Origin of the sequence: Streptomyces aurantiacus (assembly GCF_001418335.1) — a bacterium.
GTDB classification, from domain to species: Bacteria; Actinomycetota; Actinomycetes; order Streptomycetales; family Streptomycetaceae; genus Streptomyces; species Streptomyces aurantiacus.
Window position 1 is genome coordinate 1 of the sequence record NZ_LIPP01000203.1, and the last position, 49062, is coordinate 49062.

Sequence of the window (49062 nt, forward strand, 5' to 3'; positions counted from 1 at the left end):
GGCTGCGGGTGCGTTGTGGCTGGTCGCGCAGTTCCCCGCGCCCCTGAAAAGCCAAAGATTGCGCCGTTCCCCGCGCCCCTGGAAGCGAAAGATTGCGCCGTTCCCCGCGCCCCTTAAAAGATTGCGACCCCAAGACGTGGGGTGTTCAGAAGCTTGGGCCGCCTGCTTTGTCGCCTGCTGCTGACAGGCGGCCCCATAGGAGGTCGGCCAGGGCGTGGACCAAGTCGGCGCGGGCGCAGGGGCGTTCGCCCAGCCACCAGTCGCCGGCCGCGTGCATCATGCCGACGATGCCGTGGCCCCAGACACGGGCCAGCTGCTGGCTGTTCGGGCCGAGGTCGACGCGCTCCTCGATGACGTCTGCGAGTTCCTCGCCCATGCGGCGCAGCAGCGGGAACGAGTACGCCCCCACGTCGAAGCCCTGGTCGCCCTGCGGGCCGCCTTCCGACGGGTGCATCAGGAAGCGGTAGACCTGAGGGCGTGCCTCGATCGCCGCGAGGTAGGTGTCGAGCGTGGCCTCCACCCGCTCCCGGCGCTCGGCGGGCGCGTCAAGGGCGGCCCGCAGTGCTCCGAGCAGGGCGTCGGTGTGCCGCTTGGCGAGGGCGGCGTACAGTCCGCCCTTGTCGCCGAAGTGGCGGTACAGGATCGGCTTGGTGATGCCCGCCTCCGCCGCGATGGCGTTCATGGAGGCGCCCGGGCCGTCGCGGAGCACCACCCGGTCGGCGGCCTCCAACAGCTCGCGCCGTCGGCGGTCGGCGGACCTCTGCTGATCGGTCCGCTGCGTGGTGTCCATGATCTCTCCCCACCCGTGCTGATTCGGTGACGCCTGCGCAACGTAACACCATGCGCCGACCACGCCTCGAACGGGCTGCCGAGCTGGAACGGGGAGTTGACTTTTACTACTCGCCAGTAACAGACTACTGTTACCGTAAGTAACATGTAAGTGCAGCGCTGGAGGGGACATGGCCGAGTTCACCATGGAGCTCAACGACGAACAGAAGGAGGTCCGGGACTGGATCCACGGCTTCGCCGCCGACGTCATCCGCCCCGCGGCCGCCGAATGGGACGAGCGGGAAGAGACTCCCTGGCCGGTCATCCAGGAGGCCGCGAAGATCGGCATCTACTCCCTGGACTTCTACGCCCAGCAGTACTTCGACCCCACCGGCCTCGGCATCCCCATGGCCATGGAGGAGCTGTTCTGGGGCGACGCGGGCATCGCCCTGTCGATCGTCGGTACCGGCCTCGCCGCCGTGGGCGTCCTCGCCAACGGCACGGAGGAACAGATCGGTACCTGGATCCCCCAGATGTACGGCGACGCGAACGACGTCAAGGTCGCCGCCTTCTGCTCCTCCGAGCCCGACGCCGGCTCCGACGTCGCCTCGATGCGTACGCGGGCCGTGTACGACGAGGCCAAGGACGAGTGGGTCCTCGACGGCACCAAGACGTGGGCGACCAACGGCGGTATCGCCAATGTGCACGTCGTGGTCGCGGTCGTGGACTCCGAGCTGGGCTCCAAGGGCCACGCGTCCTTCATCGTCCCGCCGGGCACGCCCGGTCTGTCGCAGGGGCAGAAGTTCAAGAAGCACGGCATCCGCGCCTCGCACACCGCCGAGGTCGTCCTGGAGAACGTCCGGGTCCCCGGCTCCTGCCTCCTCGGCGGCAAGGAGAAGCTCGACGAGCGGCTCGCCCGCGCCCGGGAGCGCGCCAAGGCGGGCAACGGTGAGCGGACGAAGAACGCGGCGATGGCCACGTTCGAGGCGTCCCGCCCGGCCGTCGGCGCGATGGCGGTCGGCACGGCGCGGGCCGCGTACGAGGTCGCCCTCGACTACGCCCGTACCCGCGAGCAGTTCGGGCGGCCGATCATCGACAACCAGGGCGTCGCGTTCCAGCTCGCCGACATGCGTACGTCGATCGACGCGGCCCGGCTGCTGGTGTGGCGCGCCTCCTGGATGGCGGTGAGCGGAAAGCAGTTCACCTCCGCCGAGGGCTCCATGTCGAAGCTGTTCGCCAGCGAGACCGCGAAGAAGGTCACCGGGCAGGCGATCCAGATCCTCGGCGGCAACGGGTACACGCGGGAGTACCCGGTCGAGCGCATGCACCGGGACGCCGCCATTTACACGATTTTCGAGGGTACGAGTGAGATCCAGCGGCTGGTGATCGCGCGGACCCTGTCCGGGATGCCGATCCGTTGAGGACGGTGGTCAGCTGCGGGTGCGTCGTGGCCGTTCGCGCAGTTCCCCGCGCCCCTGAAAAGCGGGGCTGCGCCCCGGCTTTTCGCCCTTGAGCCACAGTGGACCGGCACTGTTACGACCGCGGGACGCTAGTGGTGTCGCAGCGGCGTCAACTGCTCGATGTCGTACCGCGACCGCAGCTCCTCGATCGCCGCCACGTCCGGAGGACCCCCCGCGTCGAGGATCCGAAGCAGCTCCTCGAAATAGCGCTCGTGGTCCGGCGGCGGGGACGCCTGGAAGAACATCTTGGCCGGCTCCCCCGTGGGATTGGCGAAGGCGTGCGGGCAGCCGGGCGGCACGACGATCACCGTGCCGGGTGTCGCCCGTACCACCTGGTTGCCCGAACGCGACTGCCAGCGCTGCCAGTTGTCGGGCGTCCTGACCAGCGGCTCGAAGGCGAGCACGTCCAGCTCGCCCTCAAGGACGTAGAACAGCTCCTCGCTGCGCGTGTGGACGTGCGCGCCGACGTCGAAGCCGGGCGGCACGAGCACCTCGAAGCTGGACGCCGCCCGCGAGTGCGTGCCGGTCACCTTGAACGTCACGTGCTGGGCCGGCGTCCGCACCGTACGGCCGTGCCCCGGGGGCACCAGCAGGCCCTCGGGCGGCGTGAGCGCGGTCACCAGGTGACGGGCAGGGCCTCGGGCCCGCGGATCAGTGCGCCGCGCCGCCACGGAACCTCGTCCTCCGAGACCGACAGGCGCAGCGTCGGAATCCGGTCGAGGAGCGTGTTCACCAGCAGCTCCGACTCCAGGCGGGCGAGCATGCCGCCCACGCAGTAGTGCGGACCGTGCCCGAACGCCACATGCGGGTTGGGGTCACGCTCGAAGTCGATCCGGTCGGGGTCGGGGAAGACCTCCGGGTCCCGGTTGGCGGCCAGATAGGACACGTAGATCGCATCGCCCTCCCTGATCCGTACGCCGTGCAGGACGACGTCCTCCATGGCGATCCGGGACAGACCGACGGCGTTGCGGTGCGGGATGTAGCGCAGCAGCTCGTCGAGGGCCTGGGGGCGCAGCTCCGGCTCGGCGCGCAGCCGGTCGAACAGCGCGGGCCTGGTCAGCAGGATGTAGAGCATCTGCCCGGTGTTGTTGGTGACGGCCTCGCCGCCGATCTGGATCGGACCCGCGAGCGCCACCGCCTCCTCCTCGGTGATGTCGCCCCGGCCGACCGCGGCGCCGAGCAGCGAGGTCACGTCCTCGCCCGTCGCCCCGCGGCGCTCGGCGATCAGCTTGGCGAAGTACACCTCCATGTCCCGCTTGGCCTTCTCGCTGGCCTTGGCACCCTGCGAGGAGGAGAGGATCGACTGCGTCCAGACGTGCATGGTGTGCCGGTCGTCGGCCGGGACCCCCATCAGCTCGCAGATGACGCCGATGGGGAAGGGCGCCAGGACCCGGTCGATCAGATCGGCCGGCGGCCCGTCCCGGAGCATGTCGTCGAGCATCGCGTCGAGGGTCTGCTGGGCGTTCGCGCGCAGCCGTTCGACGCCGCGGTTGGTGAATGCCGCGTTCACCGCCCTGCGCAGCCGGGCGTGGTCGGGCTTGTCGACGAAGCTCATCGCGCCCGGCGCCGGGATGAAGTGCGGTGCCAGCCGGGTGACCTCGCGGCCGAGCACCGCTGCGCGGCTGAACCGGGAGTCGTTCGTCACCAGCCGTACGTCCTCGTAGCGCGTGACCAGCCAGGCCCAGCCCTCGCCGTTGGGCAGCTGGATCCGGTTGACGGGGCCCTCGCGCATCAGCTCGGACAGGACGGGGTCGAAGTCGACCCCGGTCAGGTCCAGGGCCGGCCAGTGCCGTACCGGAGGCGGCGCCGTCGTTTCTTCGCTCAATGTCATGTCATGCCATTTCTTCGCTCGTACGGTGCCAGCGGCCCAGCGACATCTCGGCGGTGATCCCCGGCCCGAAGCCGGCGAGCAGTCCGCGCGCCTGATGATGGGAGCCCCCCTCGTCGAACAGCCGGCGCAGTGCGTCCAGGACGACGGCGCTGGCGATGTTCCCGTACTCGGTGAGCGTCGCCCGGCTGAACCGGAAGGCCTCCGGTGCCACTTCGAGGAACGTGCTGAGGTCGTCGAGGATCCGCGGACCCCCGGCGTGGATGATGTAGAAGTCCAGGTCGGACGCGTCCCAGCCGTGCAGGCCCGCGAGGTCCTGGAGGGCGGGGGCGAGGGGTTCCATGGTGCCCGGCACCCGCTTGTCCAGCAGGAAGTGAAAGCCGGTGGCCCGGACGTCGTACATGATCCAGTCCTCGGTCTTGGGGATCAGGTACGAGCCGTTGCGCTCCAGGCGGATGCCCTCGCCGCCCTGTCCGCGCACCACCGCGGCGGCGATGCCGTCCCCGAACAGGCCGTTGCACAGCAGCGAGCCGACGCCGAGATCGGTCGGCTGGTAGCACAGCGAGCAGAACTCGCAGGCCACGATGAGCGCGTTGGCCTCGGGGTACGCCGTGCAGAAGTCGTGCGCGCGGTTGATCGCGGCGCCCCCGGCGGCGCAGCCGAGCTGAGCGATGGGTATCTGGCGGGTGTCGCTGCTGAAATCCATCGTGTTGATCAGCCAAGCCGTCAGCGAGGGCATCATGAAGCCCGTGCACGACACGTAGATGATCACGTCGATGTCGGTGGCCAGGACCTCCGCGTCGTCGAGAGCCTGCTGGACGACGGCCGGGACACGGCTTTTCGCCTCGGCCTCGTACACCTTGTTGCGCGCCGCGAAGCCGGGGTGCTTCAGCGTCTCCTCGATGGGCTGCACGATGTGCCGGGTGCGTACACCGGTGTTCTCGATCAGCCGGAGCGCCAGCGGCAGCTGGGGGTGGTCGGGGTGGCGGGAGCGCGCCAGTTCGAGCGTCTCCTCCATCGTGATCACGTATTCCGGAACGGAGACCGCGGGTCTGCACAAAGTCGCCATGTGCCTGCGCCTTCTCTCGCCCGCCGGGGGACTCCCTCTCCCCGGCGGAAGGATGGTCCCACCACGATCGCCCGCCGGCCCCCGGATCTCGCGCCGGACTACTCCAAACCGGGGACACGCCTCCGAAGAGGGGCGCGCCCCTCAGGGGCGCGGGGAACTGCGCGCTCAGCCACAACCGGCCGGCAGTGATCGGACGACCTCAAGACGGCCCCCTCAACCTCCGGAGGACCCCCCGCTGCTGTGCGCGATGCACGCCACATCGATCCGGTCAGCCAGCTTCGCCAGCTCGATGGTGAGCGCCGCGACGGTGTCCTCGTCGAGCCCGTCCTGCCCCGCCTCCACCAGATGCAGCCACCGGCCGCCCATCGTGCGCAGCAGCTTGCTCACATCGGCGGCGGCCACCTGCAAGGTCCCGCGGTCGTCGACGATCAGCGGCAGGGTCACTTCGCGGTTCACACGGGGGATCGTAGCCGCGGAACGCTCACGCTCCGTGCCATACGGTCGTGATGTTGCAGAACTCTCGGATTCCGTGCGCCGAGAGCTCACGCCCGTAGCCGGACCGCTTGATCCCGCCGAACGGGAACGCCGGGTGGGACGCCGTCATCCCGTTGACGTAGACCGCGCCGGCCTCCAGATCTCGTACGAAACGGTCGATCTCGCTCTCGTCGCGGGTCCAGACGTTGGAACTCAGTCCGAACGGCGAGTCGTTGGCGATGGCCACCGCCTCGTCCAGGCCGGCGGCCCGGTAGAGGGTGGCGACGGGCCCGAACGTCTCCTCGTGGTGGATGCGCATCGCGGGCGTGATGTCGGCGAGGACGGTGGGCGGGTAGTACCAGCCGGCCCCGTCGGGGCGCTCCCCGCCGCACAGCACCGTCGCACCGCTCTCGACGGCGTCGTCGACCAGTTCGGTGAGGTCGTCGCGGCCCTGCTCGCTGGAGAGCGGGCCGACGTCCGTGTCCTCGTCCAGCGGGTCGCCCACCGTGAGGGCCTGCATGCCCGCGGTGAAGCGCTCGGCGAAGGCGTCGAAGACGTCCGTGTGCACGATGAACCGCTTGGCGGCGATGCAGGACTGCCCGTTGTTCTGCACCCGGGCCGTCACCGCGGTGCTCGCCGCCCGGTCGATGTCCGCCGACGGCATCACCACGTACGGGTCGCTGCCGCCCAGCTCCAGGACGGTCTTCTTGACCTCGTCCCCGGCGACCGAGGCGACCGAGCGGCCCGCCGGTTCGCTGCCGGTCAGGGTGGCCGCCTTGATCCGGGGGTCGCGCAGGATGTCCTCGACCGCGCCCGAGCCGATGAGCAGCGTCTGGAAACAGCCCTCCGGGTAGCCCGCCCGGCGGAACAGCTCCTCCAGATAGAGGGCGGTCTGCGGGACGTTCGAGGCGTGCTTGAGCAGCCCGACGTTGCCCGCCATCAGCGCGGGCGCGGCGAAGCGGATCACCTGCCAGAGCGGGAAGTTCCACGGCATGACGGCGAGGACAGGACCGAGCGGGCGGTAGCGCACGAGCACGCGGGAGGCGCCGGAGTCCTTCGCGTCGGCCGCCCCGCCCTCCTCGTCGGCGAGGAGTTCCGCGGCGTGGTCGGCGTACCAGCGCATCGCCTTCGCGCACTTTGCGGCCTCGGCGCGGGCCTGCTTGACCGGCTTGCCCATCTCGGTGGTCATCACCCGGCCGATGTCCTGCGCGTCGCCCTCCAGGAGGTCGGCGGCCCGGTGGAGCAGCCGCGCGCGCTCGGCGAAGGAGGTGGTGCGGTGGTTGTGGAACGCCGCCTCGGCGGTCGCGAGGCGGTGTTCGATCTCCTCGTCGCTGAGGGCGTCGTAGGTTTTGAGGGTTTCGCCTGTTGCCGGGTTCACGGTTGCGATGGGCATTGCTTCGACCTCCTGATGCGGGTGCGTTGTGGCTGGTCGCGCAGTTCCCCGCGCCCCTCAGGGGCCCGAGTGCCCTTCGAGGCGGTCCAGGAACGTCGTCTGGGCCTTGATCAGCAGACGGCGCGCTCTGTCCATGCCCAGCCACTCCACGCGGTCCAGCTCGGGAAACTCCTGGAGGCGGCCCGAGCCGCGGGGCCACTCCATCGTGAAGGTGCCGGGGACCATGGCCGTCGGGTCGAGGTCCGCCTCGATCGCCCAGGCGGTGACGACCTTGCCGTTCGTCTGGGTGACCTCGCCGAGGGGGACGGGCTCGCCGTCGGGCGGTGGCAGTCCCAGTTCCTCCTCGAACTCGCGGCGGGCGGCGTCCCAGGCCGGTTCGCCGGGCTCGTACTCGCCCTTCGGCACGGTCCATGCCCCGGCGTCGCGCCGCGCGAAGAACGGGCCGCCCATGTGACCGAGGAGCACCTCGACGCCGCGCCGGGAGCGGCGGAACAGGAGCAGGCCCGCGCTGCGCTTCACGACGGCGGTCACGGAGTGATCTCCGGGTGTGCGGCGAGCAGGGTCTCGACGGTGTCGGCCTCCGCCGGGGTCTTGTCCTCGCGGTAGCGCACGAGGCGTGCGAAGCGCAGGGTGACGCCCGCCGGATAGCGCGTGGAGCGCTGCAGACCGTCGTACGCGATCTCCACGACCAGCTCCGGACGGACGGTCACCACATGGCCGCTCTCCTCGACGGCGAGTGCCTGGAGCCGCTCGGTCTGCCAGGCCAGCATCGCGTCCGTCATGCCCTTGAAGGTCTTGCCCAGCATGGCGAACGAACCGTCCGGCCTGCGCGCGCCCAGGTGCAGATTGGAGAGCTTGCCGGTACGCCTGCCATGGCCCCACTCGGCGGCCAGCACGACCAGGTCGAGGGTGTGTACGGGTTTGACCTTCAGCCAGGAGGCGCCGCGCCGGCCCGCGCTGTAGGGGGCGTCCAGGGACTTGAGTACGACCCCCTCGTGACCGCGCGCGAGCGTGTCGGTGAGGAACCGCTCGGCGGCGGCCCGTGCCGTCTCGTCCGCGGGATCCGCCACGAGGGTGCGCCGTACGCGCATCGGCTCGGGGACCAGCCGGGCGAGCTCCGCGTGGCGGTCCGCGAACGGCAGGTCGAGCAGGTCCTGGCCGTCCACGGACAGGACGTCGAAGAAGACGGGGGAGACGGGCACGGCCTCGGCGGCCGTGGCGACGTCCACCCGAGAGCCCACCCGTCCTGCGGTCTCCTGGAAGGACCGGGGCCGCCCGTTCTCGTCGAGCGCGATGACCTCACCGTCCAGGATGAAGCGCTCGCCCTTCAACTCTTCGGCTGCGCTGACGAGTTCGGGCAGCCGGTCGGTGATGTCGTCGAGGGTGCGGGTGTAGAGCCGTACGTCGTCGCCGGCGCGGTGGACCTGGACGCGGATGCCGTCGAGCTTCTCTTCCACCACACAGGCGCCGAGCTTGTCGACCGCCTCGGAGACGGACGGGGCGCTGTGCGCCAGCATCGGCAGCACGGGCCGGCCCACGGTCAGCCGGAAGGCCTCCAGGGCCGCCGGTCCCTCCGCGAGCAGCCGCTCGGCCACGGCCTGGAGCGAACCCGCCAGCATCACCGCCCTGCGGACGTCGACGGCGGGCGTGCCGGTCGCCAGGGCGAGGCCCTCGACCGCGACGGCGTCGAGGGCGCCCTGCCGCACCTCCCCGCTGATCAGCGCGAGCAGGAACCGCTGCTCGGACTCGGTGGCCGCGCCCATCAACTCCCCGACCAGCCGCGACCGCCGGGCCTGCGCACCGGCGCCGGAGACCGCGCCCAGCTCGGTGAGGAGGGAGTCCACGTCCCGCACGGTCAGCGTGGACTCCTCGGCGGGCCGGACGGGCGCGCCGAGGGTCTTCCAGCCGACACCGAGCCGCCCCTGGGGCAGGCGGCCCGCCAGGTACGGGATGACGATCGGCACGTCGTCCGCCTCCGCGTCCCGGAACAGCTCCGCGAGCAGAGCGACCTTCCGGGACCGCGCCGAGGCGGCGGCGACCTCCTGGGACACACGGGCGAGCCGGGTCAGCAGCATGCAGCCATGGTGCAACGCGGGCGCCCGGTCTACACCCGGACGGCCGCGTCCAGGTCGGCGAAGAGCAGGTCTCCGTTGATGGTGGCCCCGGCCCGGTAGCCGCCGCTCGCCGCGTTCACGACCTGCTCGGCGAAACCGACCGCGTTGCCCGCCGCCCAGACGCCGGGCACGCTGGTCAGACCCGTCGCGTCGACCACGGGGTACGTACCGAACGGGGTCTCCTGGAGCTCGGCGCCCAGCTGCTCAAGGAGGCCGGTGCGGGGAACGGGCCGGGGCGCCACGAACAGCACCGAGCGCTCGTGCGCCGTGCCGTCCGCGAGCCGGACCGCGGTGAGCCGGTCGTCGACGACGTCGAGGCCCGCGACCTCACCGGGCACCACGTCGACCCCGGCCGCGGCGAGCCTGCGCAGCTCGTCGTCCGCGAGTTCGTCCTCGGCGACCGTGTGCAGGAACAGGGTCACGTCCTTGGACCACTGGGAGACGATCAGGGCCTGGTGCACGCTCATCGGGGTCGTGGCGAGTACGCCGAAGGCCTGGTCCCTGACCTCCCAGCCGTGGCAGTAGGGGCAGTGCAGCACGTCCCGGCCGAAGCGCTCGGCGACACCCGGCACCGCCGGCAGCTCGTCCGCGAGGCCCGTGGCGACGAACAGCCGGCGCCCGTGCACCGCGCGCCCTCCTTCGAGCGTCACGTCGAACTCCCCGGCCGCGTCCCGCGCCGCGTCCACCGCCCGGCCCCGGACGACTTCGACGCCGTACCGCGCGATCTCCTCGCGTCCCGCGGCGAGGAACTCGGCCGGTGACATCCCGTCCCGGGTCAGATAGCCCTGCATGTGGGCCGCAGGCGCGTTGCGCGGCTCTCCCGCGTCGATCACGAGCACGCTCCGGCGCGCGCGCCCCAGGACGAGCGCCGCGGACAGTCCTGCCGCGCCGCCGCCGACGACGACCACTTCGTATGTATCGGTCATGGTGACCACCTCCACCGAAAAGGTCGCCCCACAGCTCCCGTATTGACAAATGTCTTTGCCGAAACTGCAATACAGGTATGAGCGAGCACGCGGATCACGAGGAGCGCGAAGGGCGCGAGGGGTTCGGCGCGGTCGACGTCGACGCGAACGGCGCCGACGCGGCCGGTACGGAGGAAGTCCTGGCGGAGGTCGGCCCCCGGCTGCGCCGCGTCCGCAAGGAGCGCGGCGCCACTCTCGCCGGGCTGTCCGCCGCCACCGGCATCTCCGTGAGCACCCTGTCACGCCTGGAGTCCGGCCTGCGCAAACCCAGCCTGGAACTGCTGCTGCCCATCGCCCGCGCCCACCAGGTGCCCCTCGACGAACTCGTCGGAGCACCGCAGGTCGGCGACCCGCGCATCCGGGCGGCGAAGCCGATCGTCATGCACGGCCGTACGCACTGGCCCCTCACCCGCCAGCCCGGCGGGCTCCAGGCCTACAAGGTGCTCGAACCCCGGCGGAAGGAGGAACCGGAGCCGCGTACCCACGAGGGCTACGAATGGCTGTACGTGCTCTCCGGGCGGCTGCGCCTCGTGCTCGGCGACCACGACGTGGTGCTCGGCGCGGGGGAGGCCGCCGAGTTCGACACGCGGGTGCCGCACTGGTTCGGGTCGACGGGGGAAGGGCCCGTGGAGTTCCTGAGCCTCTTCGGGCGGCAGGGGGAGCGGATGCACGTACGGGCGCGCCCGAAGCGCGGCGGCCGGGCCGACTGACATCGCCCTGGCGGTGGTGGACATCGGAAGGTTCCGACGGTTCCCCGATGAGCAAGCGACCGCTTAGTATGCGAGGGAGCCCGGTCAGACGAAGCAGTCCCGTGGAGGCCCCGGATGCAGGCATGGCAAGTGCACGAGAACGGCGAGCCCGGCGAGGTGATGCGGCTCGCGGAGGTGGAGCGGCCCACGCCCGGTGACGGGCAGGTCCTGCTGAAGGTGCGCGCCGCGAACATCAACTTCCCGGACGCCCTGATGTGCCGCGGGCAGTACCAGGTCAGGCCGCCGCTGCCGTTCACCCCCGGCGTGGAGATCTGCGGCGAGACCGACGACGGCCGGCGGGTCGTCGCCAACCCGGCGCTGCCGTACGGCGGCTTCGCCGAGTACGCCGTCGCGGACGCCGCGGCCCTGCTGCCCGCCCCCGAGTCGCTGGACGACGCCGAGGCGGCCGCCCTGCACATCGGCTACCAGACGGGCTGGTTCGGCCTGCACCGCCGGGCCCGCCTGGAGGCCGGCGAGACGCTGCTCGTGCACGCCGCCGCGGGCGGGGTCGGCAGCGCGGCCGTCCAGCTCGGCAAGGCGGCGGGCGCCACCGTCATCGGCGTCGTCGGCGGCGCCGACAAGGCCGCGGTCGCCCGGGAACTGGGCTGCGACGTCGTCGTGGACCGGCGCGCGCAGGACGTCGTCGCGGCCGTCAAGGAGGCCACCGGCGGCCGGGGCGCCGACGTGATCTACGACCCCGTCGGCGGGGACGCCTACACCCAGTCCACCAAGGTCGTCGCCTTCGAGGGCCGGATCGTGGTCGTCGGCTTCGCGAGCGGGACGATCCCCAGCCCGGCGCTCAGCCACGCCCTGGTGAAGAACTACGCGATCCTGGGCCTGCACTGGGGTCTCTACGGCACCAAGGACCCCAAGCTGATCCTGCACTGCCACGAGCAGCTGACCGCGATGGCCGCCCGGGGGGCGATCAAGCCGCTCGTCAGCGAGCGCGTGCCGCTGGCCGGTGCCGCCGCGGCCGTCCAACGGCTCGCCGACGGCGTCACCACGGGCCGCGTCGCCGTGGTGCCCTCCCTGGAGAACGGAGCAGCCGCATGACCGACGCCGCGAGCAGGGACGGGGCCGGCCGGGACGGGGCGATCGACGCCGCCGAACTGCGCTGCCGCACTCAGGAGTTGCTGGCCGCGCGCCCGGTCGCCGACACCGACCGCACGGACTTCCTGAGGGCCCGCTTCGACGCGGGCCTCGCCTGGGTGCACTATCCGGAGGGGCTCGGCGGCCTCGGCGCGCCGCGCTCCCTACAGACCGTCGTGGACACCGAGCTTGAGGCCGCGGGGGCGCCCGACAACGATCCGCGGCGCATCGGCATCGGCCTCGGCATGGCCGCGCCGACGATCCTCGGCTTCGGCACCGAGGAGCAGAAGCGCCGCTTCCTCAGGCCCCTGTGGGTGGGCGAGGAGGTCTGGTGCCAGCTGTTCAGCGAGCCGGGTGCCGGCTCCGACCTGGCGGCCCTGGGCACGCGCGCCGTCCGGGACGACGCGGGCGACTGGATGGTCAACGGCCAGAAGGTGTGGACGTCCAGCGCCCACGTCGCCCGCTGGGCCATCCTCATCGCCCGTACCGACCCGGACGTGCCCAAGCACCGCGGCATCACGTACTTCGTCTGCGACATGAGCGACCCCGGTGTCGAGGTGCGGCCCCTGCGTCAGATCACCGGCGAGGCCGAGTTCAACGAGGTCTTCCTCACCGGCGTCCGTATCCCCGACGCACACCGCCTCGGCGAGGTCGGCGACGGCTGGCGGGTCGCGCAGACCACGCTCATGAACGAGCGGTTCTCCATCGGCGGTATGCGCATCCCGCGCGAGGGCGGGATGATCGGGCCCGTCGCGAAGACCTGGCGCGAGCGCCCCGACCTGCGTACCCACGATCTGCACCAGCGGCTGCTGAAGCTGTGGGTCGAGGCCGAGGTCGCGCGGCTCACCGGCGAGCGCCTGCGCCAGCAGCTGGTCGCGGGACAGCCGGGCCCCGAGGCCTCCGGCATGAAGCTCGCGTTCGCCCGACTCAACCAGGAGATCAGCGGCCTGGAGGTCGAACTCCTCGGCGAGGAAGGCTTGTCGTACGACGACTGGACGATGCGCCGCCCCGACTTCGTCGACTTCACCGGCCGGGACGCCGGCTACCGCTACCTGCGTGCCAAGGGCAACAGCATCGAGGGCGGGACCAGCGAGGTCCTGCTGAACATCGTCGCCGAACGCGTGCTGGGCCTGCCCTCCGAGCCGCGCACCGACAAGGACGTCGCCTGGAAGGACCTGGCTCGATGACAACGCAGAGCGCGACTCCCGACCTGCTGTACTCGGAGGAGGAAGAGGCCCTCCGTGACGCCGTGCGCGGCCTGCTCAGCGACCACTGCGACCCGGCCGGCGTGATCGCCCGCACGGAGTCAGGGGCGCCGCACGACCGCGAGGCGTGGAAGGCGCTCGCCGAGGGCATGGGCCTCGCGGGCCTGCTGGTGCCCGAGGCGCGGGGCGGCCAGGGCGCCACCCACCGCGAAGCCGCCGTCGTCCTGGAGGAGCTGGGCCGCGCGGTCGCGCCCGTGCCGTATCTGACGAGCGCGGTCGTCGCCACCGAGGCGCTGCTGGCGTGCGACGCCGACGACCTTCTCGCCGAGCTGGCGTCCGGACGGCGTATCGGCGCCCTCGCCGTCGCCCTGAACGTCGCCCCGAGCGCCGCCTACAAGGCCGTACGGTACGAAGGTGGCGCCCTGCACGGGGAGTTGACCGGTATCGCGGACGCGGTCGCCGCCGATGTGCTGCTCGTTCCCGCCGGGGACGGCGGGCTGTACGCGGTCGACACGCAGGCCGTGACCGTCACCCCGCAGGTGTCCCTGGACCTGACCCGCCCGGTGGCGAAGGTCGTTTTCGACGCGGCGACCGCCCGCCGCGTCGGCGACGCCGAACCCGCCGTACGCCGTGCCCTGCGCGCCGGAGCCGGGCTGCTCGCCTCCGAGCAACTCGGCCTCGCCGAATGGTGCTTGACGGAGACGGTCCGCTATCTGAAGGAGCGCAAGCAGTTCAACCGCCCGGTCGGCGGCTTCCAGGCGCTGAAGCACCGGCTGGCCCAGCTGTGGCTGGAGACCGTCGGCGCCCGTGCCGCCGCCCGCAACGCGGCCGACGCGCTGGCCACCGGCAGCACGGACACGGACGTGGCGGTCGCGCTCGCCCAGGCGTACGCGGCGCCGGTCGCCGTCCACGCCGCGGAGGAGGCGCTCCAGCTGCACGCCGGCATCGGCATGACCTGGGAGCATCCGGTGCACCTCTACCTGAAGAGGGCCAAGGCCGACTCGCTCGCGTACGGCACGGCGGGCAACCACCGAGAGGCACTGGCCGGGCTGGTGGACCTCCAGGCTCCCTGATCCCGTGAACTGCTGACCCACCGGCATGTACCGCAGTACCGCACGAAGGCCCGTTCCTGCCACGACGAATCCTGCCGCGACGAAGGCCCGTTCCTGGGAAGGACCGGGCCTTCGTCGCGGCCGCGCCCTGGGCCGCCCTGGCTGCCCCGGCCGCTCCCGGCGAAGTGAACACACAGCGGCGGTCCGGCCAACTCCCCGCACGGCTCTGCTCCTTGGGCGCGTCGACGTTCCATACTCTCCCCAGTCCCCACTCCGCCGACCGGGGCGCCCCGCGGCCCCGTACGGCACTCCCAGGGAGGCAGACATGGCCCTCACCACCCGTCGCAGAGCCCTCACCACCCTCGCCGCCGGACTGGCGGGCAGCATCGCCGTGCCCGCGTACGCACAGGCCGGCGAGGACAGCCGGCACCGGCCGAGCCCGCTGTGGCGTGCCCACGCCCACAACGACTACCTCCACCCCCGGCCCCTCCTCGACGCGCTCGACCACCGCTTCGGCAGCGTCGAGGCGGACATCTACCTCGTCGACGGCCAACTCCTCGTCGCCCACGACCCGGTGGAGCTCGACCCGGCCCGCACCCTGGAGTCCCTCTACCTGAACCCGCTCGCCGCCCGCGTGAAGGCCAACCGCGGCTCGGTGTACCGGGGGCACCGCAGGCCGGTCCAGCTGCTGATCGACATCAAGACCGAGGGCTCGGCCACGTACCTCGAACTGGACCGCCGACTGCGCCCCTACCGGCACCTGTTCACCACGTACGTCCATGGCCGCGTCCTTCCCGGCGCGGTGACGGCCGTGATCTCCGGCGACCGCGCGGCCCGGGTGCCCATGGAGGCCCAGAGCGTGCGGCGCGCTTTCTACGACGGCCGGCTCGCCGATCTCGGCAGCGCGGCCCCGGCCTCCTTCATCCCGCTGATCAGCGACAACTGGACGCTCAACTTCAGCTGGCAGGGCGTCGGCCCGTTCCCCGAGGCCGAACGGCAGAAGCTGCGCGGGATCATCTCGGCGGCGCACTCCCGTGGCCAGAGGATCCGCTTCTGGGCCACCCCCGACCTGGCGGGCCCCGCCCGTGACGCGGTCTGGGGCGAACTCCTCGCCGCGGACGCCGACCACCTCAACACCGACGACCTCGCCGGACTTGAGACCTTCCTGGACACCCGCCGACGGGCGTAGCACCCCCTGGCCCAGCCCCAGCGCTTTCACGCACAGTCAACACACGTTCGGCGGACACGTCAGCCGCCCGGACGAACCGCCCGCTACGCCACACTTGCGGCCGAAAGCCGCGGTGTGGGCGTGGCGGAGGAGGTTGACGGTGGCCATTTCCATTTCTGTGGTGCTGCTGCTGGTGATTCTGACGGTGGTCTTCCTGCGCAACGGCGCGCTGAAGATGTCGCACGCCGTGGTCTGCGTTCTGCTCGGCTTCTATCTCGCGAGCACCAGCATGGCGCCGACCATCCACAACGGGCTCACGGCGACCGCCGACATCGTCAGCGGCCTCAGGCCGTGAGCCCGCGCCGACAACTCCGCGGTCGGGCCCGTCGTCAGGCTCGTGAGAACACGCCGATGCCGTTGGGCACCGGGCGTTCGGCGCCGCCGCTCGGGTGGTTGCGTACGGTCGCGGCGGCCGATCCCGGGGCCCGGGCGGCCAGCGTGGTGGAGCCGCCGCCGTCCAGACTGAACGCGTCCGTCGAACCCAACTGCTTCATGGCGTCGGCGACTTCCGCGACGGTGAGACCGGTGCGGAACTCGGGCGCCCCGTCCAGTGCCAGGAGCAGCAGCCGGGTGCCGCCGTCGGAGATGCCCGCCGCGGTCCGTACCGCCGCCGTCGCGTTGTCGAGGCCCGCGAGCGGCCGGCCGCCCCGCAGGACCGGATAGCCGCCGATCGCGAAGTGGTACGGAACCTTGGACGTGGCCGCCACCAGCCGGTGTCGCACCGTGACCCGCTCGCCCACGGACAGCTTCCGCAGCTGCTGGGCCCCCGCCTCCCGGCCGACCAGAACGGTGGTGTCCGAAGCGATGGTTCCGCTGCCGGGGGTGTCGGCCGATGACACGACCCGGCCGTCTCGCACCGTCACCTCATGGGTGTCCGTACTGCAGGGCTCGGCCCGGTCGGTGTCCGTGCCGCAGGTGGCCCGCACCCGGGAGACCTGCCCCCAGTCCGAGGTGAACGCTCCGACGGAGCCCACCGGCAGCGCGTACTGGTTGAGGCCGCCGAGCGGTAGCCGTGTCCCGGTGGTCTCGACGGAACCGTCCAGGGCCAGGCTGTCGAGGCGGGCCCGGTGGTCCGTACCCACGCCGAGCACGTCCTCGGTGCTCGTGCCGGGCGGCAGAGCGGGACCGAAGCGCTGGCCGTCCGGGACCGCCGCCTTGAAGGTGTGCCCGTATCCGACAGCCGGGCCGACGGACGCGCCGGTCGCTTCGACGCCCGGATGCTGGGCCTCGGAGATGTTGAAGAAGTCGCCGTTGACGCCGGCCACGGCACCCTGCGCGTCCGTCAGCCGCGAGACCGTGGCCCGGGACGCGACCGCGCCGGGGTGGAGCAGATCGACGCTCACCCGGGGGTTGCCGAGATCGATGCTGAGCACGTGTGCGTGCGCCATACCCTTGGCGGCCGGGATGTCGAGCTCTGTGTAGCGCACGCCCGGCGCGAGTCGGCTGAAGCCCGGCGCGCCGCTGGCCGGTGCCGCCCCGGCGAGGGCGGCACCGGCCAGCGCGCTCCATGCGGCGAAGACCGTCAGTGCGGTTCTGAGTCGTCCGGTGCGTAGTCCCACGCGTAGCCCGGTGCGTTGTGCCGCGCGTCGTGCGGTGCGTCGTGTCACGGTGCCCTGCTCTCTCCGCTGTCTCCTCAAATGGCCCAGGACACAAGGGAGTTCACCACAGTGTGGGTGCCGTGACGGCGACTACGTGCCGACGAGACGCGAACGGGTCAGGAAACGTACCCCTTCGGGTGCCTCCAGGGAGAAGCCGCTGCCCCTGCCCGCCACCACGTCCACGATCAGCCGGGTGTGGCTCCACGCCTCGAACTGGCTCCGTGACATCCAGAACGTGACCGGTTCCTCGACGCCCTCGACGGCCAGTGAGGCGAGCAGCACGTCCGAGTCGCCGGTCCTGAACTCGCCCTCCGGGTAACACATGGGCGCGCTGCCGTCGCAGCAGCCGCCGGACTGATGGAACATCAGCGGGCCGTGCAGGGCCCGCAGCTTGCGCAGCAGCTCGGTCGCGGCTGGTGTCAGCTCCACGCGTGGGGCGGATGGGGGCACGGTGCATCACTCCTCATCGCTTCGGGCGTACCGGGTCGGGTCATGGCCACTGCCGCGGACCCTACCGAGCCGAAGCCCACGCGTCAGGCCCTGCGGACGTCCTGGAGTCAGGCAGCCGGTTCGTCCGTTCGCCAATGGATGTCGTTAATGTCGTGTACGTCGTGGACTCAGGTCGCCGTCGGCTCGCCCGCCGACGCGCGCAGATGCTCGATCCCGGTGTCGAGCGCGGCTTTGAGGTGGGTCGAGTCGCCCGTGGACATCATGATGGTGACGCCTCCCTGGATGCCCGCCAGCAGCGCGGCCGCCGCCCGGTCCACGTCGAGGGCCGGTGACACCAGGCCGTTCGACCGGAGGGCGCGCATGCCGCGGGCGAGTTGCTGCTGCCATTGGCGCATCAGCTCGCTCACGATCGCCCGTGCACCGGGATGGGACCGCCCCACCTGGAGGAACAGCGCGGCCAACGGGCAGTGGTCGCCCTGGCGCTCATAGCGTTCCACCACCACGTCGCGCCACTGCTGCCAGGACTCCCACGAGTCCAGCCGGCCCAGGTGCGGCTGCTGGTCCTCCAGGACGCGGTCGGCTTCGAACCGGGCCACCGCCAGCAGCAGCTCGTCCTTGCCGGCGGGGAAGTAGTGGAAGAGCTGGCTCTTGCTCGTGCCGGTCCGGCCGCGGATGTCGTCGAGCGTCGTGAAGGCGACGCCCTGCTCGCGCAGTACCTCGGCCGCCCCGCCGATGATGCGGGCCCGGGTGGCCCGGCCCTTCACGGTCGCCGCGTCCGGCATCCGGCCTCCTTGGTCCCGGCCTCCTGTGTTCCTGGCACCTCACTGTACCTCCGTTCTGGACTTGCTGGTCCATTTTCTGCGGCGCACAGTGGTCAGCACACGGCGAAGACAAGGGAGATCGCGTCATGAGCGAACGGCTGCGGAACAAGACGGCGCTGGTCACGGGCTCGACCAGCAATATCGGACAGGCGATCGCCGAGGCGTTCGCCGCCGAGGGCGCCCACGTCATCGTGTCCGGGCGCAATCAGGAACGGGGCGCACAGGTCGTCGAAGGGATCCGCGCGTCCGGCGGCCGGGCCGATCTCCTGGTGGCGGACCTCGACGGCAGCGCGGAGGCTTCCCGGGTCCTGGCGGACCGGGCCCGTGAAACCCTGGGCGGACGGATCGACATCCTGGTGAACAACGCCGGCGTCTACCCGGCCCCCGGCACGGTCGACACCGACGAGAAGACGTTCGACGAGGTCTACGGGGTGAACGTGAAGGCACCGTTCTTCCTCACCGCCGCCGTCGCGCCGGGCATGGCGGAATCCGGCGGCGGGGTGATCATCAACCTCGGCTCGTGGATCGCGCGTCTGGGTGTTCCCCTCGGGGCGCTCTACAGCTCCACCAAGGGAGCCATGGAGACACTCACCCGGGCCTGGGCCGCGGAGTTCGGCCCGATGGGGGTACGGGTGAACGCCGTGTCGCCGGGCGTGATCCTGCCCCCGACGCCGGAAGGCGGCGAGCCCCATCCGGGCGAGATCATGATGAAGGGCACCCCGGCCGGTGGCGTCGGCACGGCGGACGCCATCGCGCATGCCGTGGTCTGGCTGGCCGGTGAAGAAGCGAGTTTCGTGCACGGCACCGTGGTGGACGTCGACGGGGGCAGGACAGCGGTCGCCGTCATCGCCGCGTAGGCCCATGGTGCGGGACACCCGCTGCCGGCCACCCGGAGCGAGCCGCTCACCAGGAGCGAGCCGGCCAGGCGGAGAATGACCCTCAGCGCATCGTCGGGCACATGAGGAGAGAAGAAGCGATGAAGCACATCACACTGCGTGACCTGGACGTTTCCCGTATCGGGCTGGGCGCGATGGGTATGTCCCACGGCTACACCGGCGCCGGATCCGACGACGCGGAGTCCGTCCGCACCATTCACCGCGCCCTGGAACTGGGCGTGACCTTCGTCGACACCGCCGAGGTCTACGGCCCCTACACCAACGAGGAGCTCGTCGGCCGCGCACTGAAGGGCCGCCGGGACCAGGTCGTGCTGGCGACCAAGTTCGGCCTGATCTCTCACACCGGCCGGCAGGGCCCCACGGACAGCAGCCCGGCCGGCATCCGCCTCGCTGTCGAAGGCTCCCTCAGGCGCCTGGGCACCGACCGCATCGACCTGTACTACCAGCACCGCGTCGACCCCGGAACCGCGATCGAGGACACCGTCGGGTGCCTGGCCGAGCTGGTCACCGAGGGCAAGATCCGGTACATCGGCCTTTCCGAGGCGGGTCCCGACACGATCCGTCGCGCCCACGCCGTCCACCCGGTCACCGCCGTCCAGTCCGAGTACTCGCTGTTCACCCGCGACCCCGAGGCCCGCGTACTGCCCGTGCTGCGCGAGCTGAACATCGGCTTCGTGCCCTTCTCACCTCTCGGACGCGGCTTCCTGACCGGCACGATCCGTTCCACCGACCAGTTCGACGCCACCGACTTCCGCGCCGACAACCCCCGGTTCACCGAGGAGAACTTCCAGCACAACCTTCACCTGGCCGGCGAGGTCGCCGCCGTCGCCGCGCAGGTCGGCGCGACCCCGGCCCAGGTCGCCCTCGCGTGGCTGCTGGCCCAGGGCGACGACATCGCGCCCATCCCCGGCACCAAGCGGGTGGCCCGCGTCGAGGAGAACACCGCCGCCGACGCCGTCCACCTCACCGACGAACAGCTCGCGCAGCTCACCGGCCTCCCCCCGGCCGCCGGAGACACCCACAACGAGTCCGGCATGCGCATCATGGAGCGGTGAAGCCTGCTCCCTTCCCCGCGCGGCGCGGCACGGGCGCCGCTCAGACGACCTGCTGTCCCACCAGGACCGCCGCGCCGGCGACCGCCACCGCCATGGCCGCGGTCCTGGTGCGCCGTACGTCCAGGTGCCGGCCGAGCGGACGGGCGAGCAGGACGCCGGCCAGGGCGGCGGGGGCGAGCAGCGCGGTGCGCCGCAGGGAGTGCGCGCCGACGGCACCGGCCATCGTCAGCGCGGCCAGGCTCATCAGTGAGCCGACGAGGAAGAAGGTGCTCATCGTGGCGCGCAGCCGTGCTCCGCTCAGCCGCTGCCACACCATGGCCATGGGAGGGCCGCCGATGGACGTCGCGGTGCCCATGAGCCCCGACGCCATCCCGGCCAGCAGCACCGAGGAACGTCGCTCCCGGGGTACGTAGCCGGCGATGCTCAGCGCGACTCCGGCGAGCACCACCGCGGCGATGAACAGCGTGAGGTACCGGGCGGGCAGCAGGGCCACGAGCAGCGCGCCCGCCAGTACTCCCGGCACCCGTCCGGCGAGCGCCCAGCCGCAGCCGCGCAGGTCCGCTCCGTGCCGTTCGCGCGCCACGACCATCGCCGTCACACCGGTGGCGAGCAGCAGGACCACCGTCGGCGCCAGGGACGGGTCGACGAGGGCGAAGACCGGCGCCGCGATCATGCCGAGGCCGAAGCCGATGGACACCTGCAGCAGCGCGCCGACGCCCACGGTGAGGGAGAGCAGGGCGAACTCCACCCCGCTCATGCCCACGCGGACTCCGCCTCCAGCGGGAAGTGGCACAGCGCCGTGTGGGAGTACGCCTGGGAGGACGCGTGGGAGTCGTCCGCGTCCCGCGTCTCCCGCGCGACCAGTGGCGGCGCCTCGGTTGCGCACAGGTCCTCGGCACGCGGGCACCGGGTACGGAAGCGGCAGCCGGACGGGATGTCGAAGGGCGAGGGGACCTCTCCCTGGAGGAGGATCTCCCGGTCGCCGGTGGCGTGGGAGGCGTCCAGGACCGGCGCGGCCGACATCAACGCCGCGGTGTAGGGGTGCCGCGGGTGGTCGAACACGTCCTCGGTCTCGCCGTGCTCGATGACCTTGCCCAGGTACATCACGGTCACCCGGTCGGCGATGTACCGCACCACGGACAGGTCGTGGGAGATGAACACGTAGGCGACACCGAGGCGTTCGCGAAGCTCCGACAGGACGTTCAGGACCTGGGCCTGTACCGACAGGTCAAGGGCGGAGACCGGCTCGTCGCAGACGATGAGGTCGGGGTCCAGGGCCAGCGCGCGGGCGATGCCGATGCGCTGGCGCTGTCCGCCGGAGAACTCGTTGGGGTAGCGGTGGGCGTCGCTGTCGCGCAGCCCGACCAGGGACAGCAGTTCCCGGACGCGCTTGTCCTGGGCCTTCGCGCCGGGTACGACGTCCCGGTGGGTGCGCCAGGGCTCACCGATCAGGTCGGCGGCCGACATGCGTGCGTTGAGCGAGGCGAAGGGGTCCTGGAAGACCATCTGGACACGGCGGCGCCAGGCCAGCAGGTCCTTGCCGCGCAGGGCGAAGGGGTCGGTGCCGTCGAACCGTACGGTGCCGGCGTCCGGACGCTCCAGGCCGAGCAGCACCCGGGCGAGGGTGGACTTGCCGCAGCCCGACTCGCCGACGAGCCCGAGGGTCTCGCCCCGGCCGAGCCGTATGTCCACCCCGTCAAGGGCGGTCAGCCGGCGGCGGCCGTGGCCGAAGGTCTTGGTGACGCCGCGGACCTCCAGCAGGGGCCCGGACTCCTCCGCTCCGTCGGCGGCGGTGGCAGCACGAGTGGGGGTGGCGGTGGCGCGGCTCTCAGGCGTGCCGTTCTCAGGCATGCGGCTCTCAGGCACGGGCGAGCTCCTCGGAGAAATGGCAGGCGGCCGAGCGTCCGTCGCCCGACGTGCGCAGGGTCGGCCGCTCCTGGACGCAGCGCTCGCGCACCAGCGGGCAGCGGTCCTGGAAGACGCAGCCGGTCGGCACCGCGCTCAGTTCGGGCGGGCTGCCGGGCACGGCGGGCAGCGGGCGTCCGCGTACGGCGTGTTCCGGAACCGAGTCGAGCAGTCCCCGGGTGTAGGGGTGGCGGGGGTCGGCGAACACGTCGCGCACCGGCCCGTTCTCGACGACCGTGCCCGCGTACATGACGACCACGTCGTCCGCGCGCTGGGCGACCACGGCCAGGTCGTGCGTGATCAGGACGAGGGCCATCTCCCGCTCGTCCTGGAGGTCCCGCAGCAGTCGCATGATCTGCGCCTGCACGGTCACGTCCAGAGCGGTGGTGGGTTCGTCGGCGATGAGGACGTCGGGGTCGAGGGCCACGGCCATCGCGATCAGCAGCCGCTGCCGCATGCCGCCGGAGAACTGGTGCGGGTAGGAACGGGCCCGCTGCCGCGGCTCGGGGATGCCCACCCGGGTCATCAGCTCGATCGCCTTCTCGTGTGCCTGGCGTCGGGAGAGCCCGCGGTGGATGCGGAACGGCTCGCCGATCTGCCGGCCGACCGGCTGTACCGGGTTGAGAGCGGTCAGGGCGTCCTGGAACACGATCGACAGCACGGGCCCGGCGAGTCTGCGGCGCTGTGCCGGGCTCATCTTCAGGGTGTCGTCACCCCTGACCCGGACGGCGCCGCCGGTCACGTCGGCGGCGGGGTCCAGCAGCCCCACGACCGACAGCGCGGTCATCGACTTGCCGCAGCCCGACTCGCCGAGCAGGGCGAGGGTACGGCCCCGGCGGACGCTGAAGCTGACGCCGTCGACGGCGCGTACCCGCCCGGCGGGTGTGCTCAGGTCGACACAGAGCCCTTCGACGTCCAGGGCGGGCGCGTCGGCGGCGGGCGGCGAGGGCACGGCGGTGTTCGTCGTCACGGGATCAGCTCCGGGGGTACGGCGGCGGAGGCACCGCGGCGCTTCGTGGGCAGCGTCAGTCGCCAGCGCTGGGCGGGGTCGGTGGCGATGCGGGCCCAGGCGGCGAGCACCGTGGCGGACACCGTCGTGAACACGATGGCGAGCCCCGGGAGCACGGTGATCCACCAGGCGCTCTGGAGGTACTGCCGGCCCTGGGCGACCATCAGGCCCCAGCTGACGTCCGGGGGCTGGATGCCGATGCCGAGGAAACTGAGCGACGACTCGGTGAGCATGACGAAGCAGAAGTCGAGGGTGGCGACCGTCAGCAGCGTCGGCAGGGCGATCGGCAGGATGTGCCGGCGGATGATGTCCCGGCTCGGGGTGCCGAAGGTGCGGGCCGCGTCCACGAACAGGCGGCTGCGCAGTTCGGCCGCCTCCGCCCGCGCGGTGCGCAGATACACCGGTATACGGGCCACGGCGAGGATCAGCACGATGTTCAGCGCGCTCGGCGAGAACACGTACAGCACGACCACCGCGATCAGCAGCGAGGGGAAGCTGAGGATCACGTCGGCGACGCGCAGGGCGACGCTCTCGCGGCGGCCCCCGTGGTAACCGGCCCACAGACCGAGTGCCGCGCCGATCACCAGCGAGCACAGCACGGCAGGGACGGCCACGGACAGGGTCGTCGCGGCGGCGTCGACCAGCCGGGCCAGCACGCTGCGTCCCAGGACGTCGGTGCCGAGCAGCCCGTACACCCCGTCGCCCACGGACGGTGGCCGCAGGGAGGCGTCCAGGTCCTGCCGCTGCGCGCGGTCGCCGATGACGAGCCGGCCGAAGAGCGCCACGAGGGTGACCAGGGTGAGGACGACGGCTGCGACGGACGCCGCGCGGTCGCGGCCCAGCATCCGCCACCAGCTCGCCCGGTGGGGAGTGGCCCGGGCGGCCGGGGGGCGATCGGCCGTGGGTCGGTCGGCCCCGGGTCCGGTGTCGTCCGTGTCGTCCGCGGTGGTGGGATCTTCTCGGCTCATGGTGCTTCCGTTTCCTTCGCTCACGCCGGCACCGCCTGTCGTACCCGGGGGTCGGCCAGCGCGTGGCAGACGTCGACCAGGATGTTGAGCGCGAAGATCGTCACCGCGGTCAGGAGCACGGCTGCCTGGAGGACCGCGAAGTCGCGCTGGAGGATGGAGTCGATCATGAGTTTGCCGATGCCGGGCCAGCCGAAGATCGTCTCGACGATCACCGCGCCGTTGACCAGGCCCACCGCGAGGTCACCCGCCACGGTCAGGACCGGGGTCACCGCGTTGCGCAGGGCGTGGCCGAAGATCACCCGCTGGGGCGTGGCGCCCTTGCTGCGGGCGATCTTGACATAGGGGGCGGAGAGCGCGGTGACCATGCTGCCGCGCACCACCTGGACCAGCACTCCGAAGGGGCGGATCAGCAGGGTGGCGATGGGCAGTACCCAGATCTCGGGTCCGCCGAGGGTGCCGGAGGTCGGCAGCCACCCGAGACTCACACCGAAGACGAGTACGCCCATGATGGCGAACCAGAAGTCGGGAATGCTGGCGGCCGTCATCGACAGCAGGCTGGCGATCCGGTCGACCGGCGAGTTGGGGCGGTAGGCGGCCAGGCTGCCGACCACCACCGCTCCGGTGATCGCGAGCAGCATGGTCATGCCGGCCAGCTGCAGCGTGACCGGGAAGGCGTCGAGCACCATCTCGGTCGCCGGCTGCCCGGTGCGCAGCGAGGTGCCGAAGTCTAGGTGCGCGGCGTCGACGAGGTAGTTCCACAGCTGGGCGGGGATCGACAGGTCGAAGCCCTGGGCGGCGGAGAACTCCGCGCGCTGCTCGGCGGTGGCGCTCAGCGGGAGGTAGAGGTCGACCGGGTTGCCGGTCATGCGGGCCAGGAAGAAGACGCCCAGCACCACACAGAACAGCGGGATGGCGCTGGAGATCATGCGTTTGCGCAGGAAGGGGAACATGTCAGTGCTTCGCCCCCTCGGCGGGGCCGACCTCGGCCAGCCGCAGTTCGTCGCCGGTGGCGGAGTTCGGCTCGTACCGGATCGACGGTGACAGGCCGAGCAGTCCGGTCATGTGGGCGATGTGGGTGTACTGGACGACGGTCTCGTTCTGGCGGGCGAGCAGGTCGGCGAACGCCTTCTGGCGCTTCTCGCCGGACAGCAGGCCCGCGCCGGCGATGCGCCGGTCGAGGTCCTTCGTGCCGAAGGCGGACTGGGGTCCGTCGCTGAGCAGGTACTGGCTGGTGGTGAAGGCCGCGTCACCGGCCTGGTTGCCGTGCATGATCAGCAGGGCGATGGGCCCGACGTTCTTCGGCAGCGGCCTCAGCTGGTACTGGAGCTGGGTGGCGGTGTCGGCCATGCGCACCCGTACGCTCAGCCCGATCTGCTCCATCTGGTACTGCAACGCCTCCGCGGTCTCCGACACCCCGGAGAACATGCCGTTGCGGGCGACCAGGGTGATGGTGCGTCCGGTGGGCACGCCGTCGGCCTTCGCCTCCTTCACCAGGGACCGGGCCTCGGCCACGTTCTGCGAAGTCGGCTCGATCGCGTCGTTGTGTCCGACCACCCCGGGCGGCACGAGCTGCCCCGCCGGTTCGGCCAGCCCGCCGAGCAGGGCGTCGATGATGCCCTGCCGGTCGACGCCCAGGTCGATCGCCCGGCGCACCCGCAGGTCGTCGAGCGGCGCCTCGCGGCCGTCAAGCCGCAGTGCGGTCGTCTCGTTGTTGGGATAGGCGGCGGTGGTGTCCTTCTCCGCCTCCATCGAGTCGAGCGCGACGGCGATCTCCGCCTCACCCTTGTCGATCATGGCGGCCCGGACACTGGCGTCGCTGCGCCAGACGTAGCGGGCCCTGGGGAAGGCGGGAGCCTTGCCCCAGTAGTCGTCGTAGCGGCTGAGGGAGATGGCGGTTCCGGTCTGCCAGGAGCGTACGGCGTAGGGGCCGGTGCCGACCGGGACGCGGACCTTGGCCTTGGTGTCGGTGGTCCGTGGCACGATCTCCACGAAGCTCAGGCGCAGCGGGAGGATGGGGTCGGGCTTCGCGGTGGTGACGGTCAGCCGGTTGTCGTCGACCGCCTTCACCTTCAGGTCGTCGTCGCCGAAGACATAGCCCTCGACGTTGCAGGCGAGGTCGGAGTTGACCGCCCGGTCGATCGAGAAGGCGGCGTCCTCGGCGGTGAACGGTTCACCGTTCTGGAAGGTCACCCCGCTGCGGGTGTCGAAGCTCCAGGTGCGGGGCCCGGTCTGTGTCCAGCCGGTCGCGAGCAGCGGGCGCAGGTCGCCGGAGTCGGGATCGCGTTCGACGAGCGGCTCGGTGATGTTGGACCGGACGACGACGCCGGTACCGGTCAGTGAGGCTTCGCAGGGTTCCAGCGTCGAGGGTTCCTGGGTGAGCACCACGCGCAGGGTGCGGCCGTCGGCCTGGCCGGCGTCGCCGCCGGCGCTGTTGGCCACGGCGCAGCCGCTGGACACCAGCACCGTGCAGGCCAGCAGCAGGGCGGTCGTCGGGCGGGGCCGCCGTCGTGCGGGCGGAGGGGAGGAAACGGAGGACTTCATCGTCGGCGTATCTCCGGGGGGTGCTGGGGAGTGCTGAGGTGCTGATGTGTCATGTTCCGAGTAGGGGCCAACCTCCAGAAGCTGTCTACAACTGCGCACTCGGTCCGCATCCGTGAACGCCGAAGCTAAACCGGCGCCATGGCAGCGTCAAGACATGTGCGACGACGGATCTTCACGGGCCCGTCGCCACTTCGACGACAGGAGCTTCCTCGGGCCATTGACAGCCCCATGGCCAGCTGTCTACAAATGAGAACGCGAACTACATATGAGGATGACTGAGAATGGCTGAGCACGACTGGGGAGGGCTTGCATGGCAGGGAACGCAGCACGCATCGCCGACGTCACCGTGACCCCCGTGGCCTTCCGGGACCCCCCGCTGCTCAACACGGTCGGGGTGCACGAGCCCTACGCGCTGCGCACGATCGTCGAGATCACCACGGAGTCCGGTGTCACCGGTATCGGTGAGACCTACGGTGGCACCGTCCACCTGGACCGGCTGCGCCGAGCCGCCGAGGAACTGACAGGCCTGGACGTCTGGAGCCTCAACGACCTGGTCGCGCGCATCACACGTGTGCTGGGCCAGGACACCTCCGGCGGCGACGGCATGTCCGGGATGGTCACCGGCAGCAGCGCCGTGGACCGGGTCATGTCGCCGTTCGACGTCGCCTGCCTGGACATCCAGGGCAAGCTGATCGGCAGGCCGGTCAGCGACCTGCTGGGCGGAGCCGTACGCCCCTCCGTCCCCTACAGCGCCTACCTCTTCTACAAGTGGGCCGGACACCCCGGGCAGCGGGACGACGACTGGGGCGCCGCCCTCGACCCGGCGGGCCTCGTCGACCAGGCCCGCCGCATGATCGACACGTACGGCTTCTCCTCCATCAAGCTCAAGGGCGGTGTCTTCCCGCCGGACGAGGAGGTCGCGGCGGTCAGGGCCCTGCGCCAGGCCTTCCCCGACGTGCCTCTGCGCCTCGACCCCAACGCCGCCTGGAGCACGGAGACGTCGCTGCGCGTCGCCCGCGAACTGGACGGAGTCCTGCAGTACCTGGAGGACCCGACCGAGGGCCTCGACGGCATGGCGGCCGTGGCCGCGGGGACCCCGACACCCCTGGCGACCAACATGTGCGTGGTCTCCTTCGGCGACCTCGCCCCGGCCGTGGCCCGCGGGTCCGTGGGCATCGTCCTGTCCGACCACCACTTCTGGGGCGGCCTGCGGCGGTGCGGACAGCTCTCCGCGATCTGCGACACCTTCGGTCTCGGCCTGTCGATGCACTCCAACTCGCATCTGGGCATCAGCCTCGCGGCGATGACGCACCTGGCGGCGGCCACCCCGCGCCTCACCTACGCCTGCGACACGCACACCCCCTGGAAGCAGCCGGACGAGGACGTCGTCGACACCGAGGTGCTGCGGTTCAGCGAGGGCCGCGTCACCGTCCCGACGGCTCCCGGTCTGGGAGTGGAACTGGACAGGGACGCGCTCGCCCGGCTCCACCGGCAGTACCTCGACTGCGGGCTGCGAGACCGCGACGACACCGGCTACATGCGCCGCGTCGACCCCTCTTTCCCGACCAAGACCCCCCGGTGGTGACCAGACCGTGCACATCATGCTCAACCACCGCATCCTGAGCCGTTTCCACGAACCCCTGAAGGCTCGCGCGGAAGGCAGACACGAGGGCGAACACCAGGCTCGGCACACCTGGCTGGAGTCCTTCGACTGGACTCCGGCGCAGATCACCGAAGCCATCACCGACGTCGAGGTGTTCGTCGGTACCCAGCTGCGCGCCGAGGACGCCCGACGCGCCGAACGGCTCCGGCTCGTCCATGTCGTCGGCGCCGGATACGACGGCATCCCGCTGGACGCGCTCCGCCCGGAGGTGTCGGTCACGACCACGCACCACCACGGCCGTTCCATCGCCGAGCACGTGCTCATGTCCGTCATGATGCTGTCCCGCGACGTCCTGGGCGCCGACCGAGCACTGCGGGCCGGACGCTGGCGCAACGTGGCCGTCGACCCGGAGCTGCCGTTCGGTACGACGCTGGCGGGCCGCCGGGTGGGCATCATCGGTTTCGGCGAGACCGGCACCGAGGTCGCCCGCCTCTGCCAGGCGGTGGGTCTGCGGATACGTGCCGTGCGGCGCGACCCCTCGGCCCCGGTCCCGGACGACCTGCGGACCGACTGGATCGGCGGCAACGACCGGCTGCCGGAGCTGCTGGCCGAGTCCGACGTCGTGGTGGTCACGGTGCCCCTCGGCCCCGCCACTCGCGGGCTGATCGGCCCCACCGAGCTGGCGGCCATGGGACCGGGAACCCTGCTGGTCAACGTGGCCCGCGGGCCGGTCGTCCAGGAGGAGGCGCTCTACGAGGCGCTCGCCTCCGGTGCCATCGCCGGCGCCGCGCTCGACGTGTGGTGGTCGGGGCCGCCACAGGCGCCTAGCCGGCTGCCGTTCCACCGCCTGCCCAATGTGCTGATGACCCCGCACCACTCGGGCCACACCACCGACACCTTCGCCGCCCGCGCGGCGGAGATCGCCGACAACATCAACCGCCTGGAGCAGGGGCGACCGCTCGTCAACGTGGTGCGCGCGGGCGCGTCCACGACACCCTGACTCGGCATCCGGGCCACGTTCTCCGGGCCGCCCCGGAGCCGTCCCACTCGCCTCACCCGCCACGCTGCCAAGTTGCCCCGCTGTTCCAGGAGTTGGAGACCCCCATGCTCGAAGGCGTCCTCTTTTTCCCCGTCACGCCCTTCACCGACATCGGCGAGGTGGACCTGACCGTCCTGCACCAGCACGTCGCGGCGGGGACCGACGCCGGCCCCGGCGGCGTGTTCGTCGCCTGCGGCACCGGTGAGTTCCACGCCCTGGACGTCGAGGAGTTCACCGCGGTGGTACGGACCGCCGTCGCCGCGGTGGCCGGACGGGTCCCGGTGTACGCCGGGGCCGGCGGCGCGCTCGGACTGGCCCGGCGCTTCGCCCGGGCCGCGGCCGAGGCCGGCGCGGACGGCCTGCTGCTCATGCCCCCCTACCTCGTCGAGTCGCCCGCCGAGGGGCTGGTCGCGTACACCCGCGCCGTCGCCCGGGAGACCTCCCTGCCGGTGATCGTCTACAACCGGGCGAACGCACGCTTCGACGAGCACTCGGCGGCGGAAGTGGTCCAACTGCCCACGGTGGCAGGCTTCAAGGACGGTACCGGCGACCTCGATCTCGTGGCCCGGATCATTCCCGCCGTGCGCGAGTCGCTGAGCGCGTCCGGCAAGGACTTCCAGTTCTTCAACGGCATGCCCACCGCGGAGACGAGCCAACTGGCTTACCGCGCCCTGGGCGTGAAGCTGTACTCCTCGGCCGCGTTCGCCTTCGCGCCCGACATATCCCTCGCCTTCCACCGCGCGGTGGAGGAGGACGACCACCGGCGGATCGACGCGTTGCAGCGGGCCTTCTTCCACCCCTTGGTCAGGCTGCGCAAGCGGGTCCCCGGATACGCGGTGGCCCTGGTGAAGGCCGGGGTGACGCTGGAGGGGAGCAAGGCGGGGCCGGTCCGCCCGCCGCTGACGTCCCTCCGCGCGGAGGAGGTCGAGGAACTGGCGGCCATCATCGCGGAGGGGCGCGCCGTGCTCGCCTCCTGATCCCTGCGCGGACCCCGCGGACCCCGCGGACCCCGCGGACCCCGCGGACCCCGGTGGGGGTCCGCGCGAGAACCGCTCGCACGTCCGGACCATCAGGTAAGGCATGCCTAATGTCGGTTAATGTTCTGCATGCACCTACTCGCCGGACGCACGCAAGTGCCGGACGTACGCATGTTTGGAGTCGGCCTTGCCGCACACGATCGACACCGCCGCACAAGGGCCGGACGCCGTGACCGGGGAGGGCTGGGTCGAGCTGGGGTCGAGCGCCCAGCTGCGCGAGCTGCTGGGTGAGCCGTGGCCCATCGTGATCGAGAAGGTGCACGACCGGCTCTCCGACCAGGACCGGGACATCGTCGCCCGCTCGCCGTTCTGTCTGCTGGCCACCTCCGACTCGCACGGCAACTGCGACGTCTCGCCGCGCGGCGACACCCCGGGCTTCACGTACGTCATCGACTCCGGCACGCTCGCCCTGCCCGACCGGCCGGGGAACCGGCGGGGCGACAGCTTCCACAACATCCTGGACAACCCGCACGCCGGCCTGCTGTATCTGATTCCCGGCAGCAAAGAGGTTCTTCGGGTCAACGGCAGGGCGCGCATCCTCACCGACGCCCCGTTCTTCGACGCCATGACGCTGAAGGGGCAGCGGCCCGCGCTGGCCCTGGTCCTGGAGATCGACGAGATCTATCTGCACTGCCCGGCGTCGCTGCGTCGCTCGGGCGTGTGGGACCCGGAGTCGTGGCAGGCCGGCTGATCCGGTGCGTGGACGCGTGGACCATCCGGTGTGCGGACATCCCTGCCAAGCGGACACCCCTGGCAAGATGAATTTAGGTTAGGCTAACCTTCGTCAGGTGAGATCTGGTGAAGAAGCAGCCGACACGCCGCGTCTGCGCGGTCATGAACTGTCGGCCACAAGTGTGACCGTGTCGTACGACGGCGTCGATGTCGTGCACGACGCCGCGATCGCGCTCCGGCCCGGTGAGGTGACCGCGCTGGTCGGTCCCAACGGCAGCGGCAAATCGACGCTCCTGCGAACGATCGCCCGTCTGCAGCGCGCCCGCCACGCCACGCTCAGGATCGATGCCGACACCGACGGCCTCGCCCTGAGTGCCCGTGAGTTCTCGCGGCACGTCGCGCTGTTGACCCAGGGCCGCCCCACGCCCAGCGGACTGACCGTGCGGGACGTCGTCGAGTTCGGCCGCTATCCCTACCGGGGCCGCTTCGGCCGGCCCGACCCGGACGCCTCGGCCGCGGTCGACCGGGCGCTGGCGCTGACAGGTGTCACCGACCTCGCCGAGCGGGGCGCCGACCACCTGTCCGGCGGGCAGTTGCAGCGGGTGTGGCTCGCCAGCTGCCTCGCCCAGGAGACCGGCGTGCTGCTGCTGGACGAGCCGACGACGTATCTCGACCTGCGGTACCAGATCGAACTCCTCGACCTCATCCGTGACTTGGCGGACGACCACGGGATCGCCGTCGGAGTCGTCCTGCACGACCTCGACCAGGCGTCGGCCATCGCCGACCGGATCGCCCTGCTCGAAACGGGCCGGATCGTCGCCGACGGACTGCCCGAGGACGTCCTGACACCGGAACGCCTCACGGCCGTCTACGGCATCCGGATCGACGTCGACACCGACCCTCTGACCGGCCGACTGAGCACCCGCCCGATCGGCCGACACCACACGCGACACACGCGACACACGCGAACCGAAAGGCTCGGCACCACCTCATGAGACGCCTCCTGCTCACCGCGGCCACCACCACCGCCGCAGCGCTCACCCTCGCCGCGTGCGGCACCACCGAGCCTGCCGCCGACAAGACCGGCCAGGCCGACAAGAGCTCAGCGGCCATCACCCTCACCGACGGCGCCGGCAAGAAGGTCACGCTCGACGGCCCGGCCACCAAGGTCGTCGCCACCGAGTGGAACGTGACCGAGAGCCTCGTCACCCTCGGCGTCGACCCGGTCGGTGCCGCCGACGTCAAGGGCTACAAGACCTGGGACTCCGCCGTCCCGCTGAAGAACGAGCCCAAGGACATCGGCACCCGCGGCGAGCCGAGCATGGACACCGTCGCGGCCCTCTCGCCCGACCTCGTCGTGACCACCTCCGACCTGCCGCCCGCGGCCCTGAAGCAGCTGCGCAAGATCGCCCCCGTGCTGGAGGTGAAGTCCGCGGACGGCTCCGACCAGATAGGGCAGATACTGACGAACCTCGACCTGATCGCGAAGGCCACCGGCACCACCGACAAGGCCAAGACGGCCCGCGCGAACTTCGAGGCCAAGCTGGCCGAGGGCAAGAAGGCGCTCGCCGACGCCGACCTCGCCGGTGCGGAGATCGCGTTCGCCGACGGCTATGTCACCGCGAACCAGGTCTCCGTGCGCCCGTACACCAGCGGTTCCCTCATCGGAACGGTCAACGAGCGGCTCGGCCTGAAGAACGTCTGGAAGGTCAAGGGCGACGCGGCGTACGGCCTCGGGACCACCGACGTCGAAGGCCTCACCGACCTGCCGAAGGACACCCAGTTCGCCTACATAGGCAACGACGAGGACGAGGCCGCCACCCCCTTCACCGGCGCGCTGGCGAAGAACGCCGTGTGGAAGTCCCTGCCGTTCGTGAAGGCCGGCGACGTGCACCGACTGGCCGACGGCATCTGGATGTTCGGCGGCCCCGGGTCGATGTCGGCGTACATCGACTCCCTCGTCGACGCGCTGACGAAGTAGCCGAAGCGCAACGAACAGCTGACGCAGACCAAGAAGACGAAGTACAGGAAGACGAAGTAACGGAGCCATGGCCGTCACCGCAACGCCGCCCGCCACCCGTCCGCCCGCTGTCCGTCCGTCGACGGCCGCGTCCCGGACGGGCGCGGTCGCGGTGACGGCCGGGCTGGTCCTCCTGGTCGCGGCCCTCGCGGTCGTCGACATCACCCAGGGCACCGCCTCCGTCGGACCGGCCGAGGTGTTCAAGGCCCTGACCGGGCAGGCCGACACCGCCGACGCGTCCGTCGTGATCGCCTCCCGGCTGCCGCGGATGACCGCTGGCATCCTGGTCGGCGTCGTCCTCGGCGTGGCGGGCGCCGTGCTCCAGGCCGTCAGCCGCAACGTACTCGCCTCTCCCGACACCCTCGCGGTGAACGCCGGTTCGTACCTGGCACTCGGGCTGGTCGGCGCCACCGGCGTCTCGCTCCCGCTGCTCGCCTCCTCCGGCGTCGCCTTCGCGGGCGGGCTCCTGGCCGCGGCCGTCGTACTCGCCCTGTCCGGCCTCGGCACGGGCACCGTACGACTGGTCCTCGCCGGCACCGCGCTGGCGCTGGGCCTCAACTCCGTGACGGAGGGCCTGCTCCTGCTGTTCCCCGAGCAGACCGAGGGCCTCTACCAGTGGAACCAGGGCAGCATCAGCCAGAACGGCTTCGACGGCGTCCTGCAGATGTTGCCCATCGCCCTGCTCGCGGTCGTCGGCCTGCTGCTGACCGCCCGTCGTGTCGACGCGCTCGCCCTCGGCGACGACGCCGCGCGCGGTCTGGGCGTACCGGTCCGCGCCACCCGCGTGACGGTGGTCGTCCTGGCCGCGCTGCTGTCCGCGACGGCCGTCACGCTCGCCGGGCCCATCGGCTTCGTCGGCCTGTGCGCACCGGCCCTGGTACGCCCGCTCGCCCGCCGCTTCAAGGGCTTCGCCCGCGCCCGTACGGTCATGCCCGTGGCAGGGCTGGTCGGCGCGGGGCTGGTCCTCGGGTCGGACGTGCTGCTGCGCTCCCTCGTGCCCTCGGACCTGGCGGTCGCCGTACCCACCGGTGTCGTCACCAGTCTGGTCGGCGCCGTGTTCCTGGTGGCGATGGCCCTGCGACTGCGGGACACCTCCGGGGCCGACGCGCCGGACCGGTTGCGCATTCCCAGCCGGACGGCGTTCGTGGTGACGCTCGTCGTACTCGTCGCCGTGGTCGTCGGCGTCACGATCGCCGGTGCCCTGCTGGGTGACAGCACGCTCCTGCTCGGCGACGTCGTGAACTGGTCGCAGGGGAGGGCAGGACAGGCCGTTTCCTTCGTCCTCGAAACCAGGATGCCCCGCGTGTTCGCGGCCCTGTGCGCGGGCGCGGCGCTCGCCCTCGCCGGCACGCTGGTGCAGGCCGTGACGCGCAACCCGCTCGCGGAGCCGGGAGTCCTGGGCGTGTCCGGCGGCGCCGCGCTGGGCGCCGTACTCCTGGTCACCACCGTGCCGGTCGCCGGCACCTGGAGCGTCGCGGGTGCGGCGTTCGCGGGCGCCGCGGCGACCTCCGTCGTCGTCTTCGGGCTCGCGGCCCGGGGCGGTTACCAGCAGAACCGGCTGGTCCTCGTCGGCATCGGCGTGGCCGCCGGCACCGCGGCGCTGATCAGCCTGCTCATCGTGCTCACCGACCCGTTCAACGCCACGAAGGCGCTGACCTGGCTGTCCGGTTCGACGTACGGCCGGACCATGCCGGACGTGCTGCCCGTCGCTCTCGTGCTCGCGCTGGGCCTTGTCGTCGCCGTCGCCCGCCGCACCGAACTGGACCTCGTCTCCCTGGACGAGGACACGCCACGGCTCCTCGGCCTGCGCCTTTCCCGGGCCAGGCTCGGCTTCCTGGTGGTGAGTGTCCTGCTCAGCGCGACCGCCGTCGCCTCGGCCGGCACCATCGGTTTCGTGGGCCTCGTGGCACCGCACGCGGCCCGTGCCCTGGTGGGCCGACGGCACGTACGCGTGGTGCCGGTGGCCGTCCTCCTGGGCGCCGCCCTCGTCTGCACGGCCGACCTCCTCGGCCGCACGGTCATCGCCCCCGCGCAGCTGGGCGCGGGCCTGATGACAGCGGTGATCGGCACGCCGTACTTCCTGTATCTGCTGGTACGCAGCCGACGGTAGGTACGGAGTACTCGGCGTTCAGTTGTCCAGTGATGCCATGTAGGGCGCCAGCTTGGCCGGGTTCATGACCCACATGATCCGGTCGATGCCCTCCGCCGACACGTCGACGGTCAGCAGGGCCACGGCGTTCCCACCGGACCGGACGAGCACGGCCGGGCGGCCGTTGGCCTCGACCCAGCGTATGTCCGCCTCCGGCCAGAAACGCGGCGCGAAGGCGACAAGGTAGCGGGAGACGTGGGGGAGTCCGACGACCGGGATGCGCGACGCGCCCCGTACTCCTCCGCCGTCGGAGTAGCTGACGACGTCCGCTGCGAGAACCTGCTCAAGCGACTTGAGGTCTCCTGTCTGCGCGGCGGTGAGGAACACCTTCAGCAGTCGCTGATGCTCGTCCCGGCTGACCCGCTCCCGTCGCTCGGTGGCCAGGTGCTTGCGCGCCCGGCTCACCAACTGGCGGGTGTTGGCCTCACTCGTCTCCAGGATGTCGGCGAGCTCCCGGTAGGGGTAGTCGAACGCCTCCCGCAGGACGTAGGCGGCCCGCTCCACCGGATTCAGCTTCTCCAGCAGGAGAAGGACCGCCATCTCGACCGCCTCGGTACGTTCCGCCCCCACCTGAGGGTCCGCGCCGGTGTCGATCGGCTCGGGAAGCCACGGACCGACGTACGCCTCGCGCCGCACCCTGGCCGACTGGGCCGTGTTGATCGCGAGACGCGTGGCCACGGTGGTGAGGAAGGCGACCGGCTCGACGACGTTCGTACGGTCGGCGTTCTGCCACCGCACCCACGTGTCCTGACACACGTCCTCGGCCTCCACCGCGCTGCCGAGCATGCGGTAGGCGATACCGAAGAGCCGAGGACGCGCCGCGACGAACTGCTTCGTCGCTGTGTCGAGAGGGCTGACGTCGTGCCCGGCGTCCATCGGTGTCCTTTCCGGTCCGAAGATCGATCATGCTACCGAACACTTGCCGCGGGCTGAAGAACGTGTGCGCGTTGCGACCCGCCCAACGACCCGCCGAACGACTCGGCCCAACCGGTGCGGTCAGCCGGCCAGGCCGCCCGTAGCGAGTCGGTCACTCATGTCGCGTACCAGCCCCTTGCCCGTACCGTCGGCTGTGGCGAGCAGCGTTTCGAAGGCCCTGAGACGACGGAACGTCTCGGCGTACACGGTCTGCTTCTCCAGCGGGAGCTGGAGCACCTGGAGACGCCGGATGTCGACTCTGGACGAGCTGGAGGCATGGGTGCCTGCCTGCCGTCCGTTGGAGGGCGCGCGCAGACAGCCGGCGAGGAAGTGGGCGTCCAGCTTCGCCGTATCCACCTCCAGGGTGTAGAGCTGCGCGCCCAGGGCCATCGGTGGTCCTTCGTGGACCCACGCCTTGAAGGCGCGGGTCACTCCGGCGACGACGACGTCTCCCTCTTTCGCGACGGCCTGTGCCGAGTCGGTGGGGAGCAGCCCACTGGGAGTGCCGTCGTGCAGGAGGTCGGCGACGCTGAGGAGCGGCACGACGGACCCACGAGCCGGTCCGGCCGACTCCGGAGGCTGTTGCCCGGCGCGCAGGGTCAGGGCGCCGGCCTTGACGAGATCACCCACCGTCGTCGTGGTCCCCGGAGCACCGGCTTCGAAGCCGAGGGCGGAGAGACGCTGTGCGTGATCGGCCAGATCGGTCAGCATCGCGCCGAAGTCACCCCAGGCGGCGGCGAGTTCCTTCCGGGTGGGCTCGGTCGTCGATGCGGTGTAGCGACCCGGGGTGACGTCGACCTCGTCGTCCAGGAGGTCGAGCAGGGGAATCCTGACGGCACCCTCCGGCGGCTCCTGGCCCACCCGGTCGAGGGTTGCCAGCGCGGTGAGTACGAACGAGCCGAGGCTGCCCCAGTCGGGGCTCGGCTCGCGCGTTCCCGGCCGGGCGAAACGGGTGGCGTCCACCAGGAGGGCGTCCTGGCTCGGCGGTGCCGCGAACCCGTCCGGCGCCGTGCGAAGAACCCACAACTGCAGGGACACGCTGTGCGGTTGGGCGCTGCCGGGAGGCAGGGACACGACGGCCCGGAGCGCGCCGGTACGCAGCAGTGAACCGCGGATACGGCGGCCGGCCCTGCGCGATGCCACAGCCGGGGGGAGGACGACCACCGCGGCCCCACCGGGCTTGAGATGGGCGAGCACATGCTGCACCCAGGCCAGCTCGGGCTCGGTCCGAGGGGGCAGACCGTGCGTCCAGCGCTGGTCGGTGGCGAGTTCTTCGTAGCCCCAGTCACGTTCGTTGAACGGGGGATTGCACAGCGCGATGTCGGCTTTCGTACCGGCGAAGGGGTCGTCCCGCAGTGCGTCGGCGGTGGCGATCCGCGTCCGGATGTCACGGCCCTCCGCGACGAATTCGAGCCGGCCGGCCGCCAACGCGGCCAGCGCAGGGTCCCGTTCGCACGAGAGCAGTTCCAGCCCGGGACCGTCGTACTCCTGCGCGGCTGCGGCGGCCAGGTGTCCGGTGCCGCAGGCCGGATCGAGGAGGGTCAGTCCGCTGCCGCTGCTGCTGCAGCCGTCCCTGTCGCTGCCGCCGTTGCCGTCGGCAGGGGCGAGCCGGACGGCGAGGGCGATGCGGGCCATCAGCGTGGCGAGCTGTGGCGGCGTGGTGCTGAGCTGTCGGACATGGGTTTCCAGCCACCGTTGCAGCAGGAACTCGAAGGTCTCGCGGGGTCCCTCCGCCCGCCCCACCTTCCCCGCTTCGGCCACCAGGTCACGGGCTCGCGCGGAGAGTTCGGGGTGGACGATCCGCGCCCTGGAGGAACGCATCCTGCGGGCGGCCTCGGCGACGGCCAGCCCGGACTCGTTCCTGCTGCCGAGGGCCTCGAAACGCGGCCAGAGCAGTTCCCGGCCGCCGATGTCCTGGAGCTTGCCGTTGTCCCGCAGCCATCCCTCGACCTCCGCGAGCGAGAACTGCGGACTGACGTCGGTGCCCCCGATCCGGGTGGGAAAGGAGTCGTGGCGCCGCCGCCAGTTGCTCACGGCGGCTCGCCCCACACCGGCGATCCGGGCGATCTCGGCCAGGCTGACGGGGATGGCGTCGTGGGCACTCATCGATCGGTCTCCGAGGTACTTGGCGGCTGGGCAGGCCGGCGTCCCCAACGCCGTTCGTGTGGGCAGGCTACTACTGTCATTGACTTTGTTCACAGTGTGCACGTTCCATCGTGATGTGCAGGGAATGTGGAGGTCGGCAGACATGCGGAGTCCCGCGCCAGGAATGATGATCCATGACCGGTATCGGCTGGAGTCGGTGCTCGGCCGAGGAGTGATGGGCCAGGTGTGGAGGGGGCGTGACCTGCCCCTCGACCGTCCTGTCGCGGTGAAGACCGTCGCCACGGATCTGCTGGCCGTGCCGAGCAGCCGGCAAGCGGCGCTGAACCGGTTCGCCAGGGAGACGCGGGCGGCGGCGCGCCTGGACCATGCGAACGTCGCCACGGTCTTCGACGCCTCGGTCACCGACGACACCTGCTGGCTGGTGATGGAACTGATCGACGGCACCACCCTTGAGTACCTTTTCGACCAGCGGGAGAACGGGCGGTTCGACGTCCCTTCGGCGGTCTCCGTCGCCGCTCAGCTGTGCGCGGGACTGTCCGCCGTCCATGCCGCCGACCTGGTCCACCGGGACCTGAAGACCCAGAACGTCATGGTCCGGCGCGACGGCATCGTGAAGATCCTCGACTTCGGCCTCGTCAAGCTGCTGAGCGACACCGACCCGAAACTGACGACGACCGGTGAGGGCGTCGGCAACCTCGTGTGTGCCTCTCCCGAACTGCTGACCGGGAGGGAGAGGCTCGACGGCCGCAGCGACCTGTATGCCGTGGGCTGCCTGCTGCACCACATGCTCACCGGGGAGAGCCCGTTCTCCACGCATCAGCCGGCGCTCCTGGCCTCCCACCATCTCGCCTCATCCCCGCCCCTCGTCGCCGACGCGGGGGTACGCGTGCCTGGGGACCTCCAGGACCTGATCACGGCCTTGCTGGCCAAGCGGCCGGACGATCGACCCTCGTCCGCGGCCGAGGTCTACGCGGTCCTCGGCCCCCACCTGCCGGGGCCGGATTCCCGACTGGCCGTCAGACGCGTCCCACCCGAGGACCCACGCCGCCCCTTCCTGGTTCCGCAGGGCCCGATACCCCTGTGAACAGGGTCGCGGTGCCCCTCCGATCCGCCCCGGCCGTCGCAGCTCGCACCTGTGTGGTCACATGCGGTGCCGGAGCGTTGTGACCGGTGACAGAATGCCCCCGTCGGCCGGGGTGCCGTGACGCTCCCGGGAGGCGGCGGGCGCGGCGGGGGCCGGCACTGAGGATCGGGGCGCGATGCGGCGGAGCCTTGGACGGTACGAGCTGACGCACGAACTGGGCCGGGGCGGCATGGGTGTCGTCTGGGCGGCCCACGACCGCGACCACGGCCGCGAGGTGGCGGTCAAGCTGCTGGCGACCCGCGACCGCGGTGTCGAACTCAGCATGCTGGAACGCCGGTTCCTGCGTGAGATCCGTCTGACCGGCCGGCTGCGGCATCCGGGTGTCCCCGCCGTCCACGACCACGGCAACCACGAGGGCGAGCTGTATCTGGTCATGGATCTCGTCCCGGGCCGCGCCCTGGACACCGTCCTCAAGAACGACGGCCCCCTGGACATCGAGCAGGCGGCGGACGTGGCCCGCCGCGTGTCCGAGGTGCTGGCCTACGCCCACGGACAGGGAGTTGTGCACCGCGACCTGAAACCGTCGAACCTGATGATGACTCCCGAGGGGGAGGTCAAGGTCCTGGACTTCGGGGTCGCCGCCGCTCTGGAGCCCCAGTCCGGCGAGACCCGTTTCACCGCGTCCAACGCCACCCCCGGCACGGTCGTCTACATGGCGCCGGAACAGGCCATCGGCCGGACCGTGCCCGCGAGCGACCTTTACTCGCTGGGCTGTGTTCTGTACGAACTGCTCACCGGGGCACCCCCGTTCACCGACGCCAGCCCCTTCATGCTGTACCACCGGCACGCCAACGAACCCGTTCCGCCGCTCGCCGACCGTCGCTCCGGCGTACCGCCGGGCTTACAGGCGCTGATCGAGCGACTGTTGGCGAAGAAGCCCGAGGACCGGCCCGCCTCCGCCGAGGAGGTGGCCGTCCTGCTCGCCGCCTGGGTGCCCCGGCCGGCTCCCGGCACCGGGACCACGCCGGATCACCCGCGACTGGCCGAACTGGCCGCGCTGCGCCGGGCAGGACATCCCGCCCGAGCTCTGGAGGAGTACCGCGAACTGATGGCCGCCCCGGGCCTCGACCTCGCGGGCACGCTCGCCGCCCGCGCCGGAGCCGCCCTGTGCGCGGGGGCGCTCGGCCGCACCCGCGAGGCCCTGGACGAGCTGAAGTCCGTCCTGGCCGAACAGCGCAACCTGCTCGGACCGGGGCACCCCGCTGTGCTGGACACCCGCTACGAGATCGCCGTCCTGCTGATCCGCGCCGGTGAACGGCACGCCGCCAAGGAGCTGTTGCGCCGCTTGGCGGACGAGGAGGAGGCGGTCCTGCCCGAGTACGAGTACGACCCGGAGTCCAAGTCCAAGTCCGGCGCCGAGCACGGACTTGGGCGGAGCCGGAAGCTGCTGGAGCGGTTGCGTCGCATGGGCTGAGGGTCGCTGACGAAACGTCACAAACATTTGTGTGATCTCTGTTTACAGGAAATGTCTCGTGTTAATGTGCCGTCAGGTCGTTCGGCTGGGGGAGACAGGCCACTGTCTACGGACGACGACAGATGAACACCGAGGGGACAGCGCCCATGACGTCTGCAGCTCAGCGTGAGACCGAGCGGACGGGGGCGGAGCAACTCCCCGAGGAAGGCAATCTCGTCGAGGTGCGTGGCCAGTCGTGGGTGGTCGCCCGCGTCGAACCGTCCTCGCCGTCCCCGGCATCCCCGGCGTCCTTGCCGTCCTCGGGCGCACGGGGCGGCGAGGGGAACCGCCGCCCGGTCACCCTGATCCACCTGCAGTCCGTCGCCGACGGCCGCTTCGGCGACACCCTCTCCGTCATCTGGGAGGTCGAGCCCGGCCGCCGCGTCCTGCCCGCCGGCTCCCTTCCCGACGCCTCAACCGGCTCCTACGACTCCCCGAATCGCCTGGCCGCATTCCTGGACGCCGTCCGCTGGTCCGCCGTCGCCTCCGCCGACGCCAAAACCCTCCAGGCGCCGTTCCGTTCCGGCGTCGCCGTCGAGCCGTACCAGCTGGAGCCGGTCTCCCGCGCCGTCGGCGCGCCCCGCGTCAACCTGCTCCTCGCCGACGACGTCGGCCTCGGCAAGACCATCGAGGCCGGCCTCGTCGTCCAGGAGCTGATGCTGCGCGGCCGGGCCCGCCGCACCATGGTCGTCTGCCCGGCCGGCCTGACCCTCAAGTGGCGCGACGAGATGACCGAGAAGTTCGGCCTGGAGTTCACCATCGTCGACTCCGAGCACTGCGCCCGCCTGCGCCGCACCCATGGCACAGCGGCAAATCCCTTCCGCGTCCACCCGCTCACCATCGTCTCCCTGCCCTGGCTGCGCGGTCAGAAGGCCCAGCGTCTCCTCGACGAGGTCATCGGAGGCGCCGAGGAGAGCACCGACGGCGAGCACAAGCGCTTCTTCGACCTGCTCGTCCTCGACGAGGCCCACCACGTCGCACCCGCCGCGCCCAAGCAGGTGTACGCGGTCGACTCCCAGCAGACGAAGCTGATACGCCGCCTCGTCCCGCACTTCGAGCACCGCCTCTTCCTCTCCGCCACCCCGCACAACGGCTACCCCGAGTCGTACACGGCCCTCCTCGAACTCATCGACGACCAGCGTTTCGCGCGCGGTGTCGACCCCGACAAGGAAGCGCTCAAGGACACCGTCGTACGACGCCTCAAGGTGAGCGTCACCAACGCCGACGGCACGCCCCGCTTCCGTACCCGCAGGACCCGCGAGCTCTCCGTCGACTACACGCAACAGGAGCGCACGATCCACGAGTTGCTCGGCTCGTTCGCCGCGCTGCGCCGCACCAAGCTGACGCCGAAGGCCCGTGGCGGACGCCGCGCCGCCGACCTGGTGACGCTGCTCCTGAAGAAGCGTCTGTTCTCCTCCCCGGCCGCCTTCCTGCACACCGTCCAGGTCTACCTCTCCCACCTGGACGACACCGGTCCCGAGCGCGGCCGTACGGCAGCCGCCGAAGTCCCCGAGTGGCTGGAGGAGTTCGCGGACCTGGTCGCCGACCTCGACGACACCGGCCTGGTCGACGCGGAGGACGACGCGCTGACCCGCTCCACCTCGCTCACCCCGGCGGAGGACGGCCAGGAACTCGAACTGCTCCAGGAGATGGAGCGCTGGGCCCTCACCCACGAAGCGGCCCCGGACTCGAAGGCCGAAACGTTCATTCAGGAACTGACACGAATATGCCGTACGCCTGACGGCAAGCGCTGGACCGACCAACGGGTCGTGGTCTTCACCGAGTACCGCGACACCCAGAAGTGGCTCCACGACCTCCTCCAGCAGGAGCAACTCACCGACGGCGGCCGGGTGGAGCGCCTGCACGGAGGTCTGCCGGCCGAGGAACGCGAGCGCATACGCCTCGGCTTCCAGGCCGACCCGTCCCGCCCCGAGGGCAAGGTCCGCATCCTGCTGGCGACCGATGCCGCGGGTGAAGGCATCGACCTCCAGAACCACTGCCACCGCCTGATCAACTACGACATACCCTTCAACCCCAACAAGCTCGAACAGCGCATCGGCCGTATCGACCGTTGGGGCCAGCAGCAGGATCCGGAGATCGCCCACTTCATCGGCTCCGGCTGGCAGCAGGCGCAGGCCGGCTCGTACGAGGCCGACCTGGAGTTCCTCTCCCGCGTCGCCAAGAAGGTCGCCCGCATGGAGCGCGACCTCGGCTCCGTCAATGCCGTCCTCGCCGACGCCGTACAGCGCCGTATGACCGGCGACACGGCGCACGTCGACATCGAGAACGCCAAGCCGAAGCCGATCAAGGGCCGCCGCACGGGCGGCGAGGTCGCACCCGAGCAGAACGTCACCGCGCAGACCAAGCGGCTCGCCGACCAGTACGACGAGACGGTGACCGCGCTCGGCCTCACGCCGGCGAACGTCAAGCGCGTCGTCGAGACGGCCCTCGCCCTGGACCACCAACCGCCGCTCCTGCCCGCCACGTTCGGCGCCGAGAGCTTCCAACCGGGCGACCTCTTCGACGTACAGCCGCTCTCCGGAAGCTGGGAGCGCGCGACCCGCGGCCTCGCGCACAAGCTCCGCGAGGGCGAGCAGCGCCCGCTCACCTTCTCCCCGCAAGTGTCCGCGCAGGCCAGGGACGACGTCGTCCTTGCCCACCTCAAGCACCCGCTCGTCGCGCTCTCCACGCGCCTGCTGACGGCCGCCGTCTGGAACGCCGACACGGTGGGCCTGAGCCGTGTCACCGCCGTCGTCTCCGACGACCCCGCCGTCACGACGACGCTCGTCTCCGCGTACGCCCGCTACGTCCTCGTCGGCACCGACGGCACCCGTCTGCACGAGGAAGTCCTGTACGCGGGCGGCTGGTTCGGCGACACGGGCCGCTTCCGCCGCTGGGAGTCGGTCGGCGAACAGGGCCGCGTCCTGTCCCAGGCCCTCACCGAGGGTACGGAGGCGGCCCCGCACCTCCGACAGGAACTCACCGAGTCCTGGCCGAGGCTCCGCGACCCGCTCTACCGCTCCCTGGAGGCCCGCGCCGGCGAACTCGGCCGCCGGCTGGAGAGCCGCCTCGCCGACCGCCGGACCGAGGAGGAGCGCCGCATCACCGGCACCCTCGACCGCTTCGAGGCCACCCTGCGCGCCAAGCTCAAGGAAGAGGGCGACGGGGAGGGCGAACAGCTCGCCCTGCTCACCGCCCATGAACTGACGGGCCACGAACGCCGCCAGTTCGAGGACGACCGCCGCCGCTGGCAGGAACGCCTCGAAGGCCTCCCCGCCGAACGCGAGCGCGAACTCGCCGCCATCGCCGCCCGCTACCGCGAGCCACTCTCCCACCTCTTCCCCGCCGCCGTCGTCTTCGTGATCCCCGCAAAGGAAGCCCGCCGATGAGCCCCCGCCGCCCCATGAGCCGTGGAATAGCCGCCGCCAAGGCCCAGGCCGTGGACGGCCGTCGGCAGCACCAGGAGTGGCTCGACCTCACCGAGGTCTCCGGCCCCTTCCTGACCATGCCCGTTCTGCTGCGCGCCTGGCCCCAGCTCGACCCCCTGGAGAAGGACGAGCGGGCCAGGCTCCGCGCCCGGCACGCCGACTGGCAGACCGACACCGTCGCCGGGCGCGACGAGTGGGTGGCCTACGTCCTGGGCCGCCTGCTCGGCTGGGACGACGCGCTGACGTTGCGCCAGGGAGACTCCGAGCACCACGGCCTGGACCGCCTGACCCTGCGGGTCGCGGAGCACAGCACCGAGGTGCGCCCCGACTTCGCGCTGGTCGAACCGGGAGCGGACCTCGCCGCCGAACCCGATGCGGAATCCGCCGCCAAGCGCGTACAACTGCTCGGCATCACGGTCCCGGCCGGCACGGCACCCACCGCCCGCGCGGGCGGTGGCGGCGACTGGGCCGCGGCCCCCGCCGACCGCCTGGCCCGCCTCCTGCGCCACCACGGAGTACCGCTCGGCCTGGTCACCGACGGCCGCTGGTGGTGCCTGGTCTGGGCCCCGCTCGGCGGCGTCACGACCACGGCCGTCCTCGACACCATCGGCTGGAACGAGGCGGCCGAACGGAACGTGGTCCGAGCGTTCGTGTCCCTTCTCCGCCGCCGCCGCTTCTTCGAGTACGACGACGCCGAGACGCTGATCGGGCTGCTGAAGGCCGGCCTGGCGGCGGGCGAGGACGTTACCGAGGCGCTGGGCGTCCAGGTCCGCCAGGCGGTCGAACTCCTCGTGGACGCCATAGGGCGGGCGGACGTACGCGGAGTCGACAACGGCGCGCCGGGCCTGCACGCGTCGGGCGTGAGCGCGGGTGACGTCTACCGGGGCGCGGTGGCGGTCATGATGCGCATCGTCTTCCTCCTCTTCGCGGAGGAACGGGGCCTGCTCCCGGCGGACAACGAGGTGTACGCCCGCTCGTACTCGGCGCGATTCCTGCGCGACGAGCTGAAGACACGGGCGGACGAGGAGGGCGAGACGTCACTGGAACACACGACGTCGGCGTGGCACCGCCTGATAGCCCTTTTCCACGCGGTGCACGGGGGAGTGGACCACCCGGCTTCGGGCTTCCACCTCCCCGCCTACGACGGCTCGATCTTCGACCCCGACACATACCCGTGGCTGGAGCGCACCACCCCACTCCTCCCGATCGACGACCGGGCGGTGCTCCACATGCTCCAGGCCGTGCAGGAGGTCCGCGTCGGCAAGGGCAAGGACCGTGAGGTCCGCACGCTCAGCTTCCGCGCGCTGCACGTCGAGCAGATCGGTTACGTCTACGAGGGCTTGCTGTCCTTCGACGGACGCCGGGCAACCGAGCACATGGTGGGGCTGATCGGCCCGGAGGGCCTGGAACACGAGGTGCCGCTGAGGGAGTTGGAGTCGCTGGCGGCGAAGTCGGCCGGCTCACTGCCGAACCTGGCCAAGTCGATCCACGAGAAGTGGAAGGACCCCAAGCCCCCGGCGACGGCAGGCCAGCTGGAGAAGAAGCTGGCGCCGCTGGGCACGGAGAACACGGCGGAGGCAAGGCGCCGCCTGAACGCGGTCACGAAGGAACCGGGCCTCACGGACCGGCTGCTGCCGTTCGTAGGCATCCTGCGAGACGACCTGCGCGGCCTGCCGACAGTCATCCCGAACGGCGCGCTGTACGTGACTGAGTCCTCTCTGAGGAAGATCACGGGGACGCACTACACGCCCCGTTTCCTGGCGGAGGAGGTAGTCCTCCACGCCCTGGAGCCGTTGGTCTACGAGCCGGGCCCGCTCCAGACGGCGGACACGGGGGAGTGGCGCCTGAAGTCGAGGAATCAGATACTCGGCCTGAAGGTCGCGGACATCGCGGTGGGCTCGGCGGCGTTCCTGGTGGCAGCGTGCCGTTATTTGGGTGACCGTCTCATCGAGGCCTGGGAGTCGGAGGGCCGCGCGGACGCGATGGCGTACCGGGCGGGGCGAGCCGTGGACGCGGTCACTTCGGCGGACGCGGAGCAGGACCCGGTGGTGGTCGAGGCCCGCCGCCAGATCATCGAGCACTGTCTGTACGGGGTGGACATCAACCCGATGGCCGTGGAGATGGCCAAGCTGTCGCTGTGGCTGGTGTCGATGGACCCGGGGCGCCCGTTCACGTTCCTGGACGACCGGTTGGTGGTGGGGGACTCGCTGCTGGGTGTGCACAACATGGAGCAGATCCAGTCCGTGCACATGAAGCCCGGTCAGCAGGCTGACATCTTGGCGGAGCAGGCCCGGCAGTTGGTGGACCAGCTGACGCGGGAGCGGTTGGCCATCACGGCCATCAAGGGTGTCGACCTGCCGGCGCTTCAGCAGAAGCGGCAACGGTTGGAAGAGGTCAACCGTCACTCGCGGCGCCTGCGGTTGGTGGGTGACCTGATCGTGGGGGCGGCGCTGGCCACTTGCGCTTCGGGGCGGGTTCCTTGGTATGAGGAGGAGGGCGGGGAGCGGGTTCGGGATCTGTTCCCCCGGGCTGCGTGGATCGTGCAGCGGATCATGGAGGACGGGGTCGAGGACGACTCCGAGGTGGTGCGGGCGGCTCGGGCTACGGCGGAGGAGTGGCTGAGGGCGGAGTTGCCGGAGGGGGGAGTGGAACGGCGGCCTGTGCATTGGCCGTTGGTTTTTCCGGAGGTATTTACGCGGCGGGGCGGTTTTGATGCGCTTGTAGGAAATCCTCCATTCCTGGGTGGGAAGAAAATCACCGGCGCGCTGGGAGAGAGTTACCGAGAGTACATCGTGGAATTTCTTGCCTCTCGCAGGCGTGGGAGTGCTGATCTTGTGGCCTATTTTGAGCTTCGGGCGCACAAGCTACTGAATATATCTGGACAGACTGGGTTGATTGCTACGAATACTCTGGCCCAGGGTGATTCGCGTGAAGTCGGCCTGGATCAGATCGCTGCGTCTGGTGTAACGATTCGCAGAGCCGTGAAAAGTGCTCCTTGGCCATCTGCTTCGGCAGTGCTTGAATACTGCGCAGTATGGACCACTAAGCGCGGTATCGAGGAGGGAGCTTCGGTTGTGCTTGGGAGGGAAACGGTACTGAACGGTATCTCAACATCCCTGAATCCGGCGACTCGGGAATCATCGTGGGCAGAAGTTCTTGATCGAAATGGCGGCCAGTCGTTTATTGGCTCTTATGTTCTAGGTCTTGGGTTCACTGTTGCAGAAAGTGAGGCGAGGCAATGGATCGCTGAAGACAGGCGCTACTCGGAAGTCCTCTTTCCGTACCTTAATGGTCAGGACATCAACGGGCACCCAGAACACTCGGCCGAACGCTGGGTGATCAACTTTCATGACTGGTCGGAGTCGAAAGCTGCGGAGTATCCCCGGGCTTTTGGGAAGATCGTGAATGACGTAAAGCCTGAGAGGCAGAAGCGGACGAAGAGCGGGGATTTCGCCCTTCGTAAACCGCTGCCGCAGCGCTATTGGCATTACGCGGACAAGCGTCCCGGAATGGTGAGAGTACTTGCATCTCTGGATCGCTGCATCGTGATCACCATCGTCAGCAAGGCTGTGATGCCTGTGATGGTGCCGACGGGAGCTGTGTTGACGCACAGGCTAAGCGTCTTTGCGTCAAGCGATATGGCCATGCTTGCTGTTCTCAGTAGCTCGCTGCATTTCTGGTGGACTCTTGATCGCACATCGACGCTAGAGACAAGAGTAAACTACAGCCCGACTGACGTTTTCGAAACACTTTCCCTTCCTGATATGTCCAGTCGGCTCAGGAATGCTGGAATGCGCCTGGATGCCTTTCGTCGGCGCGTTATGATGGCCCGTGGTGCGGGCCTAACTGACACCTACAACCTCGTGCATGATCCTGAATGCAATAGTGAGGACATAGTTGAATTGCGGCGGATTCATGAGGAAATTGATAAAGCTGTTGTTGAGGCGTACGGCTGGTGCGACCTCTTGGATGAGTGTCAAGGGATCCCACCCGTAGACCCAACTCACGAATCGGTCTCCCTTGGCCACGGATTTCATGAGACAGACCAGGGTATCCGCTACACCATCGGCCTTCTTGCCCGAACTGAGATCATTGACCGCCTGCGCCAGCTGAACCACCAGGCGTATACCGACGAGGTTCACCTCGGTCTGCACAAGGGCGTAACGGAGAAGAAGGCGAGGGAGAAGCACCCCGACCTGCCCCCGCCGTCGCCCGAAGCTATCCGGCAGCGCAAGGAGCAACTAGCTACCCGAGGTGGGTCGGATTTCGGCGAGGGCGCTGAGGGCGCCCTCTTCTGAGCCGTAAGCATGACAACGGACTCGCTCCTGTCACCCCAAGTGACGCGAGCGAGCCCGTTGTTCCACTCATAGGCTGTGCTCGGCCCTACTCCACTGCGAGCGCCACGAAGGCCGCCCACTCGCCTCGGCGGACCCGCAGTATGGGCCCGCCTCCCAGGGCCTTCGAGTCCCGTATGAATACGGCGTCCAGGTCTGCGGCTACCTCCACGCAGTCGCCACCGTTTGTGCCGCTGTAGCTGCTCTTGAACCNNGTTCATGATCCCCTGGGCCTCGATGGCCACGAGTTGTTGGTGCTCACGGGTTTCCAACAGGACCATCTGGCCGTTGACTCCACTGTGCGCGGCCCGCTGGGTCGGCATCACCTGGATCTCTACGTTCCGCATGCGGGTGCAGTCCCGTAGCCGCGCGAGCTGTTCCTTCATTACGTCTCTTCCACCCACCAGTCGGCGAAGGGAGCCCTCTTCGAGGACGAACGAAAACACGACGCACGGGTTCTTGCGCGTCAGGAGGGACTGCCGTGCGAGTCGAGCACTGAGGTGGTGCTCAATGACCTCTTCTTCG

Annotated in this window: 41 protein-coding genes and 1 pseudogene; 20 read left to right on the top strand and 22 right to left on the bottom strand. The window is 70.6% G+C overall.

Translation table 11 applies throughout. The features are described from left to right. Window positions 1-145 precede the first annotated feature (145 nt). Window positions 146-790, bottom strand: a complete 645-nt coding sequence (locus tag AOK01_RS25295; RefSeq protein ID WP_055515507.1) for a TetR/AcrR family transcriptional regulator — start codon at window positions 788-790, stop codon at window positions 146-148. A 169-nt stretch (window positions 791-959) separates the two neighbouring features. Between AOK01_RS25295 and AOK01_RS25300 the strand changes: the two genes are divergently transcribed. Then, the gene (locus AOK01_RS25300; RefSeq protein ID WP_055515509.1) at window positions 960-2189 is read left to right on the top strand and encodes an acyl-CoA dehydrogenase family protein; all 1230 of its coding nucleotides are present in this window, start codon (window positions 960-962) and stop codon (window positions 2187-2189) included. Between the two features lie 128 nt (window positions 2190-2317). Here AOK01_RS25300 and AOK01_RS25305 read toward each other — a convergent pair whose 3' ends face one another. The 8 genes from AOK01_RS25305 to AOK01_RS25340 form a co-directional block, all read right to left on the bottom strand. Next, window positions 2318-2848: a cupin domain-containing protein gene (locus tag AOK01_RS25305; RefSeq protein WP_245702401.1), complete on the bottom strand. Its 531-nt coding sequence runs from the start codon at window positions 2846-2848 to the stop codon at window positions 2318-2320. Next, window positions 2845-4059, bottom strand: a complete 1215-nt coding sequence (locus AOK01_RS25310) for a cytochrome P450 (protein ID WP_055515511.1) — start codon at window positions 4057-4059, stop codon at window positions 2845-2847. Before AOK01_RS25310 ends, AOK01_RS25305 begins: the two co-directional genes overlap by 4 nt. Before the next feature lies 1 nt (window position 4060). Next, window positions 4061-5125, bottom strand: coding sequence for a type III polyketide synthase (locus AOK01_RS25315; protein ID WP_055515514.1), 1065 nt, complete (start codon window positions 5123-5125; stop codon window positions 4061-4063). Window positions 5126-5338: 213 nt separating this feature from the next. Continuing rightward, window positions 5339-5581 (bottom strand): DUF6213 family protein, encoded by a 243-nt coding sequence (locus AOK01_RS25320; protein WP_055515516.1) that lies wholly within the window; start codon window positions 5579-5581, stop codon window positions 5339-5341. A 25-nt stretch (window positions 5582-5606) separates the two neighbouring features. Beyond that, window positions 5607-6992 (bottom strand): NADP-dependent succinic semialdehyde dehydrogenase, encoded by a 1386-nt coding sequence (locus AOK01_RS25325; RefSeq protein WP_055515518.1) that lies wholly within the window; start codon window positions 6990-6992, stop codon window positions 5607-5609. Between the two features lie 57 nt (window positions 6993-7049). Further along, window positions 7050-7511 (bottom strand): NUDIX hydrolase, encoded by a 462-nt coding sequence (locus AOK01_RS25330; protein WP_055515571.1) that lies wholly within the window; start codon window positions 7509-7511, stop codon window positions 7050-7052. Window positions 7512-7519: 8 nt separating this feature from the next. Beyond that, entirely contained in the window at window positions 7520-9067 is a 1548-nt protein-coding gene (locus AOK01_RS25335) for an ATP-dependent DNA ligase (protein WP_055515519.1), read from the bottom strand. A gap of 29 nt (window positions 9068-9096) precedes the next feature. Continuing rightward, window positions 9097-10032, bottom strand: a complete 936-nt coding sequence (locus tag AOK01_RS25340; RefSeq protein WP_055515572.1) for an NAD(P)/FAD-dependent oxidoreductase — start codon at window positions 10030-10032, stop codon at window positions 9097-9099. Window positions 10033-10109: 77 nt separating this feature from the next. On the opposite strand from AOK01_RS25340, the gene AOK01_RS25345 reads away from it, so the two are divergent. From AOK01_RS25345 to AOK01_RS25370, 6 genes are all read left to right on the top strand, one after another. Beyond that, the gene (locus tag AOK01_RS25345) at window positions 10110-10781 is read left to right on the top strand and encodes a helix-turn-helix domain-containing protein (RefSeq protein ID WP_245702403.1); all 672 of its coding nucleotides are present in this window, start codon (window positions 10110-10112) and stop codon (window positions 10779-10781) included. A 114-nt stretch (window positions 10782-10895) separates the two neighbouring features. Next, window positions 10896-11873, top strand: a complete 978-nt coding sequence (locus AOK01_RS25350) for an NADPH:quinone oxidoreductase family protein (protein WP_055515521.1) — start codon at window positions 10896-10898, stop codon at window positions 11871-11873. Then, window positions 11870-13096 (top strand): acyl-CoA dehydrogenase family protein, encoded by a 1227-nt coding sequence (locus tag AOK01_RS25355; RefSeq protein ID WP_055515523.1) that lies wholly within the window; start codon window positions 11870-11872, stop codon window positions 13094-13096. The genes AOK01_RS25350 and AOK01_RS25355 overlap by 4 nt, the downstream gene beginning before the upstream one ends. Further along, on the top strand, window positions 13093-14187 hold the full coding sequence (locus AOK01_RS25360; protein WP_055515525.1) for an acyl-CoA dehydrogenase family protein: 1095 nt from the start codon (window positions 13093-13095) through the stop codon (window positions 14185-14187). The genes AOK01_RS25355 and AOK01_RS25360 overlap by 4 nt, the downstream gene beginning before the upstream one ends. 304 nt (window positions 14188-14491) lie before the next feature. Further along, a complete protein-coding gene (locus tag AOK01_RS25365; RefSeq protein ID WP_055515527.1) occupies window positions 14492-15355 on the top strand; it encodes a phosphatidylinositol-specific phospholipase C/glycerophosphodiester phosphodiesterase family protein in 864 nt (287 codons plus the stop codon). A 139-nt stretch (window positions 15356-15494) separates the two neighbouring features. Next, on the top strand, window positions 15495-15689 hold the full coding sequence (locus AOK01_RS25370; protein ID WP_055515529.1) for a hypothetical protein: 195 nt from the start codon (window positions 15495-15497) through the stop codon (window positions 15687-15689). A 34-nt stretch (window positions 15690-15723) separates the two neighbouring features. Here the strand turns inward: AOK01_RS25370 and AOK01_RS25375 are convergent, their stop codons facing one another. From AOK01_RS25375 to AOK01_RS25385, 3 genes are all read right to left on the bottom strand, one after another. Beyond that, window positions 15724-16953 carry a phosphodiester glycosidase family protein gene (locus tag AOK01_RS25375; protein WP_213862149.1) on the bottom strand — a complete coding sequence of 410 codons (1230 nt, stop codon included), beginning with the start codon at window positions 16951-16953 and terminating at the stop codon, window positions 15724-15726. Window positions 16954-17082: 129 nt separating this feature from the next. Beyond that, window positions 17083-17442: a DUF779 domain-containing protein gene (locus AOK01_RS25380; protein ID WP_055515531.1), complete on the bottom strand. Its 360-nt coding sequence runs from the start codon at window positions 17440-17442 to the stop codon at window positions 17083-17085. A 167-nt stretch (window positions 17443-17609) separates the two neighbouring features. Next, window positions 17610-18224 carry a TetR/AcrR family transcriptional regulator gene (locus AOK01_RS25385; protein ID WP_055515533.1) on the bottom strand — a complete coding sequence of 205 codons (615 nt, stop codon included), beginning with the start codon at window positions 18222-18224 and terminating at the stop codon, window positions 17610-17612. Between the two features lie 125 nt (window positions 18225-18349). On the opposite strand from AOK01_RS25385, the gene AOK01_RS25390 reads away from it, so the two are divergent. Further along, window positions 18350-19120 carry an SDR family NAD(P)-dependent oxidoreductase gene (locus AOK01_RS25390; protein ID WP_055515534.1) on the top strand — a complete coding sequence of 257 codons (771 nt, stop codon included), beginning with the start codon at window positions 18350-18352 and terminating at the stop codon, window positions 19118-19120. A gap of 119 nt (window positions 19121-19239) precedes the next feature. After that, entirely contained in the window at window positions 19240-20214 is a 975-nt protein-coding gene (locus tag AOK01_RS25395; protein WP_055515536.1) for an aldo/keto reductase, read from the top strand. A 40-nt stretch (window positions 20215-20254) separates the two neighbouring features. Here the strand turns inward: AOK01_RS25395 and AOK01_RS25400 are convergent, their stop codons facing one another. The 6 genes from AOK01_RS25400 to AOK01_RS25425 are packed head-to-tail and all read right to left on the bottom strand — an operon-like array spanning window position 20255 to window position 26637. Further along, window positions 20255-20971 (bottom strand): sulfite exporter TauE/SafE family protein, encoded by a 717-nt coding sequence (locus tag AOK01_RS25400; protein WP_055515578.1) that lies wholly within the window; start codon window positions 20969-20971, stop codon window positions 20255-20257. Further along, entirely contained in the window at window positions 20968-22065 is a 1098-nt protein-coding gene (locus AOK01_RS25405; protein ID WP_079103725.1) for an ABC transporter ATP-binding protein, read from the bottom strand. Before AOK01_RS25405 ends, AOK01_RS25400 begins: the two co-directional genes overlap by 4 nt. Before the next feature lie 7 nt (window positions 22066-22072). After that, window positions 22073-23089, bottom strand: a complete 1017-nt coding sequence (locus AOK01_RS25410; RefSeq protein WP_079103726.1) for an ABC transporter ATP-binding protein — start codon at window positions 23087-23089, stop codon at window positions 22073-22075. After that, complete coding sequence (locus AOK01_RS25415; protein ID WP_055515538.1) at window positions 23086-24096, bottom strand: ABC transporter permease; 1011 nt, start codon at window positions 24094-24096, stop codon at window positions 23086-23088. Before AOK01_RS25415 ends, AOK01_RS25410 begins: the two co-directional genes overlap by 4 nt. Window positions 24097-24116: 20 nt before the next feature. Continuing rightward, window positions 24117-25046 carry an ABC transporter permease gene (locus AOK01_RS25420; RefSeq protein WP_055515543.1) on the bottom strand — a complete coding sequence of 310 codons (930 nt, stop codon included), beginning with the start codon at window positions 25044-25046 and terminating at the stop codon, window positions 24117-24119. A 1-nt stretch (window position 25047) separates the two neighbouring features. Next, complete coding sequence (locus tag AOK01_RS25425; RefSeq protein ID WP_055515545.1) at window positions 25048-26637, bottom strand: ABC transporter substrate-binding protein; 1590 nt, start codon at window positions 26635-26637, stop codon at window positions 25048-25050. Between the two features lie 310 nt (window positions 26638-26947). Here AOK01_RS25425 and AOK01_RS25430 point away from each other — a divergent pair, with 310 nt between their 5' ends. From AOK01_RS25430 to AOK01_RS25460, 7 genes are all read left to right on the top strand, one after another. Then, window positions 26948-28222, top strand: a complete 1275-nt coding sequence (locus tag AOK01_RS25430; RefSeq protein ID WP_055515547.1) for a glucarate dehydratase family protein — start codon at window positions 26948-26950, stop codon at window positions 28220-28222. Window positions 28223-28238: 16 nt separating this feature from the next. Beyond that, a complete protein-coding gene (locus tag AOK01_RS25435) occupies window positions 28239-29240 on the top strand; it encodes a 2-hydroxyacid dehydrogenase (RefSeq protein ID WP_063792858.1) in 1002 nt (333 codons plus the stop codon). A gap of 92 nt (window positions 29241-29332) precedes the next feature. Next, window positions 29333-30256 (top strand): 5-dehydro-4-deoxyglucarate dehydratase, encoded by a 924-nt coding sequence (locus tag AOK01_RS25440; RefSeq protein WP_281181444.1) that lies wholly within the window; start codon window positions 29333-29335, stop codon window positions 30254-30256. A gap of 187 nt (window positions 30257-30443) precedes the next feature. Next, window positions 30444-31007 carry an MSMEG_1061 family FMN-dependent PPOX-type flavoprotein gene (locus tag AOK01_RS25445; protein WP_055515552.1) on the top strand — a complete coding sequence of 188 codons (564 nt, stop codon included), beginning with the start codon at window positions 30444-30446 and terminating at the stop codon, window positions 31005-31007. 97 nt (window positions 31008-31104) lie between these two features. Continuing rightward, window positions 31105-31983 carry an ABC transporter ATP-binding protein gene (locus tag AOK01_RS25450; protein WP_055515554.1) on the top strand — a complete coding sequence of 293 codons (879 nt, stop codon included), beginning with the start codon at window positions 31105-31107 and terminating at the stop codon, window positions 31981-31983. Further along, window positions 31980-32969 (top strand): iron-siderophore ABC transporter substrate-binding protein, encoded by a 990-nt coding sequence (locus tag AOK01_RS25455; RefSeq protein ID WP_055515556.1) that lies wholly within the window; start codon window positions 31980-31982, stop codon window positions 32967-32969. The genes AOK01_RS25450 and AOK01_RS25455 overlap by 4 nt, the downstream gene beginning before the upstream one ends. Window positions 32970-33036: 67 nt before the next feature. Then, complete coding sequence (locus AOK01_RS25460) at window positions 33037-35118, top strand: iron ABC transporter permease (RefSeq protein WP_055515557.1); 2082 nt, start codon at window positions 33037-33039, stop codon at window positions 35116-35118. A gap of 18 nt (window positions 35119-35136) precedes the next feature. On the opposite strand, the gene AOK01_RS25465 is transcribed toward AOK01_RS25460, so the two are convergent. Both AOK01_RS25465 and AOK01_RS25470 read right to left on the bottom strand, forming a co-directional pair. Next, window positions 35137-36033, bottom strand: a complete 897-nt coding sequence (locus AOK01_RS25465; protein ID WP_055515559.1) for an RNA polymerase sigma-70 factor — start codon at window positions 36031-36033, stop codon at window positions 35137-35139. Between the two features lie 120 nt (window positions 36034-36153). Further along, the gene (locus AOK01_RS25470) at window positions 36154-38178 is read right to left on the bottom strand and encodes an N-6 DNA methylase (RefSeq protein WP_055515561.1); all 2025 of its coding nucleotides are present in this window, start codon (window positions 38176-38178) and stop codon (window positions 36154-36156) included. Window positions 38179-38341: 163 nt separating this feature from the next. Here AOK01_RS25470 and AOK01_RS25475 point away from each other — a divergent pair, with 163 nt between their 5' ends. The 4 genes from AOK01_RS25475 (at window position 38342) to AOK01_RS25490 (ending at window position 48501) form a co-directional block, all read left to right on the top strand. Further along, window positions 38342-39262: a serine/threonine-protein kinase gene (locus tag AOK01_RS25475; RefSeq protein ID WP_245702405.1), complete on the top strand. Its 921-nt coding sequence runs from the start codon at window positions 38342-38344 to the stop codon at window positions 39260-39262. Between the two features lie 175 nt (window positions 39263-39437). Further along, the gene (locus tag AOK01_RS25480) at window positions 39438-40736 is read left to right on the top strand and encodes a serine/threonine-protein kinase (RefSeq protein WP_055515563.1); all 1299 of its coding nucleotides are present in this window, start codon (window positions 39438-39440) and stop codon (window positions 40734-40736) included. A 146-nt stretch (window positions 40737-40882) separates the two neighbouring features. Beyond that, window positions 40883-44164, top strand: coding sequence for a DISARM system SNF2-like helicase DrmD (gene drmD, locus AOK01_RS25485; protein WP_055515565.1), 3282 nt, complete (start codon window positions 40883-40885; stop codon window positions 44162-44164). Further along, window positions 44161-48501 (top strand): Eco57I restriction-modification methylase domain-containing protein, encoded by a 4341-nt coding sequence (locus tag AOK01_RS25490; RefSeq protein ID WP_055515567.1) that lies wholly within the window; start codon window positions 44161-44163, stop codon window positions 48499-48501. The genes drmD and AOK01_RS25490 overlap by 4 nt, the downstream gene beginning before the upstream one ends. An 85-nt stretch (window positions 48502-48586) precedes the next feature. Here the strand turns inward: AOK01_RS25490 and AOK01_RS41610 are convergent. Next, window positions 48587-48750: DUF397 domain-containing protein (locus tag AOK01_RS41610; protein WP_245702406.1), on the bottom strand; the 164-nt coding region annotated here is incomplete at its 5' end. A gap of 2 nt (window positions 48751-48752) precedes the next feature. Next, window positions 48753-49049 (bottom strand): annotated as a pseudogene (locus tag AOK01_RS45350) (Scr1 family TA system antitoxin-like transcriptional regulator); the annotation flags it as partial. Window positions 49050-49062: the final 13 nt, after the last annotated feature.

What these genes read in the sequence shown, in the direction of transcription:
- AOK01_RS25295 (WP_055515507.1), bottom strand. Translation starts at nt 790, where the DNA reads ATGGACACCACGCAGCGGACCGATCAGCAGAGGTCCGCCGACCGCCGA.
- AOK01_RS25300 (WP_055515509.1), top strand. Translation starts at nt 960, where the DNA reads ATGGCCGAGTTCACCATGGAGCTCAACGACGAACAGAAGGAGGTCCGG.
- AOK01_RS25310 (WP_055515511.1), bottom strand. Translation starts at nt 4,059, where the DNA reads ATGACATTGAGCGAAGAAACGACGGCGCCGCCTCCGGTACGGCACTGG.
- AOK01_RS25315 (WP_055515514.1), bottom strand. Translation starts at nt 5,125, where the DNA reads ATGGCGACTTTGTGCAGACCCGCGGTCTCCGTTCCGGAATACGTGATC.
- AOK01_RS25325 (WP_055515518.1), bottom strand. Translation starts at nt 6,992, where the DNA reads ATGCCCATCGCAACCGTGAACCCGGCAACAGGCGAAACCCTCAAAACC.
- AOK01_RS25335 (WP_055515519.1), bottom strand. Translation starts at nt 9,067, where the DNA reads ATGCTGCTGACCCGGCTCGCCCGTGTGTCCCAGGAGGTCGCCGCCGCC.
- AOK01_RS25340 (WP_055515572.1), bottom strand. Translation starts at nt 10,032, where the DNA reads ATGACCGATACATACGAAGTGGTCGTCGTCGGCGGCGGCGCGGCAGGA.
- AOK01_RS25345 (WP_245702403.1), top strand. Translation starts at nt 10,110, where the DNA reads ATGAGCGAGCACGCGGATCACGAGGAGCGCGAAGGGCGCGAGGGGTTC.
- AOK01_RS25350 (WP_055515521.1), top strand. Translation starts at nt 10,896, where the DNA reads ATGCAGGCATGGCAAGTGCACGAGAACGGCGAGCCCGGCGAGGTGATG.
- AOK01_RS25355 (WP_055515523.1), top strand. Translation starts at nt 11,870, where the DNA reads ATGACCGACGCCGCGAGCAGGGACGGGGCCGGCCGGGACGGGGCGATC.
- AOK01_RS25360 (WP_055515525.1), top strand. Translation starts at nt 13,093, where the DNA reads ATGACAACGCAGAGCGCGACTCCCGACCTGCTGTACTCGGAGGAGGAA.
- AOK01_RS25365 (WP_055515527.1), top strand. Translation starts at nt 14,492, where the DNA reads ATGGCCCTCACCACCCGTCGCAGAGCCCTCACCACCCTCGCCGCCGGA.
- AOK01_RS25385 (WP_055515533.1), bottom strand. Translation starts at nt 18,224, where the DNA reads ATGCCGGACGCGGCGACCGTGAAGGGCCGGGCCACCCGGGCCCGCATC.
- AOK01_RS25390 (WP_055515534.1), top strand. Translation starts at nt 18,350, where the DNA reads ATGAGCGAACGGCTGCGGAACAAGACGGCGCTGGTCACGGGCTCGACC.
- AOK01_RS25395 (WP_055515536.1), top strand. Translation starts at nt 19,240, where the DNA reads ATGAAGCACATCACACTGCGTGACCTGGACGTTTCCCGTATCGGGCTG.
- AOK01_RS25400 (WP_055515578.1), bottom strand. Translation starts at nt 20,971, where the DNA reads ATGAGCGGGGTGGAGTTCGCCCTGCTCTCCCTCACCGTGGGCGTCGGC.
- AOK01_RS25405 (WP_079103725.1), bottom strand. Translation starts at nt 22,065, where the DNA reads ATGCCTGAGAACGGCACGCCTGAGAGCCGCGCCACCGCCACCCCCACT.
- AOK01_RS25415 (WP_055515538.1), bottom strand. Translation starts at nt 24,096, where the DNA reads ATGAGCCGAGAAGATCCCACCACCGCGGACGACACGGACGACACCGGA.
- AOK01_RS25420 (WP_055515543.1), bottom strand. Translation starts at nt 25,046, where the DNA reads ATGTTCCCCTTCCTGCGCAAACGCATGATCTCCAGCGCCATCCCGCTG.
- AOK01_RS25425 (WP_055515545.1), bottom strand. Translation starts at nt 26,637, where the DNA reads ATGAAGTCCTCCGTTTCCTCCCCTCCGCCCGCACGACGGCGGCCCCGC.
- AOK01_RS25430 (WP_055515547.1), top strand. Translation starts at nt 26,948, where the DNA reads ATGGCAGGGAACGCAGCACGCATCGCCGACGTCACCGTGACCCCCGTG.
- AOK01_RS25435 (WP_063792858.1), top strand. Translation starts at nt 28,239, where the DNA reads ATGCTCAACCACCGCATCCTGAGCCGTTTCCACGAACCCCTGAAGGCT.
- AOK01_RS25455 (WP_055515556.1), top strand. Translation starts at nt 31,980, where the DNA reads ATGAGACGCCTCCTGCTCACCGCGGCCACCACCACCGCCGCAGCGCTC.
- AOK01_RS25460 (WP_055515557.1), top strand. Translation starts at nt 33,037, where the DNA reads ATGGCCGTCACCGCAACGCCGCCCGCCACCCGTCCGCCCGCTGTCCGT.
- AOK01_RS25465 (WP_055515559.1), bottom strand. Translation starts at nt 36,033, where the DNA reads ATGGACGCCGGGCACGACGTCAGCCCTCTCGACACAGCGACGAAGCAG.
- AOK01_RS25470 (WP_055515561.1), bottom strand. Translation starts at nt 38,178, where the DNA reads ATGAGTGCCCACGACGCCATCCCCGTCAGCCTGGCCGAGATCGCCCGG.
- AOK01_RS25475 (WP_245702405.1), top strand. Translation starts at nt 38,342, where the DNA reads ATGATGATCCATGACCGGTATCGGCTGGAGTCGGTGCTCGGCCGAGGA.
- AOK01_RS25480 (WP_055515563.1), top strand. Translation starts at nt 39,438, where the DNA reads ATGCGGCGGAGCCTTGGACGGTACGAGCTGACGCACGAACTGGGCCGG.
- drmD (WP_055515565.1), top strand. Translation starts at nt 40,883, where the DNA reads ATGACGTCTGCAGCTCAGCGTGAGACCGAGCGGACGGGGGCGGAGCAA.
- AOK01_RS25490 (WP_055515567.1), top strand. Translation starts at nt 44,161, where the DNA reads ATGAGCCCCCGCCGCCCCATGAGCCGTGGAATAGCCGCCGCCAAGGCC.